This window comes from Streptomyces purpureus (genome assembly GCF_014648195.1).
GTDB classification, from domain to species: Bacteria; Actinomycetota; Actinomycetes; order Streptomycetales; family Streptomycetaceae; genus Streptomyces; species Streptomyces purpureus.
The window spans coordinates 698,487-749,130 of the sequence record NZ_BMQQ01000001.1 but is presented as its reverse complement, the minus strand read 5'-3'; the positions used below and the strand labels follow the sequence as shown (position 1 = coordinate 749,130).

The 50,644-nt window shown below is 70.6% G+C and carries 37 protein-coding genes, 2 pseudogenes and 1 riboswitch (1 of these 40 running past the window's edge); of the genes and pseudogenes, 22 read left to right on the top strand and 17 right to left on the bottom strand.

Features of this window, described 5'->3' with window-relative positions; all coding sequences use genetic code 11:
* Both IEZ01_RS03375 and IEZ01_RS03370 read right to left on the bottom strand, forming a co-directional pair.
* A pseudogene (locus tag IEZ01_RS03375) lies at window positions 1-203 on the bottom strand (DUF3291 domain-containing protein); the annotation flags it as partial.
* 262 nt (window positions 204-465) lie between these two features.
* Window positions 466-1,806: a helix-turn-helix domain-containing protein gene (locus IEZ01_RS03370; protein ID WP_189199723.1), complete on the bottom strand. Its 1,341-nt coding sequence runs from the start codon at window positions 1,804-1,806 to the stop codon at window positions 466-468.
* 138 nt (window positions 1,807-1,944) lie between these two features.
* On the opposite strand from IEZ01_RS03370, the gene IEZ01_RS03365 reads away from it, so the two are divergent.
* The 4 genes from IEZ01_RS03365 to IEZ01_RS03350 all read left to right on the top strand — a co-directional run bounded on the left by IEZ01_RS03365 (window position 1,945) and on the right by IEZ01_RS03350 (window position 8,887).
* Window positions 1,945-3,294: a M64 family metallopeptidase gene (locus IEZ01_RS03365; RefSeq protein WP_229832630.1), complete on the top strand. Its 1,350-nt coding sequence runs from the start codon at window positions 1,945-1,947 to the stop codon at window positions 3,292-3,294.
* Between the two features lie 359 nt (window positions 3,295-3,653).
* Window positions 3,654-6,380, top strand: a complete 2,727-nt coding sequence (locus IEZ01_RS03360) for a SpoIIE family protein phosphatase (protein WP_189199721.1) — start codon at window positions 3,654-3,656, stop codon at window positions 6,378-6,380.
* A 160-nt stretch (window positions 6,381-6,540) separates the two neighbouring features.
* Window positions 6,541-7,680, top strand: a complete 1,140-nt coding sequence (locus IEZ01_RS03355) for an ABC transporter substrate-binding protein (RefSeq protein WP_189199719.1) — start codon at window positions 6,541-6,543, stop codon at window positions 7,678-7,680.
* 115 nt (window positions 7,681-7,795) lie between these two features.
* Entirely contained in the window at window positions 7,796-8,887 is a 1,092-nt protein-coding gene (locus IEZ01_RS03350) for a PP2C family protein-serine/threonine phosphatase (protein WP_019891391.1), read from the top strand.
* 37 nt (window positions 8,888-8,924) lie between these two features.
* Here the strand turns inward: IEZ01_RS03350 and IEZ01_RS03345 are convergent, their stop codons facing one another.
* From IEZ01_RS03345 to IEZ01_RS03300, 10 genes are all read right to left on the bottom strand, one after another.
* On the bottom strand, window positions 8,925-10,391 hold the full coding sequence (locus IEZ01_RS03345; protein WP_019891390.1) for a hypothetical protein: 1,467 nt from the start codon (window positions 10,389-10,391) through the stop codon (window positions 8,925-8,927).
* Window positions 10,392-11,350: 959 nt separating this feature from the next.
* Entirely contained in the window at window positions 11,351-12,442 is a 1,092-nt protein-coding gene (locus IEZ01_RS03340; protein WP_189199717.1) for a hypothetical protein, read from the bottom strand.
* Window positions 12,443-13,019: 577 nt separating this feature from the next.
* Entirely contained in the window at window positions 13,020-13,832 is an 813-nt protein-coding gene (locus tag IEZ01_RS03335; RefSeq protein ID WP_189199715.1) for an ABC transporter ATP-binding protein, read from the bottom strand.
* A complete protein-coding gene (locus IEZ01_RS03330) occupies window positions 13,832-14,860 on the bottom strand; it encodes a FecCD family ABC transporter permease (protein ID WP_189199850.1) in 1,029 nt (342 codons plus the stop codon). The genes IEZ01_RS03335 and IEZ01_RS03330 overlap by 1 nt, the downstream gene beginning before the upstream one ends.
* An 82-nt stretch (window positions 14,861-14,942) precedes the next feature.
* Complete coding sequence (locus IEZ01_RS03325) at window positions 14,943-15,968, bottom strand: ABC transporter substrate-binding protein (RefSeq protein ID WP_040875242.1); 1,026 nt, start codon at window positions 15,966-15,968, stop codon at window positions 14,943-14,945.
* A gap of 150 nt (window positions 15,969-16,118) precedes the next feature.
* On the bottom strand, window positions 16,119-17,102 hold the full coding sequence (locus IEZ01_RS03320; protein WP_019891382.1) for a PLP-dependent cysteine synthase family protein: 984 nt from the start codon (window positions 17,100-17,102) through the stop codon (window positions 16,119-16,121).
* Window positions 17,099-18,241: a histidinol-phosphate transaminase gene (gene hisC, locus IEZ01_RS03315; protein WP_189199713.1), complete on the bottom strand. Its 1,143-nt coding sequence runs from the start codon at window positions 18,239-18,241 to the stop codon at window positions 17,099-17,101. The genes IEZ01_RS03320 and hisC overlap by 4 nt, the downstream gene beginning before the upstream one ends.
* Entirely contained in the window at window positions 18,238-19,680 is a 1,443-nt protein-coding gene (locus IEZ01_RS03310) for an MATE family efflux transporter (RefSeq protein WP_019891379.1), read from the bottom strand. The genes hisC and IEZ01_RS03310 overlap by 4 nt, the downstream gene beginning before the upstream one ends.
* A complete protein-coding gene (locus IEZ01_RS03305) occupies window positions 19,677-20,657 on the bottom strand; it encodes a hypothetical protein (RefSeq protein WP_019891378.1) in 981 nt (326 codons plus the stop codon). The genes IEZ01_RS03310 and IEZ01_RS03305 overlap by 4 nt, the downstream gene beginning before the upstream one ends.
* A 47-nt stretch (window positions 20,658-20,704) precedes the next feature.
* Window positions 20,705-22,084, bottom strand: coding sequence for an alanine racemase (locus IEZ01_RS03300; protein ID WP_019891377.1), 1,380 nt, complete (start codon window positions 22,082-22,084; stop codon window positions 20,705-20,707).
* A 37-nt stretch (window positions 22,085-22,121) separates the two neighbouring features.
* Here IEZ01_RS03300 and IEZ01_RS03295 point away from each other — a divergent pair, with 37 nt between their 5' ends.
* From IEZ01_RS03295 to IEZ01_RS03280, 4 genes and pseudogenes are all read left to right on the top strand, one after another.
* Window positions 22,122-22,259: a hypothetical protein gene (locus IEZ01_RS03295; protein WP_189199711.1), complete on the top strand. Its 138-nt coding sequence runs from the start codon at window positions 22,122-22,124 to the stop codon at window positions 22,257-22,259.
* A gap of 120 nt (window positions 22,260-22,379) precedes the next feature.
* Window positions 22,380-22,576, top strand: a riboswitch (cobalamin riboswitch).
* A gap of 173 nt (window positions 22,577-22,749) precedes the next feature.
* The gene (gene metE, locus IEZ01_RS03290; protein ID WP_189199709.1) at window positions 22,750-25,074 is read left to right on the top strand and encodes a 5-methyltetrahydropteroyltriglutamate--homocysteine S-methyltransferase; all 2,325 of its coding nucleotides are present in this window, start codon (window positions 22,750-22,752) and stop codon (window positions 25,072-25,074) included.
* Window positions 25,075-25,163: 89 nt separating this feature from the next.
* A pseudogene (gene folP / locus IEZ01_RS03285) lies at window positions 25,164-25,846 on the top strand (dihydropteroate synthase); the annotation flags it as partial.
* 114 nt (window positions 25,847-25,960) lie between these two features.
* Window positions 25,961-26,638 (top strand): deoxynucleoside kinase, encoded by a 678-nt coding sequence (locus tag IEZ01_RS03280; RefSeq protein ID WP_019891373.1) that lies wholly within the window; start codon window positions 25,961-25,963, stop codon window positions 26,636-26,638.
* 211 nt (window positions 26,639-26,849) lie between these two features.
* Here the strand turns inward: IEZ01_RS03280 and IEZ01_RS03275 are convergent, their stop codons facing one another.
* Window positions 26,850-27,260: a four-helix bundle copper-binding protein gene (locus tag IEZ01_RS03275; protein ID WP_019891372.1), complete on the bottom strand. Its 411-nt coding sequence runs from the start codon at window positions 27,258-27,260 to the stop codon at window positions 26,850-26,852.
* 201 nt (window positions 27,261-27,461) lie between these two features.
* The gene (locus IEZ01_RS03270; protein WP_040875847.1) at window positions 27,462-28,346 is read right to left on the bottom strand and encodes a universal stress protein; all 885 of its coding nucleotides are present in this window, start codon (window positions 28,344-28,346) and stop codon (window positions 27,462-27,464) included.
* 366 nt (window positions 28,347-28,712) lie between these two features.
* Between IEZ01_RS03270 and IEZ01_RS35975 the strand changes: the two genes are divergently transcribed.
* Complete coding sequence (locus IEZ01_RS35975; RefSeq protein WP_189199707.1) at window positions 28,713-28,880, top strand: DUF2180 family protein; 168 nt, start codon at window positions 28,713-28,715, stop codon at window positions 28,878-28,880.
* Between the two features lie 298 nt (window positions 28,881-29,178).
* Here IEZ01_RS35975 and hpnR read toward each other — a convergent pair whose 3' ends face one another.
* Window positions 29,179-30,666, bottom strand: a complete 1,488-nt coding sequence (gene hpnR, locus IEZ01_RS03260) for a hopanoid C-3 methylase HpnR (protein ID WP_189199705.1) — start codon at window positions 30,664-30,666, stop codon at window positions 29,179-29,181.
* A gap of 76 nt (window positions 30,667-30,742) precedes the next feature.
* Window positions 30,743-31,957, bottom strand: coding sequence for a Rieske 2Fe-2S domain-containing protein (locus IEZ01_RS03255; protein WP_019891369.1), 1,215 nt, complete (start codon window positions 31,955-31,957; stop codon window positions 30,743-30,745).
* A gap of 81 nt (window positions 31,958-32,038) precedes the next feature.
* Between IEZ01_RS03255 and IEZ01_RS03250 the strand changes: the two genes are divergently transcribed.
* The gene (locus IEZ01_RS03250) at window positions 32,039-32,317 is read left to right on the top strand and encodes a hypothetical protein (RefSeq protein ID WP_019891368.1); all 279 of its coding nucleotides are present in this window, start codon (window positions 32,039-32,041) and stop codon (window positions 32,315-32,317) included.
* A gap of 5 nt (window positions 32,318-32,322) precedes the next feature.
* Here IEZ01_RS03250 and IEZ01_RS03245 read toward each other — a convergent pair whose 3' ends face one another.
* On the bottom strand, window positions 32,323-32,772 hold the full coding sequence (locus tag IEZ01_RS03245; protein ID WP_189199703.1) for an SRPBCC family protein: 450 nt from the start codon (window positions 32,770-32,772) through the stop codon (window positions 32,323-32,325).
* Between the two features lie 711 nt (window positions 32,773-33,483).
* Between IEZ01_RS03245 and IEZ01_RS03240 the strand changes: the two genes are divergently transcribed.
* The 12 genes in view from IEZ01_RS03240 to IEZ01_RS03185 are tightly spaced (at most 18 nt apart) and all read left to right on the top strand, a layout consistent with a single transcriptional unit that may run on beyond the window.
* Window positions 33,484-34,809 (top strand): nucleotide sugar dehydrogenase, encoded by a 1,326-nt coding sequence (locus IEZ01_RS03240; RefSeq protein WP_019891366.1) that lies wholly within the window; start codon window positions 33,484-33,486, stop codon window positions 34,807-34,809.
* On the top strand, window positions 34,799-36,064 hold the full coding sequence (locus tag IEZ01_RS03235) for a glycosyltransferase family 4 protein (protein WP_189199701.1): 1,266 nt from the start codon (window positions 34,799-34,801) through the stop codon (window positions 36,062-36,064). The genes IEZ01_RS03240 and IEZ01_RS03235 overlap by 11 nt, the downstream gene beginning before the upstream one ends.
* The gene (locus IEZ01_RS03230) at window positions 36,061-37,461 is read left to right on the top strand and encodes a Wzz/FepE/Etk N-terminal domain-containing protein (protein WP_019891364.1); all 1,401 of its coding nucleotides are present in this window, start codon (window positions 36,061-36,063) and stop codon (window positions 37,459-37,461) included. Before IEZ01_RS03235 ends, IEZ01_RS03230 begins: the two co-directional genes overlap by 4 nt.
* Window positions 37,458-38,987 carry a Wzz/FepE/Etk N-terminal domain-containing protein gene (locus tag IEZ01_RS03225; RefSeq protein WP_189199699.1) on the top strand — a complete coding sequence of 510 codons (1,530 nt, stop codon included), beginning with the start codon at window positions 37,458-37,460 and terminating at the stop codon, window positions 38,985-38,987. Before IEZ01_RS03230 ends, IEZ01_RS03225 begins: the two co-directional genes overlap by 4 nt.
* 2 nt (window positions 38,988-38,989) lie before the next feature.
* The gene (gene asnB, locus IEZ01_RS03220) at window positions 38,990-40,912 is read left to right on the top strand and encodes an asparagine synthase (glutamine-hydrolyzing) (protein ID WP_019891362.1); all 1,923 of its coding nucleotides are present in this window, start codon (window positions 38,990-38,992) and stop codon (window positions 40,910-40,912) included.
* A gap of 18 nt (window positions 40,913-40,930) precedes the next feature.
* Window positions 40,931-43,108: a bi-domain-containing oxidoreductase gene (locus tag IEZ01_RS03215; RefSeq protein WP_189199697.1), complete on the top strand. Its 2,178-nt coding sequence runs from the start codon at window positions 40,931-40,933 to the stop codon at window positions 43,106-43,108.
* A complete protein-coding gene (locus IEZ01_RS03210; protein ID WP_189199695.1) occupies window positions 43,105-45,078 on the top strand; it encodes a heparinase II/III family protein in 1,974 nt (657 codons plus the stop codon). The genes IEZ01_RS03215 and IEZ01_RS03210 overlap by 4 nt, the downstream gene beginning before the upstream one ends.
* An 8-nt stretch (window positions 45,079-45,086) precedes the next feature.
* Entirely contained in the window at window positions 45,087-46,625 is a 1,539-nt protein-coding gene (locus IEZ01_RS03205) for a right-handed parallel beta-helix repeat-containing protein (RefSeq protein ID WP_028798253.1), read from the top strand.
* Between the two features lies 1 nt (window position 46,626).
* A complete protein-coding gene (locus tag IEZ01_RS03200) occupies window positions 46,627-47,868 on the top strand; it encodes a membrane protein (RefSeq protein ID WP_040875241.1) in 1,242 nt (413 codons plus the stop codon).
* A 2-nt stretch (window positions 47,869-47,870) separates the two neighbouring features.
* Window positions 47,871-49,079, top strand: a complete 1,209-nt coding sequence (locus IEZ01_RS03195; RefSeq protein ID WP_189199693.1) for a glycosyltransferase — start codon at window positions 47,871-47,873, stop codon at window positions 49,077-49,079.
* Window positions 49,076-50,311 carry a class I SAM-dependent methyltransferase gene (locus IEZ01_RS03190; RefSeq protein WP_189199691.1) on the top strand — a complete coding sequence of 412 codons (1,236 nt, stop codon included), beginning with the start codon at window positions 49,076-49,078 and terminating at the stop codon, window positions 50,309-50,311. The genes IEZ01_RS03195 and IEZ01_RS03190 overlap by 4 nt, the downstream gene beginning before the upstream one ends.
* On the top strand, window positions 50,308-50,644 hold the beginning of the coding sequence (locus IEZ01_RS03185) for a glycosyltransferase family protein (RefSeq protein ID WP_019891354.1). Its footprint extends 458 nt past the window's final position; only the first 337 of its 795 coding nucleotides appear in the window; its start codon is at window positions 50,308-50,310; its stop codon lies beyond the right edge, outside the window. Before IEZ01_RS03190 ends, IEZ01_RS03185 begins: the two co-directional genes overlap by 4 nt.

Here is a 50,644-nt window from a genome sequence, read left to right as displayed (position 1 = left end):
TCGTGGAAGGTGAAGGCGTGCGGCGCGGAGCCGTGGTCGTGGAGGTGCTCCAGCCTGGAAACCCCGTCCCGCCAGGTCGATATCACGCCGTCGGAGACCCACCAGAACACATAATTCGGGTGCGGTGTCCTCTCGAACCAGTCGTAACGCCTGTTCAGCGCCTCACGGTGCAGACCGGTGTAGACGGCGTCAAAGGCGGGGCGGCTTCGTTGTCGTCGTCAACGACTTCACCTCGCACACCGTGAAGGTGTCGTCGTTCCACCATGCGATGCCGTAGGGCGGCTCGGCCCCCTGGGGGCTGACTACGTACAGGCCGCACAGACGCGGCAGCCGCAAGGTCGTTCTGCAGGCTCGCATGCTCCCGCCGGGACGCCTCGAGCGGTACCGGGTCCTCCGCCAGCGCAATTGGCGGCGTCGCGAAACCAAGATCCGGACCATGCTGGAAGTGCACTGTCGGCTGCTCGTTCAGTGCCGCGGGAACACCAGTGCCGTCGGAGCCGGCCCCAGCGTCGTCGTGCCAGGGAGCGACCGGTGGCCGAGCCCCGTGCGGTACGCGTCCAGCGCGGCCTCGGTGCGGCCGCCGCGGCGCAGAAGGTCGCCCAGCAGACGGCACAGATCGGCGAGGTCGCCGCTCGCGCCGCTGCGCTCCAGCAGCCCCAGCGCCATGACGTAGTGCTCCTCGGCGGTCTCGCTGTCCCCCCGCTCCTCGGCGATCAGCCCGAGCAGCCTGTGCGCACCCCCCGCGTGCACCGCGCCGTGCCGGTCACCCAGCTCAAGAAATGCAGAGAGCAGATCCGACGCCTCGCCGTGCCGTCCGAGCCGCCGGAGGACATCGGCCAACTCCACCTCCACCTGCGCGGTGAACAGCGCCGCGCGTTTGGCGTTCAGCATGTCCCGGGCGGCGCGCAACTCCTGTTCAGCTGCCGCCAGTTCGCCGTTCTGCGCCTGGACGTAGCCGCGCATCCAGTGGCAGTGCGCGAGATCGGTACGCAGGCTCAGCTGCTGGTAGATCGCCTGCGCCTTGGCCAATGAGGCGTCGGCGTCGGCCGTGCGCCCCTCTGCGAGGAAGGTGCGAGCCACCTGCCGGTGCATGCCCGCCACCAGCGCCGGGTCGTCGACCTGCGGAGCCAGCGCCAGGGCTAGCTCGGCGGCATACGCGGCCCGGGCGTGTGCACCCATGTCGATGTACGGGCCGATCACGGCGGCGTACAGGATGACCAGCGCCTCGGGGTCGGCCAGGCCGCTCGCAGCGAGCTCGTCGATGGCGGATTCAAGGAGATAGCAGGCGTAGCGCAGCTCCCCGGCCAGGAGGTGTGCGACGGCCCGGCCCCGGATCGCGCGTACGCGGCGGGGCAGCGGCTCCTCCGCGAGGAGCCGCTCGGCGTCCTGGAAGTGGTGACCCGCGTCGACCAGTTCACCGGTCTCCAGGGCACAGTCGCCGAGCCCGAGCAGCGCCTCAGCCTGCTCGGGAACGAGTCCGAGGTCCTCCGCGTCGGCGAGGAGTTGTCGGTAGCGCACGGCGGCCTCGTCCGCCGTCCCGGTGGCCAGCTGCTGGTGCGCGTCGGTGAGAGCGAGCCGCAGCTCCGTGGCGAGGTGCGCGGGGCGGCCGGTGGCCAGCTCCTCGTACGACGTACCGAGCCGCTCCGCAAGGAAGCGCAGCGCGGTCTCCGAGGGCCTGACCTTGCCCGACTCGAGCGTCGAGACGTACGCGGGGGTGTACGAAGGCTCAGCCAACTGCCGCTGTGTCAGCCCGCGTTGAGTGCGCAGCCGCTGTACTCGGTGGCCGATCGTGGCCGGATCGTCCATGCGGACCCCCTGATTCGTGAACTTCCCAGTATCCAGAAGCAGTAGGCATTGCGCACGCCCTCGCCTTCCCCCTAGGTTAAGCGACTCGTTCAACACATTTACTGATGCGCTTAACTCGCCTGGCAAGGGGCTGATTTCATGCGTTCAGCACGACGCGGAGCCATGGCGGCCGCAGTGGCCGTCGCCCTCACGACCGTACTCGCCGCCACACCCGGAAGCGCCGCTGCGGACCCGACGGCACCCCCCACGGCCGGAGTCGAGGTCGAGATACCCGGGCCGGAACACGGGACGCTCGCCGGGGCCGGCCACACGCACGTGCCGCCCGAGGGCCGGAACCGGCCGGCCTCCCGCCTGTCGGCGACCGAGGCGGCCGCCGACGGCGAGGTGACCAAGCTGATCGACAACGGCCCCACCGCCGACCGGCTCGACATCGTCGTCGTCGGAGACGGCTACACCGCCGCCGAACTGCCCCGCTTCCGCGCCGACGCCCAGCAGAAATGGGCCGAGCTGACGGCCGTCGAGCCCTACACCACCTACCGCAACCTCTTCAACGTCTGGACGGTCGACGCCGTCTCGAACGAGTCCGGCGTCTCCGGCGACCCCGCTCCCGACACCCTCAGGGACACCGCCCTCGGCTCCTACTTCTGGTGCGACGACATCGAGCGGCTGCTCTGCGTCGACCAGGGCAAGGTCGACGGATACGTGGCCAAGGCGCCCGAGGCCGACCTGGTGCTCGTCCTCGCCAACAGCACCAAATACGGCGGGGCGGGCTACAACGAGCCCAGCAAGACCCTCGGCTACGAGGGCATATCAACGGCCTCGGCGGGCAACGAGAAGTCCGGTCAGGTCGCGATCCACGAGACCGGCCACTCCCTGGGCAAGCTGGCCGACGAGTACTTCTACCCCAACTACCCCGGCTACGAGCGGTACGTGGGCCCGGAGCCCGCCGACTCCAACATCACCAGCTTCACCGCCGACGACCTGGCCGACCGGGGCGCCAAGTGGCACCGCTGGCTCGGTGAGCAGTCCCCCGACGGCGGCACCGTCGGCGCGTACGAGGGCGGCGGCTACTACGTCACTGGACTGCGGCGCCCCACCGAGAACTCTCTGATGCGCTCCCTCGGTCAGCCCTTCAATCTGCCCGGAGTGGAGGCGATGATCGCCGGCTTCTACCGCGAGGCGCGCATCGCCTCCCCCGTCACGGCGACCGATCGCACCCTCCGCATGGGCGACACCGCCAAAGCCCTGGTGCCCCGGCTGACGGGGGCGGACGGGCGTCAACTCAGGATCCGCTGGTATCTCGACGGGCGGGAGATGACGTCTCTCGCGGGCCGCACCGACGTACGGGTGTCCGACCTGGCCCTGCGGCTGCTCGACCTTCGGAGGCACACACTGTCCATCACCGCCGAGGACCGTACGCCCTCGGTGCGGGACCGCGCCATCGCGCGGACGATGAAGTCCACGGTGAGTTGGACGGTCCGGCTCTGACGGCTCCGGCAGGCATGCGTCGCGGTTCGTGGCCAGCCCTCGGACGCCATCGAGGACGGGACGCGGTCCGGCCGTGACCGCCTCGGTTCACCCAGCCGGCGGCGGGGCCAGTTGGGCGACCCGAGCCCCTTCGCCAAGCCGCTGCGCCCCCATCTCGACCACCTCCTGATCATCGCCGACCGGCCGGACCCGCCCGGCACCTCGTGGTCAGCGGCCCAGAAGCGATAGGAATGGAGTATGCGCAGCATTTCGGGTCAATCTGGGCATGGGGTGCCTGACCGCCGCCCTCGTCCGGGGCAAGGCCACCAAGGGCGACGAGAGCGACGAGAGCACGGTCAGCCTCATCAGGGAGGAGAGACGTGCGGCAGCCACGGCGCCTGCGCTCCCTGCTGAGCGTGCGCAGCCTCTCCGGGCAGGTCTTCCTCCTGCAGCTGGTGCTCGTGGTGCTGCTGGTCGTCGCCGCGCTGGTGGCTCTCGTGGTGCAGGCTCGACGCGACAGCATGGCGGACGCCCGGCACCGGACGCTTGCCGTGGCGCAGACCTTCGCGCACTCCCCGAACATTGAGGCGGCGCTCGACAGCCCCGACCCGACCGCGGTGCTGCAGCCGCACGCCGAGGCTGCCCGGAAGGCCGCGGGCGTCGATGCGATCATCGTGTACCGGCTGGACGGCATCACCCTCACCCACAGCGACCCGAATGAGATCGGAAAGCTCGTCATCGGCCCCTACGCGGAGGCGGCGGCCGGCAAGGCGTTCACCAGGACGTTCCACGGGTCCCTGGGGCTGTCCGTGGTCTCGGCGGTCCCTGTCAGGGGTGCTGACGGCTCGGTGGTCGCCGTCGTCTCCGCTCCCATCACGGTCGAGAACGCCCAGCACACGGTGAACCAGCAGCTGCCGGTCGTCCTCGGCAGCGTCGCCGGAGCCCTCGCCGTCGCCGCGATCGGGTCGGGACTGGTGAGCCACCGGTTGAGGCGGCAGACCCATGGCCTCGGCCCGGCCGAAATGGCCAGGATGTACGAACACCACGACGCGGTCCTGCACGCCGTGCGGGAGGGAGTGCTGATCATCGGCGGTGAGGGTCGGCTGATGCTGGCCAACGACGAGGCACGGCGGCTGCTGAGCCTGCCGGCGGACGCGGAGCGGCGCCACATCACCGATGTGGGGATGGAGGAGGACCTCGCCGAGCTGCTGACCTCCGACCGGCCGGTCACTGACGAGGTGTATCTGGCGGCCGACCGCCTCCTGGCGGTCAACAAGCGGCTCACCGCACCCCATGGACCGGTCGCCGGCGTGGTGACGCTACGGGACACCACCGAGCTGCGGGCTCTCTCCGGCAGGGCCGAGGTGGCCCGCGAACGGTTGCGGCTGCTCTACGACGCCGGGGTGCGGATCGGCACCACACTGGATGTGAAGCGCACGGCCGAGGAACTGGCGGAGGTGGCGGTGCCCCGGTTCGCCGATGTCGCCACCATCGAGCTGCTGGACCCGGTCCTGCACGGCGAGGAGTCCTCCGGTGTGCACACCGAGATGCGCCTGACCGCGGTCGCGGGTCTGGAGGAGGACCATCTCCTCCACCCTGTCGGCGAGCTGATCCGGTTCGTCGCCGGCGACCCCGTCTCCGCAGGGCCGGCCGACGGCCGAGCGGTGCTGGTGAGGGACCTGAGCACCTTCGACGGCCGGCGGGCCCTGCACCCCTCGGATGCCCGGTGGATCCTCGACCACGGGATCCACTCCCTGCTCACGGTCCCGTTGCGGGCACGCGGGGTGGTGCTGGGAATGGCGGGCTTCTGGCGGGCGGACGACTCCCCGCCGTTCGAGGACGAGGACATGTCCTTCGCCGAGGAGCTGGCCGCCCGGGCAGCGGTGTGCATCGACAACGCCCGCCGCTACACCCGCGAACACACCATGGCCGTCACCCTGCAACGCAGCCTGCTGCCACGCCGGCTGCCCGAGCAGTCCGCCCTTGAAGTGGCTTATCGCTATCTGCCGGCACAGGCCGGGGTGGGTGGGGACTGGTTCGACGTCATCCCGCTGTCCGGCGCCCGGGTGGCCCTGGTGGTGGGTGATGTCGTCGGCCACGGCCTGCACGCCGCGGCGACCATGGGCCGGTTGCGCACCGCCGTTCACAACTTCTCCGCCCTGGACATGCCTCCGGAGGAGCTGCTGGGCCGGCTGGACGAGCTGGTGGCCCAGAACGACGCCGACGGGGAGGACGGGCAGGGGATCACCGGCGCCACGTGCCTGTATGCCGTCTACGATCCCACGACCGGGCGGCTGGACATGGCCACCGCGGGCCATCCGGGACCGGCTGTGGTTCATCCCGACGGGACCGTGGACTTCCCTCCGGTGCCCGTCTCCCCGCCGCTGGGGCTGGGTGTCGGCCTGCCCAGCGAGAGCGCCGGGCTGACCGTGCCCGAGGGGTCCCGGCTGGTGCTCTACACCGACGGCCTGATCGAGGACCGCGACCGGGACCTGGACGCCGGCCTGGAGGTCCTGCGCGGTGCTCTGACCGGGCCCGACCGCACCCCTGAGGCCACGTGCGCGGCGGTGATGGAGGCCCTGCTGCCCGACCGGCCCAGGGACGACATCGCGCTGCTGGCGGCCCGCGCCCGCCGGCTCGGCCCCACGCAGGTCGCTGAGTGGCACGTGCCCGGTGACCCGGCGGAGGTGGCCCCGGTGCGCACCGCCTGCGCCCGCCAGCTGACGGACTGGGGACTGGAGCAGATCGCCTTCAGCACCGAACTCATCCTCAGCGAGCTGATCACCAACGCCATCCGCTACGGCACCGAGCCCATCACCGTCCGGCTGCTCCGCACGGAGCCGGTCAGCGTCCCCGCCGCATCCACCCTGATCTGCGAGGTCTCCGACGGCAGCAGCACCTCGCCCCGGCTACGCCGCGCGAAGGCCACCGACGAGGGTGGTCGCGGGCTCTTCCTGGTCGCCCAGTTCGCCGAACGCTGGGGCACCCGCTACACGCCGACAGGAAAAATCATCTGGACCGAACAATCCACCCACGACGGCGCCACGCCCGGGGCGGAAGGGCTCGGCGAGCTCCTGCTGGACCAATGGGACGACACGGCACGGTGAGGGGATCGTGCACCTCGCACGACCCGCACGGTTCGCCGTGCGCACAGAGGTCGTGGTTCCGGCGTGGGACCGCGATCACAGGCTTGCTCGGGTGGGATCCCGCCATCGAGACGGCCGGGTACTCTGGCCTCGACGACCACTCCCACCCCCTGGAGCCGTCGTGACCACACCCCGGGCCCGAGCAGCGGCCGTCCTCAGCTGCTTCGCCCTCGTGGCACTGGGCCTGAGTGCCTGCGAGAACACCCCCACCGCCGAACCGCAGAAGCCGTCGGTGGCCACCGCCGCCGAGAACGTGGGCGGCATGGAGGCGCTGGTCGCCTCGGCGCAACAGGAAGGCAGGCTCAATGCGATCGCGATTCCGCGATCCTGGGCCGGCTACGGCTACCTGATCGACGGCTTCGAGAAGAAGTACGGGATCGAGGTCACCGTCGCCAATCCGGAGGGCCACAGCGAGGACGAGATCGAGGCCCTGAAGCAGAGCGGGAACCGGTCGAGCGCCCCCGACGTGCTCGACATGGGCGATACGTTCGCGCGGGCAGCAGCGAGGGAGAACCTGCTCGCGCCGTACAAGGTCGCCGCGTACGACTCGGTCCCCGTCAGTCAGAAGGACCCGCAGGCCCGCTGGTACAACAACTACGGGGGCTACATCTCCATCGGCTGCGACGCCAACCGCGTCAAGCCCTGCCCCCGCACCTTCGCCGATCTGCTGAAGCCCGGTTACCAGGGCAAGGTAGCGATCGAGGGCGACCCGACCCGGTCGGGTACCGCCTTCGCAAGCGTCTACGCGGCCGCTCTGGCGAACAACGGGTCGTTCGACGACATCCAACCCGGTCTCGACTTCTTCGCCGAGCTCAAGAAGATCGGCAACTTCAACCCCACCGAGCCCAGCTCGGCATCGGTCGAGGACGGCCGGACGCCCATCAGCATCAACTGGGACTACGTCAACCTCGGCCACGCCGACCAGCTCCGCGCCAAAGGCGTGAACTGGCAGGTCGCGATCCCCTTCGACGGCGCCTTCGCCCAGTACTACGGGCTGGCGATCAACAAGAACGCCCCGCACCCGGCGGCTGCCCGCCTGTGGCAGGAGTACCTTTTCAGCGCAGAGGGCCAGAACCTCCGGCTCAAGGGTTTCGCCCGCCCGGTGCTCATGGACAGCATGAAGAAGGACGGCACCCTCGACGAGGCCGCCGCCGCGCAGCTGCCGACGGTCGAGGGAACGCCGCGGTTCCCGACAGACGCGCAACTGGACAAGGCGAGGGAGACGGTCGCCCGGGGCTGGACGAGGGCCGTCTCCGAGTAAGCGGTGGGGACAAGTGGAGCCTCCGCCTCCGGGCGGGCAGGCTGGACCCATGCGGTCGGTATCGCGCTCGCCCGTTCGGCGAGGAGCGGGTGGGCATGTCCCCGTCCTCCTCACCTTGCTGCAGGCTCTGCCCTTCATGATCGCGCTGGCCGTGCTGGCGATCGAGCTCACACCGGCCCACTTCATCTATACCGGCCCCCTCCTCACGGCGATGCCGGCGTTGGCCGCGGTGACCATGGGCCCCAAGGGCACCCTCTCGGCGGCGGCTCTCGCGCTGACTGTCAGCGTGATCACCGCCACCCACAACCAGGCGTGGACCACCCTCCAGGTCTATACCAACTTCCTGGCCATTGGCCTGGTGTCCGTTGCCGGTTACATCGCCAGCGACGCCGTGCAGACGCGCAGGCGGAGCGAGCTTGAGCAGGTCCGCCGGATCGCCCTGGCAGCACAGGACGTCGTGCTGCGGCCCGTGCCGGCGCACCTGGGCCCCGTACGGGCCGCCAGCCTCTGCCTCGCGGCCGGGACGGAGGCGCAGATCGGCGGTGATCTTTACGAGGCGGTGCAGACCCGGTACGGGGTTCGGATGATCGTCGGCGACGTCCGCGGCAAGGGACTCAAAGCCATGCGGGCGGTCGGCGTCGCGCTGGGCGCGTTCCGGGAGATCGCACACTACGAGGCCGACCTGACGGAGGTCATGGACCACTGCTCGGCTGCGCTGCGACGCGAAGCCATCATCTCGGGCGACCCGGAGGTGGTGCTGGAGGGATTTACCACCGCCCTCATGGCCCAGGTACCGGACGAACCCGTGGTGCAAGTCGTCAACCGCGGCCATCCCCCTCCGCTGGTCCTGCGCCAGGGCAGAGTGCAGCCCCTGCTGCCCGCCTCGCCGCTCCCGCCACTCGGCCTGGAGGACCTCGTCACCGGCGCCCCGTCCACACCCGAGAGCTATCCGTTCGCACCCGGCGACCGTCTGCTGCTGTACACCGACGGTGTGATCGAGGCCCGTGATCCCGACAACGGCTTCTTCCCCCTCCCGGAAGTCATGGAAAAGATCCGCGCGGGCACGACCCCGCCGGAGTTCCTGGCCGAACTGCACCAGGCACTGATACGGCACACCGCGGGCCCCCTGACCGACGATGTCGCGATGATCCTCGTCGACCGACTCGATGGGGAGGCCGTGTCCCCCGCGATCACCCACCAGGCTTGACGCCCGGACGGGCGGGCTCGGTCCGGGCCCGTGCGGTTCAGGTGGACCGCTTGACCCGGCCGCTCGCGAGGGGCCATTCGCGGTGGAGGCTGCCCAGGGGGATGCGTTTGTGGAAGACGGGTGTGCCGAAGACCGAGAGCTGGAGCTGGAGGTTGCCGCTCAGGTCGAAGCCGCCGTGGAGCGCCCAGGCGCCGGTCAGGTCCACGGAGCCGTCCGGGGAGCCGTCCGCGGGGGTGGACGCGGAAGCCCGGACCTCGCCCTCGGCGCGCAGGTACGGGGCGAAGTCGGCGGTGAGGCCGGCCATGCCGTACAGGCCGACGGACGCTTCGGCCCCCAGGGCGGCCTTGGCCCGGCCGGCTGCCGTGACCGTGGCCGTCACGGGCGTGCTCTTCACGTCGGAGGTGCTGACCGGGGTCCAGCCCTTGCCTGGTGTGTAGCCGCCGCCGACGCGGAAGTCACCCTTGACGTCCTGCCGCACGTCGAGGGTGACGCGGCCGTCGGCCTCGACCTGGAGATAGACGGTGAGGTCGAGGTTGACTACGACGGGCACGGGGCCGACCTGGATCACGGGGTCGGCGTGCAGTTTGGCGAACGGTATGCGCTGGGAGGTCTGGGCGGCCGCGCGTCCCTTCAACGCCCACTGGGCGGACCAGTCGCCGGACATGCCGAGGAACGCCGAGCCGGGCCCCGACCTGCCCGCCTGTCCATGGGCGCTGCCGTCGTAGGAGAACTCCACCTCGGGGGCCAGCTGGACGAAGCCGGAGACGGAGGCGGCGGCCGAGACGGGTGCGTCGGCGGCCGTGGCGAGCGCGGTGCCTACGTCGAGGCGGAGCTGCCCCACGGGCACCTTCGCCCCGTTGGGGCCGAAGCGGACGCCACCAGGCTTGGCCCAGGAGAACTTCACACCCTTCACCAAGGGCTCGACGTGGACCGTTGCCGGGTCGACGGGTATCCGGCCGTCGGCCTTGTCGTCGGCGAGCAGCGCGCTGAGCGTCGCGGGCTTGGTGGCAACCTCCGTGGCCTTGTCGCTGGTGCGTACGACCTTCGTCACCTCGACGAGGACCCCCTCGGGGGCGCCGGGCGCCGGGGCGCCGGCGATGACGTCGCCCGTCTTGACCGGAGCTTCGGCACGGGGTTCGGCCGATCGCCCGGAGGTCGGGCTCGGGGTCGGGGTCGGGGTAGGCGAGGAATCGCGGGAGGACTCCGGCGGGGTGGCGATGACCGCGTGTCCGGTCCGCCGGTCGTAGGCGACGACCTTGAAGGTGCTCTGGCGGGTGCCGGCGCCGCCCTTGGCCGCCGGTCGTGCCACGGCCGTGGGCGTTCCCTGCGGTGCCGGTGTGACGTCGAGCCGTTCGCTTCCCTGCGCCGCGGCGGCCGGGGTGGCGGTGGATACCGCTCCGGGGGTGGGGGCGGTGGTGCCGGCGAGTGTGGCGGAGCATCCGCTCGCCGCCAGGGCGAGGGTGATCAGCGTGGGGACCAGGAGTCTCCTGGCGTGAGTGCGCACGGGGGTGCCCTCCGGCGATGAGCGATGTGCATGGGGGGTTGGCTGCTGTCATCGATAGTGCCTACTTGGCAGTAACAACCGCCTGATGATGGCATGACAGCAGCCGGGCCAGGACATGCTCGTGGTCCATGCCGGAGAATTGGCCGAACTGAGAGGGGAGTTGGCGGGTTGTCGACTTGTGGCGTTGCCACCCGGTTTTCCGGTGTAGCCGTGCTCCTGTGCGACTCGGAAGGCCACATCTCGAGGGGCGACCTGGAGGCCAGCAACGTCGCCTGCACGATGGGCTCCGGGTGGCCGCCCCCGCGGTAGCACCGCCTGGTGCACGACGGGCCGGGCGACGGCGGTGAGTTGGCCGAGATGCTGCTCGCCCACATCGGGCACGGGAGTCTTCCGTACGACGCGGGCACCCGCAGCTCTTCGATCCGGAGCCGGCGGATGAGGTCACGCACCTCGCGTTCCGGGTGCGGCTGCGACCCGGGCAGGATGTTCCGCGGCACGACTTGCGACCGACGTGGCTGACACACATCAACTCGCCGGGCATCGAGATGAATCCAACAGGCATGTCCTGGCGGTCCCCACAGACGCCGTGGGTCACGCACGAGGCAGACTTCACCCGGCCGATCGACGCCGCCATCGCTCCGGAGCGCTGGGTCAACGCCAGTGACCGGTACACCGCTCGCTTCGACGAAGGTCGTGCTCCGTCGGCTTCGACTTCGTCCACCCGCCACGGGCGCCGGGCCGGCACATCCAGCATCGTCGGCCCGGCCGGCCGCTCAAGAACCATGTCGTCGGTGATCCCGTACACCCGCGGCACCGGATACCCACATGCCGCAAGGGGCGTCATCAAGCGTGACTAGAGACCGATGGGCGCCCCCGTGCCGGTATCGCCGCAGCACCGCCTGCCGGCGGTACCCCGCACCGGTCGTGGTGCGGGGCACCGCCGGGGTGGGCGTGCGCGCCTACCTGACGAAGGAGACGTCGTAGTAGGTGTCGGCCGGCGCGCCTGACGCGGTGAAGCACCGCACCTGGATGCCGGTGCTCGGGGTCCAGTAATCCACCTTGCAGTGCCGGGAGTCGCCGCCGTAGGCCGTCACCTGCACGTCGCCGTAGCCCAGGGACATGCCAGGCGTGGAGACGCGGTAGACACCGACGCCGTGACGGGTGATCCGGTTGGTGTAGCCGGCGGAGTTGTACCGGTAGGCCGCGGAGGGGTAGTAGGAGCTCGCGGTGGGCTGGTTCGCCCAGGCGTAGGCGGCCGGCGTGGTGCGCAGGATGCCGGTGTCGCGGGCGTAGGTCATCGTGAACCGGGTGTCGCGCAGGGCGCCGCCGAGGGTGAAGCAGCGGACGTTGACGAGCTGTGCGGTGCCTGACGGGTACCAGTTGACGGCCTTGCACCGTGCGAGGACGTCGCCGTACGCGGTCACCTGCACGTGGCCCGCAGCCGACCCGATGGCAGGGAGCCGCACGGTGTACCGGCCCAGGCCGGACCGGGTGACGGTGTTGGTGTAGCCGGCGGAGTTGAACTGGTACGTCCGCGAGGCCGTGTACGCGCCGGTGCTCGGCTGGTCTGCCCAGACGTGACCGAACCGGCCGCCGCGGTACGCCGTGTTCACGAAGCTCGTGGTGAAGGGCGTGTTGGCGCGGTATCCGGAGGGGGTGTAGCACCGCACGTGCACGTCGAGACGGTCACCGACGGGGTGCCAGGAGGCCACGTTGCAGGAGTGGGACGTGGCTCCGTAGGCAGTGACGTGCACGGTGCCGCCGGTCAGGCCCAGCCTGGGCAACCTCACCGTGTACTGGCCGGTGCCCGTACGGACGACGGAGTTGACGACGCCGGTCGAGTTGCGGCTGTAGTAGCCGGACGGCGTGTAAGGCGTGTTCAGCGCGGCGGTCGGCTGGTTCGCCCACACATAGGCGAAGCCCCGGCTGGCGGCCGCGTGCGCGGTGGACGGCGTGATGGCGACCGCACCGACGGCGAGCGCGACCGCGGTCAGCGCGCGCAGGGCGCGTGCCGGCCACTTCGTGAGTCCTCCGCTTGTTTTCGTGTGCATCTCGTACTTCCCTTTCCTTGCCTCTGCCTGATCGGCGACGGACGTTGCTGGAAGGGGGGTGGCTGATTCCGGGCAGGCGTGGACGCGGGGCGGCGGCCTGTGGCTCGTGGCTCGCGACCTGTACCTCTGCCCATGGCCTCGCCCTTCGAGGCCGACGTGGCCTTCCCGTGACAAGGCAGCACTGAATGACGTAAGCAGTGGTGACAGTGGTGAACACCCGCTGAGGATCAGCGCGGTCCGGAATCAAGCACGCCGCGACGCATGAGCCGGCCTCCCCAACCGGCGGTCCCCCCGAATTGCTTTCGCGTGCGAATGGCGTTCTTGGAACACCCGAGTGGAAACCGATGACATCCGGCCACCCAGGCGCTCAGAGAATCGCACAACGCCGCGCGGGCAGACCACGGTTCGATGGGACCGAGGAGAGGTGAAGCAGCACACCGGGGGGCGCGCAGGCCACCTCGCGCGCGGGGACGGCCGCCTCCCGCTGCGCCCGCCCGCCATGGCCGTACAGCGGCTGTCGTTTCGGGGAGGGGCTCGCGTACGTGATCACTGGGGACGAGCCGGCAGCCGGCGCGCCCTACCCGGGGTCGAGCTGCATCGCCTGCACGGCAGTCGTTCGTGTGGCGGTGGCGAGGTAGGTGATGCGGAGGGTTCCCGTGGCGGGTTCGCGGTCGACGAGGACTTCGACACCGTAGACGGACTTGATCAGGTCCGGGGTCAGCACGCTGTCCGGGGCACCGGCCGCGACCACCTGTCCGCGCTGGAGGAGGACGAGGTGGTCGCAGTACCGCGCGGCGAGGTTCAGATCGTGCAGGGCGACGACGCAGGTCACGTCGAGCGAGGTCAGCAGGTCAAGGAGTTCGAGCTGGTGGCGGATGTCGAGGTGGTTGGTGGGTTCGTCGAGGAGGATCTCGCGGGGTTCCTGGGCGAGGGCGCGGGCGAGTTGGGCGCGCTGCTTCTCGCCTCCGGAGAGGGTGTGCCAGCTCCGGTGCTGCCGGTCGGTGAGGTCGGTCCGCTCCAGCGCGGCGTCGACGGTCCGCCGGTCGTGTTCGGTGAGGGCGTCGAAGCGCCCGCGGAAGGGTGTGCGGCCGAGTTCGACGACCTGGCGGACGGTGACGTGGTGGTGGGCGGTGACGTCCTGTTCGACGACGGCGAGCCGTCGGGCCAGCACTCGGCGGCCGAGGCCCTGAAGGGTGGTGTCGTCGTAGCGGACGGTTCCGGTGTCGGGGCGGCGCAGTCCGGCGAGCAGGCGCAGCAGGGTCGACTTGCCGGAGCCGTTGGGGCCGAGGAGGCCGGTGACCTTTCCGTCGTGGGCCTCCATGTCGATGCCGTCCAGGAGCCGTTGGCCCTTGACCGACCAGGAGAGGTGGGTGGTGGTGATGCGGCCCATCAGGACTCCAGACGCTTCAGGACCAGCGCGAAGGCAGGCGCTCCGAGAAGGGCGGTGATGACGCCGGCGGGCAGTTCGTGGGGGGAGAACGCCGTGCGTGCGAACACGTCCACCCAGATGAGGAAGACGGCGCCGGCGATCGCGGACAGGGGAAGGAGGGAGCGGTGCGTCGGGCCTGCCAGGACGCGGACGGCGTGCGGGATGAGCAGGCCGATGAAGCCGATCGCGCCTGAGGCGGCCACGGCGGCCGCTGTGATGACGGAGGTGAGCACCATGAGCCAGACGCGGGCCGCGGTCACGTTGATTCCGAGGGCGGCCGCGGAGTCCCACCCGAAGGTGAAGGCGTCGAGGGCGGGCGCGAAGAACTGCACGGCGACCACGCCGATCAGGATGATGACGACGGTGACGGTCACTCCTTCCCACCGGGCGCCCCCGAGCGTGCCGAGCAGCCAGTACGTGAAGCCACGGGTGGAGTTCGCGTCCCCGCTGACCATGAGGATGACCGACGTGACCGCCGCGAAGAACTGGGACACCAGCACGCCGGTAAGGACCACCCGGGACGGGCTTGCCACGCGTCCCCCGCCGAGCAGGAGCAGCAGCAGGCCGAAGGAGACCAGGCCGCCGGCGAACGCTCCGGTGGAGAGGGAGACGCTGCCGCCGATGCCCAGCAGGAGCACGGCGACCGCGCCGGTGGAGGCCCCGGAGGAGACTCCCAGCAGGTAGGGGTCGGCCAGGGGGTTCCTGGTGACTGCCTGCAGGACCGCACCGGAGACCGCCAGGGCCATGCCGACGGCGGCGGCGAGCAGGACTCTCGGGAAGCGGGACTCCCAGATCAGGGCGTCGAGGAGCCCCGGCAGGGGCTCGGTGGGGGCGATGCCGCCCAGACCGATGTGCCGCAGGATCGTGGAGACGACATCCAGAGGCTGGATGTCCGCGCTCCCGAACAGCGACGCGGCGACGACCGACACCAGCAGCACGGTCACGGCCAGGAACAGAAGGGCCGCCGTCGAGGCGCGCCGCCGGCGCACCGGAGCCCCTTCACGGCGGGAGGTCGGGACTTCGGCGCGCGCGGCGGTCTTGTGTGAACTCGTCGTCATGATGGTGGACGGGTCACCCGAGCTTGTTCAGGCCGGCGACCAGCGTGGGAACTGCTGACGCGCTGCCGTAGCCCGGATCCATGTGGCTGCCGGGGATGGTGATGAACCGGTCGCCCTTCACGGCGGCGAGCTTGCTGGTGAGGGGGTCCTTCTTGAGGAGGGCGATCTTCTCCTCGGCGGTGTCGTTGGGTTCGCCCCGGGTCAGGTCCGCCAGGACGATGACGTCGGGGTTGCGGGCCGCGACCTCGTCCCAGCTGACCTCCGCCCACTTGGTCTTCGCGTCGGCGAAGATGTTCTCGACTCCTACAAGCTTGGACATGTGCTGGGGCAGACCGCCGGGGCCGGCGGCCCACGGAGTGCCCTCGTAGGTGGAGTAGAACCACATCACCTTCAGCGGCTTGTCCCGCTTCTTGACGGCGCCCACCGCCTTGTCGACGACGGCCTGCTGTTCGCTCGCCAGCTTCTCCCCGGCTTCGGGGACACCCATGATCTTGCCCAGCCGGCGGTACTCCTCGAACAGCATCGTGAAGTCCGCGTCGGCCACGCTCTCGTGGTACGTGCAGTCGAACTCGGTCAGGTAGGTCGGCACGCCAAGGTCGTGGAGTTGCTTGCGTTCGCCCGATTGCTCCTTGGTGAACATGCTCGCGAAGGAGCCGTAGACGAAGTCCGGCTGGGCTTCCAGCAGCTTCTCGTGCTTGATCTCCGCCCCGGGTGCGGACAGGAGCGGGATCTTCTCGTACTGCGCGGCGATCGCGGGCGGCGTCTTCTCGATCTCGTAGCCCGTGCCGGCGATCCGGTCGCCCACCCCGAGGTGGATGAGGATCTCGGCGGCGGTCTGGTTGAGCGTGACGGCCTTCTTCGGCGCGGCCTTGTAGGTCACGTCAGTGCCGCAGTTCTTGAGGGTGAACGGGTAGGTCGTCGCGCTCGTCGCCGTCGCCGCGGCCTTTGCGTCGGCGCCGGAGGAGGGTTCGTCGGCGCATCCCGCGACCACGAGCACCGTCAGGGCCGTACATACTATGGAAATCGTTTTCGTTTTCATCGGCTGAGAGTACCAGGTGGTTCGAAGGGGCTGGAGGGAGTGGTGGCGGTCGGGGGGGGGCGACCGGAAAGGTGGACCAAAACGGCGCCCTGGATGGGCGGTTCGACGTCCGGGAACAGTCCCGACGCCGTCGTGGGGCGGGTCTGCGCGCTACCGCAGCATCATGGCCAGCCGGCAGACGACCTGCTCGTCGAACAGGCCGTTGGCGGCCATCCAGTCGTCGTTGAACACGGTGTCCAGGTACTTGTCGCCGCCGTCGCAGACCAGCACGACGATGGTGGTCCCCGGCGCCGCGCTCTGTGCCTGCTCCAGGGCCTTGTAGACCACGCCCCCCGCCGAACCGCCGATCAGGATGCCGAAGTTCCTCGCCAGGTAGCGGCAGGTCTCGAAGGCCTCCGCGTCGCTGACCTTGATCCCCTGGTCGAACACCTCGTAGTCGACGACACCGCCGATCTCCGAGCCCTCCGGCGTACCGGTACCGGACTGGTGGTAAGGCGCGCCGGTGCCGCCGAAGACGACGGATCCCACCGGCTCGACTCCGACGATCTTCAGGTCGGGAATGCGTTCCCGCAGGAAGCGGCCGGTGCCGCAGAGCGAACCGCCGGTGCCGACGGCCCCGTACAGGTAGTCGATACCGTCGCCCAGGTCGTCGTGGAGTTCGCGGGCGAGCGGCCGGTAGCCGTTGGGGTTCCCCTGGTTGCGGTGCTGGGCGGTCCAGTACGCACCGTATTCGGCGGCGAGGCGCTCGGCCGTGGTGTCGCGTTCGGCGGTGGCGAGGCCTTCCTCGTCCCCGGCGACGTTGAGGATGTCGGCGCCGTAGGCGAGCATGCCCCGCAGCTTGTCCGCACTGGAGTGGTTGTCCACCACGGCGGTGAACTTGTAACCGCGTTCGGCGGCGATCAGCGCGAGGCCGAGCCCGGTGTTGCCGGACGTGGACTCGACCAGCCACCCGCCGGGGGCGAGAAGTCCCGCCTCCTCCGCCTCGTCGACCATGTTCCTGGCCATCCGGATCTTGGCGGTTCCGGTGGGGTTGAACTGCTCCAGCTTCAGCAGGACGGTCGCCCCGCCTTCGGCAACGGGCAGCTTGAGCAGGGGGGTCCGGCCTATCAGGTCGGAGATCTTGCTTGCGATCACGGCTTGTCCTTCGCGCAGATCTCGCTCAGACACCGGACGAAGACGTCGTTGTCCCCCGGGGTCGACAGCGATGCTCGGATGTAGGTCTCGTATCCCGGCTCGCGCCACGCCTTGACGATGATTCCGGCACGGTGCAGCTCCCGGGCGACATGGCCGGCGGGGCGGCCGGTGTCGATGAAGAGGAAGTTGGTCGACGACGGGACGACACGCAGTCCCGCATTGCGCAACCCGTCGGCGACCCTGGCGATCTCCAGAGCGGTGCGACGGACCGTGTCCGCCAGGTGGGCGTGGTCCCCCAGCGCGGCGATGGCCGCCTCCTGGGCGGGATGGTTGACGTTGTACGGGGTACGGACCCGGTCCAGGGCCTGGACCAGGGCCGGGTCGGAGGCGATGCCGTACCCGACGCGGACGCCCGCCAGGCCGTAGGCCTTCGAGAAGGTGCGCAGCACGATCCACGGCCGGTCCAGCCCGCGCAGGGCCTCAAGGCCGTCGGGATAGCCGGGGCGGGACCGGGCGAACTCGCCGTACGCCTCGTCGAGTACCAGCAGGGCCGACTCCGGGAGGGCGGCCACGACCCGCGCCAGCTCGCCGGCGTCGAGCATCGCGCCCGTGGGGTTGCACGGGTTGGCGAGGAAGACGAGCTTGGGGCCCGCCGCGAGCGCGTCGCACCAGGCATCCGCGTCGAACTCGAACTCGGCGGTGACCGGGACCTTTTGGACCCGGGCGCCCATCACGCGGGGGAAGGTCTCGTGCAGGCTGAACCCGGGTGCCTGGGTGACCACCAGATCACCGGGGTCGAGGACGGCCTGGCAGAGCAGCTCCAGGATGTTCTCCGAACCGTTGCCGAGCACGACCCGGTCGGGCGGCACGTCCAAACTCCTCCCGACGGCTTCGGCGAGACGCCGCCCGGTGGGGTCGGGATAGCGGGAGACGCCGTCGGCCAGGGCCTTCCGTACGGCTTCGGCGACCGCCGGGGAGACGCCGAACGGGTTCTCGTTGTTGGAGAGTTTGATGACGCGGCCGGAGCCGCTGAGGGCGGCCACCTCGTCCGGGTCGGCGCCGGGGTCGTAGAGCGGTAGCCCGGCGACCTCCCGGCGTATCAGGGAGGTGGAAGGGGTCGGCGTGAGAACGGGGTTCATGACGGCTCCGGTTCCGTGGCGGGTGCGCCGGACTTCTCCCGGTGGAGCCGGTCGGCGCGGCGCAGGAAGGCGACCAGCAGGAGGGCGGCGGTGGCGGCGAGGCCGATCGTCTGTCCGGTCCAGACGCCCTCGACGCCCCAGTCGGCGGTGACCCCGAGCAGGTAGCCCGCAGGCAGACCGATCAGCCAGTACCCCACAAGGGAGATCCGGAAGGGGCCGGCGGTGTCGCCGATGCCGCGCAGGATGCCGTTGCCGATGTTCTGGGTCGCGTCGAAGACCTGCATGAGGGCGGCGATGAGCAGTCCGGTCACGGTCAGCGCGATGATGTCCGCGTTGTCGGCGTGCTCCGCGGAGATGAACAGGGACACGATCGCCTCCGGCACCACCAGGTACACGACGGCGACCAGCAGCGTCGCGATCACACCCCAGGCGGTGCCGAGCAACCCCGTCCTGCGGGCTTCCCGGTAGTCGTTGCCGCCGTCGGCCTCGCTGATGAGGATCGACGCCGCGTGGGAGAGGCCGGCGGAGATCATGAAGACGATGTAGACGATCTGGTTGAGCACCGTCTGCGCGGCCAGGGCCTCGACGCCCAGGGAACCGATGACCAGGGTGAGCACGCTGAAGAAACCAGCCTCCGAGGCGTAGGTGCCCGAGATCGGCAGGCCAAGGCGCCAGACCGACCGGACCGCGTCGCCGTTCCAGCGCCGCGCATGGGGCGAGGTGAGGTACGGGCGGAGGGTGCTGTCGCGCAGGATCACCGCGACGAACGCCAGGAAGGACAGCAGGAACACCGTGACGGTGGCGATCGCGACGCCGACGAAGCCGAACGCGGGCAGGCCGAACTTGCCGTGGATCAGGACGTAGTTCAGGCCGATGGTGACGCCGACCGAGGCCAGCGTGATGGCCAGCAGCGGGCCGGGCCGCTTGAGGCCGGTGGTGAAGTGCCGCAGGTTCTGGAACCACAGGCAGGGCAGCATGCCCGGCGCCAGGACCATCAGGAACTCGCCCGCCCTGTCGACCACCGTGGGGTCCTGGCCCAGCAGGACGAGCAGCGGGCCGATCAGCAGCAGCGCCACGCAGAACACCACACCGCAGACGGTCGCCCAGAAGAAGCCCGCGAACAGCAGTGCGCCGACGCGTTCGCGGTCGTCCCGCACCCGGGCTTCGGCGACCAGGTTGCTGACCCCGGTCACCAGGCCCGTGCCGGTGGTGCGCAACTGGTTGAACAGCGCGATGGCCAGACCGGCGGCGGCGATCTCGACGGCGCCGAGCCTGCCCAGCATGACGATGTCGACGGTGGTCAGCGCGACATAGGCGAAGTTGGTCAGGATCAACGGGAACGCGAGCCTGAGCAGCGCACGCGAGTTCTTGACCCACCAGGCGGCGCCGCTCGCCTCCGCGCGGCTCGTGCTGGTCGTGTCGGTCGTATCGGTACTCACCAGAAGTTGACCTTTTCTCCGCGCCCGTCCGCCCGCGCGAGGTCGGCTATGTACCGGCCGAGCGCGGCGTCGGTGACCGCCATGCCGCTGTTGTAGGCGAAGACCACGTCGTCCCGGTGGCGTCGGGCGGGTGCCAGGCCGAGCAGGATGTCGGGGAGCTGGGCGTCGACCGACGGCAGGCTGCCGTCCTCGCCCCGCAGGTCGTCGCAGGTGGCGTGCATCTGGGCGGTGTCCGTGGCGATCCGGTAGTCCGCGCCGTGGCACACGTCGGCGTGCACGCCGTACCCGAGGAGTACGGCGACCGAGCCCGGCTTCATCCAGTCGCGCCGGACCTCCTCCGTGGCGGACAGGCCGGAGGCGCCGATCACGATGTCCGCCTCACCGGCGGCCCCACGGAGATCCTTGACGATCTCGACCTCGCGGCCGTCGACGCTGTCCTGGACGGCGCGCAGGCCGTCGGGGTACGTCCCGAACACCTGCAACCGCTCCAGCTCCGGCATCGCCGCGACCAGCATCGGCAGGGCCGCCTGCCCCTGGACGCCGGTGCCGACGACGAGGGCGGTCCGTGCGTCGGGGCATGCGGCGCGGGCGAACAGGGCGGTGGTGGCCGAGGACCGCAGGGGGCCGAGCTTCACCACGTCCATCAGCGCGATGGGGGCGCCGGTGGTGTCGTCGACGAGGAAGACGAACGAGTGGAACCGGTAGCTGTCCCGGCTGCGGCGCGGGTCGAACTCGTAGACGGCCTTGAAGCAGACGGTGCCGCTGCCGCCGTCCCTCGCCACCATCGAGTAACTGAGCGAGTGGTGGCCGGGATCGTCGATGATCGTCTTGACCGGGTTGTTCGAGCCGCCTTCGCGCAGCGCGCGGTAGGCCTGCTCCACGACCGCGATCACCTGCCGGTGGTCGAGGTCCAGTCCTTCCTGCTGCGATTGCGGCAACAGCCACAACTGCCCGGGCGGGGCATAGGTCTGGGACATGGGGGTCTTCTCCTTGTTGGGGGGTGTGATCGGATCGGTGCGAGGTCTCATCGGATTCCGTCCAGTCGCCAGCGCGGCGAGGCCCCGTCGTCACCCAGCCGGAGAACGACCTTCGACGGCAGTGGGGCGTCGTGGAACGGTGACTCGTTGGAGTCCATCTGGTATCCGGCGGTGTTGAGGTAGACCAGGTGGTCACCGCGCCGTACGGGCCGCGGGAAGCCGATCTTCCGCCAGGTCACCAGGTCGCTCTCCAGGCAGGTCGAGCCGGCGACGCAGGCCGGGAACAGCTCGTCGGCGGCGGGCTGTGCGGACATCAGCAGCGGGTCGGGCAGGTAGTCGCTGTTGAACCACTGCTCGGAAAGGCTGAAGCTGCTGCCTGCGACGGTGACGATCGCGTACCCGTCGGACTCCCGCCGGTCGTCGACCTGTTGTACGCGGAACAGGGTGAAACCCGCCTGGTCCAGCAGGGCCCGGCCGGGCTCCACGACGAACCGGATGCCGTGGCGTTCCGCCTTCGCGGCGAGACTCCCGCCACCGTCGACCGGGTGCGCCATGATCGCGCGGATCGCCTGGTCGGCGGACTGGCCGCCGTACGGGTAGAAGTCCTCGAAGTCCTTCGCCGCGTGGTAGTGGGCCGGTTCGTTCTGTGCGAGGAACTCGTTCCAGAGCCGCGGCTCGACGTAGCGGACCGGCAATCCGCCGCCGATGTCGACCAGTTCGGCGGTTGCCGAGCCGCGCCGCCGGGCGTCGAGACAGTGCTCGATCATCTCGCTCGCCGCCGTCGCGCGTTCGGCGCCGGAGTAGCCGTTGAGGTGGAAGGAGAAGCCTCGGAGGCGGATGTGGTCCGCGAGTTCCGCGCACAGGCCGACGGCGGTCCCACGCTCAGCGGCGGACATCCCGAAGCGGCTTCGCGGTTGGCCGGCTGTCCGGGATCGCAGGAGCACCGTGGCCTGTCGCCGTGCGAGCCGGGCGGTGGCGGCGAGCCGACGGAGTTCGCTGATCGAGTCGACGGCGACCAGGCAGCCATGCTGAACGGCGAGAGCGTGCAGCGTGTCGTCCTTCTCCGGTCCGGACACTCCGATCCGGTGTCCGGGCACTCCGCCGGCCAGCGCCTTGACCAGTTCGGGGGTGCTGGCGACGTCGACCCCGACACCCAGGGCGGCGGCCGAACTGACATAGCAGTCGGCCTTGTTCGCCTTCTTGGCAAAGAGGATTTCGGCGTCGGTGCCGGTCTCGGCGAACGCTCGGCGAAGCCTGAAGACGTTCTCCTCGAACACTTCGGGCAGCGCGACGTGCAGCGGGGACCCCAGGCCGTCCAGGAGGTCGCCCAACAGTGCGCGGTGATCCGCAAGGAGCGCGGAGACGATGGGATGCCGGAGCGCGGTGAGCACGAAGGGCCGGACTCCGGCCGTCGGGCGCTCCAGCACTTGTCGTGGGATAAGCACCCCGTACTTCTATCCGATTATGACACTCATTTTCAACTACTGCGGGACGGTGATCTCCACACTGGGGGATGAAATGGGCGTTTCCGCCCCGTGGGGTGTCGGGCTCGACCCCGACCGCCGCACCCTCGTGCCGTACCCGGTGGTCTCCCAGCACTGAGCTCCCGTACGGCCGACCTGTACAGGAGGACGTCGGCAACTACAGATCCGTCTCAATCTCGCGTCCGAATGCTGGAAAGCCTTCGCCGCTGAGCGTCTGCGCGCCCTAGGGTGGCAGCTGCAGCTGGTTCGCCCCGTCCGCCAGGCGGGATGCGTCGCAAGAGGGAACCCGGTGGGAATCCGGGACTGCCCCGCAGCGGTGAGCGGGAACGACCGCCGTCATACGCACTGGGACCGGACAACGGTCCTGGGAAGCGACGGCCAGTAGGTGTCCTCCACGAGGAGGGTGTGCCCGCGAGTCCGAAGACCTGCCCGTTGCCCGCACGCGGACGTATTCCGCGCGCGGATACCCGGTGACCTCGTGGGCGGGTCGGCGCGCATATCGAGCGGCACGTGCGGCATGTCCGTGACGTGGTCCGCACGTTCTGCCGTTCCTTCGCGTTCACGTCCCATCGCCGGGACGTTCTGGACATCTCGCGAAGGAGAGTTCCGTGACAGCGAAGCCCGCAGCCGCGGCAGCACGAGCCACCGTGTACGGCTACCCCCGCCAGGGGCAGAACCGCGAACTGAAGAAGGCCATCGAGGGGTACTGGAAGGGCCGCGTCACCGCCGACGCCCTCCGGGCCACCGCCGCCGAACTGCGCCGTTCGAACTGGCAGCAGCTGGCCGACGCCGGCATCCACGAAGTGCCGACCGGTGATTTCTCGTACTACGACCACGTCCTGGACACCAGCGTCATGGTCGGCGCTGTCCCCGCACGCCACCGCGCCGCCGTCGAGGCCGACGCGCTCGACGGCTACTTCGCCATGGCCCGCGGCACACAGGACGTGGCGCCTCTGGAGATGACCAAGTGGTTCGACACCAACTACCACTACCTGGTCCCCGAGCTCGGCCCCGACAGCGTCTTCGCCGCCGACTCCACCAAGCAGGTCGCCGAGCTGAAGGAGGCCCTGGCACTCGGGCACACCGCCCGTCCGGTCCTCGTCGGCCCCGTCACCTACCTCCTCCTGGCCAAGCCCGCCCCGGGAGTGTCCGCGGACTTCGAGCCACTGACCCTCCTCGACCGGCTGCTGCCGGTGTACGCAGAGGTGCTGGCCGACCTGCGGGCGGCCGGTGCCGACTGGGTCCAGCTCGACGAGCCCGCCCTGGTCCAGGACCGCACCCCGGCCGAGCTGAACGCCGCAGCCCGCGTCTACCGTGAGCTGGGCAGTGCCGCCGACCGGCCGAAGCTGCTTGTCGCCTCGTACTTCGACCGGCTCGGGGACGCCCTCCAGGTGCTTGCCGCCGCCCCCGTGGAGGGTCTCGCCCTCGACTTCACCGACTCCGCCGCCGCCAACCTCGACGACCTCGCCGCGGTCGGCGGGCTACCGGGCAAGCGCCTCGTCGCGGGCGTCGTCAACGGCCGCAACATCTGGATCAACGACTACCAGAAGTCCCTGACCACCCTCGGCACCCTCCTCGGTCTCGCCGACCGGGTCGATGTGGCCGCGTCGTGCTCGCTCCTGCACGTCCCGCTGGACGCGACCGCCGAGCGCGACATCGACCCCCAGATCCGGCGCTGGCTCGCCTTCGCCCGGCAGAAGACCGTCGAGATCGCCACCCTCGCCCGCGGCCTCGCCCAGGGCACCGACGTGATCGCCGCCGAGCTGGCCGCCAACCGGGCCGATCTCGCCTCCCGCGCCGGCTCCGCCATCACCCGCGACCCGGCCGTGCGCGCCCGGACCGCCGCGATCACCGAAGCGGACGGCCGACGCTCCCAGCCGTACGCCGAGCGTTCCGCCGCCCAGCGCGCCCACCTGGGCCTGCCCGTGCTGCCGACCACCACCATCGGCTCGTTCCCGCAGACCGACGAGCTCCGCGTGGCACGCGCCGGCCTCCGGGCCGGAAGGATCGACGCCGCCGGGTACGAGGAGCGGATCAAGGACGAAATCCGCGAGGTCATCTCCTTCCAGGAGAAGACCGGCGTCGACGTGCTGGTGCACGGCGAGCCCGAACGCAACGACATGGTGCAGTACTTCGCCGAACAGCTGACGGGCTACGTCGCCACGCAGCACGGCTGGGTGCAGTCGTACGGCACCCGGTACGTCCGTCCGCCGGTCCTGGCCGGCGACATCTCGCGCCCCGAGCCGATGACGGTGCGCTGGACGGCATACGCGCAGGCGCAGACCAGCAAGCCGGTGAAGGGCATGCTGACCGGTCCGGTCACCATGCTCGCGTGGTCCTTCGTCCGCGACGACCAGCCGCTCGGCGAGACCGCCCGGCAGGTGGCACTCGCCCTGCGCGACGAGGTGAACGACCTGGAGGCCGCCGGCACGTCGGTCATCCAGGTCGACGAGCCGGCGCTCCGCGAGACGTTGCCGCTCCGCGCCGCCGACCACGCCGCCTATCTGGCCTGGGCGACCGAGTCCTTCCGGCTCACCACCAGCGGCGTGCGGCCGGACACCCAGATCCACACCCACATGTGCTACGCCGAGTTCGGCGACATCGTCCAGGCCATCGACGACCTCGACGCCGACGTCATCAGCTTGGAGGCAACCCGCTCCCACATGCAGGTCGCCGGCGAACTCGCCGAGCACGGCTACCCGCGCGAGGCCGGTCCGGGTGTCTGGGACATCCACTCCCCGCGCGTCCCGAGCACGGAGGAGGCCGCCGCGCTGCTGCGCAAGGGACTTGAGGCCATCCCGGCCGAGCGCCTGTGGGTCAACCCCGACTGCGGGCTCAAGACGCGCGGCTGGCCCGAGACCCGCGCCTCCCTGGAGAACCTCGTCGCCGCCGCACGCGAACTCAGGGCGGAGCTGACGCCGGACAAGGGCTGAGGGGCTGAAGTCCGGGCCGGACGCTTCGCCGTCCGGCCCGGACGACCACGACCGGAACAGGAGCGGCGCGGCCTGGCAACAGGTCACCGGTCAGGGACTTGGCGGCCGAAGGGGTCCTCGTGTCGGTCGACACCATGCGTGCCTCCGTCGCAGCGGGGGCGGTCGACGCGGGCGCGGTCCTCGTCAACGACGTCAGCGGGGGCCTGGCGGACCCCGGGATGGTCCCGGCTGTCGCGGCCGGCGGCGTTCCCTTCGTCGTGATGCACTGGCGGGGCGTCAGCCACGGCATGCACCACCGTGCGGGCGGTGTACGTGGACGTGGTGCGCGAGGTCGTGGCGGAACTCAGCGCCCGTGTGGAGACAGTGGTGGCCGCAGGCATCCCGCCGGAGCGACTTGTGGTCGACCCGGGGCTGGTTTCGCCAAACGCGCGGAGCACGACCTCCATCTGGTCGCCGGACTGGCCGAGCTGCGTTCGCTGGCCGCCCCGGGCTGATCGCCGGCTCCCGCAAGAGGTTCCTCGGCCGCATCCTGGCCGGCGCGGACGGTACGCCGACCCCCGCGCATGGACGGGACGCCGCCACGGCAGCCCTCTCGACGATCGCCGCCCACCAGGGCGCCTGGGCCGTCCGGGTCCATGAGGTGCGGGCGACGGCGGACGCGGTCCGGGTCGCTCGCGCCCTCACCTCGCCGGGCACCACGACGGCGGAATCGTCAGGCCGGGTCGATGAGAGCGGCCCGGATCGGAGCCTCGCTCTGACCGGGACCGCGTGACGCTGATCACGAGGCTCCCGGGGAATCGGGTGACCGTCGGCCACGTCTCATTCGTATGGAGTGGGCGCGCCGCTCACCGACCACGGGTAGAGGACCCCCAGGGAGAAGTGAGGTATGCCGGTGATCTGCGTCGGTGGGATGATCGGGATCGGCAAGACGAGTGTGGCCGAGCTGCTCGCCAAGGAGCTGGGCAGCGACGTCTTCTACGAGAGCGTCGACGACAACCCGATCCTGCCGCTCTTCTACACGGCGAGCCCCGAAGAGATCCAGGCCAAGCGCTACCCCTTCCTGCTCCAGCTCTATTTCCTGCAGACGCGGTTCGCCTCGATCAAGGAGGCCTACAGGCAAGGCGACAACGTCCTCGACCGCTCGATCTACGAGGACTGGTACTTCGCCAAGGTCAACCACGACCTGGGCCGCATCAGCTCCCTGGAGATGCAGGTGTACGAGGGGCTGCTGAACGAGATGATGCGAGAGATCGACGGCCTGCCGTACCGCAAGGCACCCGACCTCATGGTCTACCTCAAGGCGGACTTCGAGACCGTGCTGCACCGCATCGGACTGCGGGGACGCGCTTTCGAGCAGGACGAGAATCTCATCGAGTACTACCGGACGCTGTGGTCCGGCTACGACGACTGGGTGCACAAGCACTATTCGGCCAGTGAGGTCCTCGTCGTGGACATGAACAGCACGGACGTGGTGAACAACCCCGAGGACGCGGCCCGCGTGGCGCGCGAGGTCAAGGACGCCCTGGCAGCCGTCTCGGGCTGCCCGGCACGCGAAGTCGGCTGACGGAAGGCGGCCGCTTCCTCTCGTATCTGCTGCGGCCCTGCTCCGACGACACGGTCGGCTGACCGACCTGGCGGACGGGGCGGGCGTCGCGCCCGGTCTGCCTGCCGCCCTGGGCAAGAGCCGCCGGTGCCGTCCGCCCACCATGCAATCGCCTCAAGGGTGCGGCGATGGTCGGGCCCACCAGACGCGACGATGCGCGGTGCCGAGTCTGTCAGCCAAGTGAGGTGAGCAGGTCGTTGCAGGCTTGTTCGCAGCGACGGCACGCTTCAGCGCACACGCGGCAGTGGTCGTGCTGGTCGGCATGGCTTGCGCACTCGTCGGCGCACGCCTTACAGACGGTGGCGCAGGCTCGGAGGATCGCGCGGGTGATATTGGCGTCGTAGCCGGTGTGCCGGGACAGCACGGCAGCGGTGGCGTTGCAGATGTCGGCGCAGTCCGCGTTCGTGCGGATGCACTTGGTCAGCTCATGCACCATGTCTTCCGACATGCAGGCGTCGGCACAGGCCGTGCATGCCTGCGCACAGGCGATGCATTCCTCAATGCAGCGCGCCAGTTTCTCGCGGTCCACGCCGCCCAGGTCGGCGGGGTACGTGTCGAGCATGTCTTTCACAGCAGTGGCCATGGCTGCCTCTCAAGATGCGTTGATGTACTGGCGTGGCGGTTGTCACCGTGTACGGGTAACACCAAAGAGCGGGCACGAAACCATGTGCTTCGTTCCAGGCCGGGCAGTCGCGGCCGCCGGAGTCAGCGCCTGCCGTGTGGGAACCGGCACCATGCTTCGCGCAGGATGTGATCGGTCAGCCGCTTTGCCTCCGCGGCCCAGTCAATCGCCGCCCCGTCCGGGGACGACAGCTACGGGGCACTCGGCTGTATGCAGTACCTCGGCGCTGACCGACCCGAGAAGCAGCCGCTTCACCCCTGAGCGTCCCCGGGAGCCGACGACCAGGAGGTCCGCGTCGCGGGCGGCCTCCGCCAGGAGCGTCGCCGGCCTTGTGCGCTCTATACGCAAGGTCGCCTGCACCAAGGGATGGCGGGCCCGTCGCGCGGAGATCTCCTTTTCCAGGAGGTCGCGCGCCCCACGGTCCAGGCTTGCGAAGTCGGGAGGCACCATGCCGATCGGACCGGTGGGAAGCATTCCCAGGTGGAAGACGCCGTGCACCAGCTCCAGTCGTGCGCCCGACGCCTCGGCTTGCTCGTAGGCGAAGTCCAGGGCGTCCGGTGAGAGATCTTCCAGATCTACTCCCACCACGACGCGGTTCTCCGTCTGCCCGCTGGTGTCCCTGGGGCGGACCACGATCACCGGGCACTGGGCGTGCGTGGCGACCTGCCAACTGACCGAGCCGAGTGGTAGCCGGGGGAACCCGCCGCTGCCTCGGTGGCCGATCACGAGCAGCTCGGCCTCCGATGAGCGTTCGATCAGCACCGCCGCCGCGTGCCCCATGGGGAGTTCGCCCGCCACAGTGAGGCCGGAAAACTCGTGGCGTACGAGGTCTTCATATCGGTCCACGAGCCGTCCCCCGGCGTGAGCGGCAGAGTCCTCCTCCCCACCGTCCGTCGCCCAACCGCCTGGCAGCGGGAGACGGATGGCGTGAGCGATGTGGAGCCGGCGCCCGCGAAGCTCCGCCTGCCGCGCCGCGAAGCGCACGATCTCATCTTGATGCGGGCCGTCGTCGATTCCCACGATGACGGGCCGGTCCTTCTGAGGCATCGGGTTCGGCATGTTGGCGCTCCGCTTCGGGTTCGCTCCGGCGATGACATGGCGCTTCGGATGCACGGCGACTACCCAGCTTCGGCGGCTTGCACGTCCTGAATTTCCCCAATTCCTTGAGCGCGGACAGCCTGTCTCCTCTCACCGGGTGTCACCCCTCTGTCGCCTCATCGCCTCAGAGTGCTGCGCCGGTCCCCGTGGCCGGGCGTTTACGGGGAGGCCTTTCTGGCGCCCCGCGCTCCGTCATGGTTCGGCCGCCGCCGTGCGGACAGGTGCTCGTATGAAGAGGGAAACGCCCCATCGACGCCGGCCGCTGTGTACCGACGCCAATGGCGTACAGGCGGCTCGGGGATCGGAGATTCCAGGATGTGGTGCTTCGAGTGTCGCCAGTCGGGAAAGGACGAGGTGGCGGAGGCTATATGTCGCCAGTGTGGCGTGGCCGTGTGCCGGCGGCACGCCCATGTCGAAAGACAGGAACTGCATGAAGAGGCGGCGGGGCTGGCCAAGAGCACCACGTCCTCCTCGGCTCTCTGACTTCCGCCGGCGTCGCCTGTCTGCTGCTGAGGTTGCGAAACAACAAATATCGGCGCCTGTACGAGACAGAGACCGCCGACCAGAACACGGACGGCATCCCTGACGTCCACCAGCGGGACGCCCACGGGTCTCAGCACGGCACGCGCCCGAACCCCAGGGAGGCCGACCCTCCTCCCCCAGGCGTCGACCAGGACCAGAAACCACACGCTTCAGGCCCACGTCGGCGAAGGCGTGGCCAGTCAGGGGTGGCCTTGCCGGATGAGACATGGCCGGCCGCTGGTGCCACGGCACACCGCCGCTACTCCGCCGTTCCGGCCTCACGCAGTGGGCGACTGTGCACGTACAGCTTCCGGCGGTCACCGACATCCAGGTGCTGCGGCAGCGGGAGTTGGTAGCGCACTTGGCGCTGGTGGTCGGCAAACTGCCGTGCGGGGTTGTAGACGCGGTTGAACTTCCAGAGCATCCGGGCGAAGTTGGTCTGTCCGCGGGCGAGGTTTCCGCCCAGTACTCGCAGGGCGCCGGCCGCGGTCCGTAGGCCCAGGTGTTTGCGGTTGATGACGGCCTGGGTCTTGACGAGTTCGCGGTAGAAGACGTCCAAGGGCAGGGTGGTGGGCACTACGGCGTGCTGGATGTCGAAGAGCCGGTAGTCGCGGGTGGTGAGCCTGCGAGATTCGGTGTGCCAGATCTCCGTCCCTGGGTAGGGCGTCATCACCGTCAGGTGCACGATCTCCGGGACGGCGAGTGCGAAGTCCCGGATGACGCGGAAGCGTTCTTCGTCCCAGGCCGGATCGACGATGAGGTTGATCGCGACGTTGATGCCGAGTCGGCGTGCCACTTCGAGGGCTCGGAAGTTGTCGTCGGGGCTGACGCGTTTGCGATACAGGTCCAGTCCCTCGGCGTCGATGGCCTCCATGCCGAGGAACATGTATTTCAGGCCGAGCCGGGTCCAGCGCTGGAAGACCTCTTCGTTGCGCAGCAGTACATCACTGCGGGTCTCCAGGTAGTAGTGCTTGCGGATTCTGCGGCGTTCCAGCTCGGCGGCGATGGCGTGCCCGTGCTCCGGCCGGATGAACGCGACGTCGTCGACGATGAACACGTTCGGTTCCTGGATGCTTGCCATCTCCGCTCCGGCCGCTTCCGGAGAGGCTTTTCGGTAGCTGCGGCCGTAGAAGGTCCAGGCAGAGCAGAAGGAGCAGTCCCACGGACAGCCTCTGGTGAACTCGATGGACGCGCACGGATCCAGTTCCCCGATGAAGTAGCGACGCCGGTGCCGGGTCAGGTCGCGCGCCGGAACGGGGGTGTCGATGCTGTGCAGCATGCTCGGTCCGGGGCCACGGCCCGCCTGTGTGACGATCCCCGGCACCTTCTCCACGCCGCCGTCCTGGACCGCCGCCAGCAGGGAGACCACAGCTGGTTCGCCTTCGCCCCGCACGACCGCGTCCACCGATCCTTCCGCCTGCGCGAGAACGTCTTCCGCCACGAAGGACACACTGTGCCCGCCGAAGAAGACGAAGCAGTTCGGGGACGCGCGCTTCGCCGAGTGGGCGATGCCGATCGCCTCGGGGATGTTGGCAAGGTAGTTCAGGGACACCCCGAGAGCGTCGGGGCGGAAGGAGCTGAACTCGCGGGCAAGCTCCCGTACGTTGGACACTTGCAGGTCGACGATCCTGACCTCGTGGCCCGCGTCGCGGGCCGCGCCGGCCACCCGTTCCAGGCCGAGCGGCTCCAGACGCAGGAAGATCTCCGAGTACATCAGGGCGCTGGGATGGACGAGCAGCAGGCGCATGGTCACCTCGGTGGAGTAAGAACGGGGACGGCGGCCAGGTGGCGGCTGTCAGGAGGTTGAAGCAGGCGGCGTGCGTTCACCCACCGGCCGACCCATCGGTGCGCTCTGGCTCATCGGACGCTTGCCCGTCTACGTCGCGATGGCCGGGCATCGACTCGACGCCGTCGCACATGGGGGCCGCCGCCTCGCCGGAGGAAGCTGCCACCGGAAGAGGAACACCGTTCCTTCGCAGCACCTGGCGGACGTCCAGGATCAGGGGAAACACCTCGTGATTACGGTCCTCGCCCTGCTCGTCCCACGCCCGCTGCTCGGCCTCGACGGCCATACGATCCTCGGCGAACACGCGTTCGGCGAAGCGCCTGATCAGCGGCCAGGCCAGATGAAGGGCGCCGGGGAGGCGGGGCTTCTCAATCATGAGCAGGCCGTAGGCGTGGCATGTGCGCTGCTCGGCGTCCTCGGGTACGTACACCGCCCAGAGCCGGAAAGACGGACGCTCGGCGTTCTCCGGGACCAGATCGAGCGTCTGATACGGGTATTCGGTGCGGATGGTCATGACGTCGGCGGAGTCGCTACCGCGCACACCCTCGGCAGCGAGCAGGCCCGCGCCGCGGTTCCGCTTGCCTCCGGCGTGCGTGAACAGATACCTGGCCTCCACCGATCCCGGGCCGGTCTCGTACCCCAGCAGTTCAGGGTGGAGTTTGCCGACGACGCCCCGGTGGAGGAACTGGTGGTTCATGTCCAGCAGGTTCTCGTGCATGAATGAGTAGTGGCAGCAGACGCGCCGCGAGAAGGTCATGGTCTTGTACCTGACCGAGCCGAAGGCCGGCAGCTCGGGCAGCGGTGTGACCGCCGCCTTCCCGGCATCCCCCGGAAAGACGAACACGAGGCCGTACGCCTCACGGACGGGGTAGGCGCGGACGCCACGCGGTGGCCGGCCGTCACCCTTGGCAAGGTAGGGAATCTGGGAGATACGGCCGTCGCCACGGTAGGCCCACGCGTGATAGCAGCAGCGCAGCGTCTCGCCCTCCACGACACCCATGCTCAACGGCACCTGGCGGTGAGCGCACCGATCCTCCAGCGCATGAACGGCACCACTCTGCCCCCGGTAGAGAGCGATTCGCTGACCCGCGAACGCGGTCCCGACCACCCGTCGGCCGGGCACCCGCCGGGACAGGGCGACCGGGTACCAGTGATCGGGGTTCGCCCCCACGCGCCGAAGATCGATCGTGCCGGAGCCCGGCTCGCGGCCCCCCGAGAAGCGACCGCTCTCCATCCTGTCGAAGTCGGTCATATCTCTCCTCTTGGTGGGCGCTCCGCTCATCCTGATCGGCGCCCGCTTTCCGTGCTCTGTTCAAGGCGTCCGAATAGGGGGGTGGCCGTCCGCACCCTCGACGACTTCTGGGCGGTGGACGAGGAGCAGCGCACGGGCTCGGCCGCGCCGGCCGACGCCCGGCGACGCGACCCTGGTGAGCGGCCGGGGTCGCGAGGGACGGTTCAGTCCGCGGGCCGGCCGCTCCGGCGCGCGGCCCGCGCCCTGGCCCGGTTGCCACAGCCGACCGAGCACCACGCCTGGTCCCGCCTCCAGGTCAACGGGCGGCAGCACGGGTCCGCGGACTTCACCCTGAGCGCACCACGGACGTCCCAACCGTGAGTGATCTAAGCCCCGCTCAACCGCCGTTCCAGGTCCCGGAGGTCCTTGACCAGCGAGGATCGCACCTTACGCCCCATGAGCGGCGCCGCGAGGCCGTACAGTCCGGATGGGTCACCCCGTACGCGGATGCGGGCCACGGTGCTCTCGTCCGACGTCGGGGTGAAGGTGTACGTCACGTGCATCGGCATCGGGCCCGCGACGGACACCATGTCCAGCAGCCGCGGGGGCTCGTAGTCGGCGACGCGCAGCACGTAGGCGATCCGTTTGCCCAGGAAGTACGCGGTCCGGGTGACCTCGGCACCGACCCCGAAGCCGCCCCCGTCGGCCTGGCGGGTCAGTTCCGCCGTTCGGATGCCCTGCGTCCACTCCGCGTCATGGCGCCAGTCCATCGCGTAGGACGCGACCCGCTCGCACGGCAGCGGGATCACCCGCTCCGCCGTCACGTCGATGCCCACACGCCACCCGCCTCAGCGCCGTTCCGGTGTCCCCTCCATGGACCCATCCGGACGGGGCATCAGCAACCGGACGCACGCCGTCGCGCGCTCGCGGCCACATTACGATTTCCGGACCAGGCACCTCCAAGAAGCCGCAGGTGGCGCCGTTTTTGACCGGTCCCCATGGGTGTTTTTCCAGACAGCTGAAGCCATTTCCGGACCGCCGAATTCTTGGCGCGATCATAAAGGCAATCACCGCTTCCTTTCGGCCAGACTCTGTCGAATTCACCCCTCGACAACCGCCGGGGGATGCTGGTGCCGACAGCCCGGGGAACTATCGTCGCCGCAGGTCACACGGCATACGTCCGCTGTGAACGGATCGACGGCGGGCGCCCCTCGACGGATCCGCCTTCGCAGCTTGGGCGCAAGTTGCACACATCCCCTCTACAGACGGGTCCCGATGGTCTAGATTGACGCGTGCTTCAGATACCTGGGCACGAGGCGACAAAATTGATCTTTTGTTCGGCGCTGCAATAGCCGGTATTCCATTCGGGGGGCGGGACCTCCCGAGGGAGAAACAGTGTGAGGCGGACTCGCCGAATCACTGGTGACCTGGGGGGGTCCTGTGCAGCAAAGGGAATTAGTCATGCCGTTTTCGGCGGGGCCGGGGGCGGCGGGCGATCGCGTTCACCACCAGGGCAGCGAGGGCCTGCCCGGGGGGAGGAACGGGTCATGAAGGTCAGCGTCTTAGGGCTGGGCTACGTGGGCTGCGTGTCGGCCGCGTGCCTGGCCAGCCTGGGCCATGAGGTCGTCGGGGTCGACGTGAACCAGGTGAAGGTCGACCTGGTCAACGACGGCAGGGCCCCGGTGGTCGAGGAGCGGATCGGCGAGCTCGTCGCCGAGGTCGTGCGGGACGGGGCGTTGCGCGCCACCGGCGACGTCCACGAGGCGGTCATGAGCAGCGAGGTGTCGCTGGTCTGCGTGGGAACGCCGTCGGAGCCCAACGGCAGCCTGTGCACCACGTACCTGGAACGGGTCACCGAGCAGATCGGTGCCGCGTTGGCCGAGCGGGCCGGGCAGGAGGGCCGGCACACCGTCGTGTTCCGCAGCACCATGCTCCCGGGCACCTGCATGAACCTGCTGGTACCGATCCTGGAGAAGTACGTCGGCGGCACGGCCGGGGTGGACTTCGGCGTCGCGGTCAACCCGGAGTTCCTGCGGGAAGGCACCAGCGTGCGGGACTTCTTCGACCCGCCCAAGACCGTCATCGGGGAGCTCGACCCGGCCGGCGGCGACGTGGTGGCGGCGTTGTACGACGGTCTGCCCGGGGCGGTGTTCCGGGTGCCCGTGCCGACGGCCGAGGCGATCAAATACGCGGACAACGCGTTCCACGGCCTCAAGATCGGCTTCGCGAACGAGCTGGGCGCCGTGTGCCAGGCCCTCGGGGTGGACTCGCACCAGGTGATGGACGTGTTCCTGGCCGACCGCAAGCTGAACATCAGCCCCGCCTACCTGCGGCCCGGCTTCGCCTTCGGAGGCTCCTGCCTGCCCAAGGACTTACGCAGCCTGGTCCACGCGGCGCGGCAGGCCAACGTCTCGGTGCCCATCCTCGCCCACGTACTGCCCTCCAACTCCGAACATCTGCAGCGCGCCGTCGAGTTGGTCGAGCGCACCGGCACGCGTCGCGTGGGCCTGTTCGGACTGTCGTTCAAACCAGGCACCGACGACCTCCGCGAAAGCCCGCTCGTCGAGCTGGCGGAGAGGCTCTTCGGCAAGGGTTACGACCTGCGGATCTACGACCCCAACGTGAACCTCTCCCGGCTGCTCGGCGCGAACCGCGAGTACATCGAGACCCGGCTGCCACACCTCGCGCAGCTGCTCACGGAGTCCGTCGGCGAGGTCCTCGACCATGCCGAGGTGTGCCTGGTCGGGACCGGGGATCCGGCCGTGCTGTCGGCGCTGCCCCATGGCGAAGGACCGCTGATCGTCGACCTCATCCGCCTTCCCGACGCCGAGGCGCGCCGGGCCGAACCGGGGTACATGGGCCTTGCCTGGTAACGCGACGACAGGCGCCGGCCCGGCCCGGCGCGCGCTGATTCTCGTGGAGAACCTGTCGGTGCCGTTCGACCGGCGGGTGTGGCAGGAGTGCACCACGCTGCGCGACGCGGGCTGGGAGGTGCATGTCATCTGCCCCCAGGGGGGAACGCGGGACACGGAGCCGGAGGCGCTGATCGACGGGGTTCGGATCCACCGCTACCCGTTGCGCGCCGCCACCGGTGGACCGGCCGGCTATCTGCGGGAGTACGGAGCGGCGTTGTGGCACACGGTCCGGCTGGCCCGCAAGGTCGGCCCGGTCGAGGTCGTCCACGCCTGCAATCCGCCGGACCTGCTGTTCCTGCCGGCGCTCTGGCTGAAGCGGCGCGGGGCGCGGTTCGTCTTCGACCAGCACGACCTCGTACCCGAGCTCTACCTCTCCCGGTTCGACCGCGGCGAGGATCTGCTCCACCGCGCCGTGTGCGCGCTGGAACGGCGGACCTACCGGGCCGCGGACGTCGTGCTGGCCACGAACGAGAGCTACCGGGACGTCGCGCTGCGCCGTGGCGGCCGGCGGCCGTCGGACGTCTTCGTGGTGCGCAGCGCGCCCGACACCGAACGGTTCCAGCCCGTACCGCCCGAGCAGGAACTGAAGCGCGGCAAGACTCATCTGCTGTGCTACCTCGGCGTCATGGGCCCTCAGGACGGAGTCGACTACGCCTTACGGGCGCTAGCGAAGCTGCGCGACGAGCTCGGGCGGACCGACTGGCACGCGGTCTTCGTCGGCGCCGGCGACACCTTCGACGCGATGGTGGAGCTGGCCCGGAGGCTCGGGATCTCGGAGCAGGTGCAGTTCACCGGGCGGATTCCGGACGCCGACCTGGTGCGCTACCTGTCCACCGCGGACGTGTGCCTCTCCCCCGACCCCCGCAATCCGCTCAACGACGTGTCGACGATGAACAAGGTCCTGGAATACATGGTGATGGGCCGGCCGATCGTCTCGTTCGACCTCCGGGAGGCGCGAGTCTCCGCCGGTGACGCCGCCGTCTACGCGCCCGCCAACGACGAGACCGAGTTCGCCAGGCTCATCGCGCTGCTGCTGGACGATCCGGAGAAGCGGGCCCGGATGGGCAAGATCGGCCAGGAGCGGATCGGCGGACCGCTCTCCTGGAAGAACTCGCAGGCGTCGCTGCTCGCCGCCTACGCCGCCGCCTGCCGTGACCAGGCTCCGCTGCCGACGGGCGGGACCAACCGGGCGAGGAGGAGTCCGCGCCGTTGAGCGATGACACGATACGGCTGGTCACGATCGGCCGGATTCTCCGTCGGCGCCGACGGCTTCTCACCATCCTCGCCGTGGTGGGCGCGCTCGTCGGCCACGGCACCTCCCTGCTGTTTCCGCCGCGCTACACGACAACCGCATCGGTACTGCTGCCCGGGGCGTGGGAGGAACGCGAGCTGCTGACCCAGGCAGAGATCGCGACCAGTTCGGTGGTGCTCGACCGGGCGGCTGCCACGCTCGGGCGGCCCGGGGCCGGCGGCAGTGAGCTGCGCGATCGGGTGAGCGCCAAGGCCGACGACGGGAACATCATCAAGATCTCGGGTACGGCCGACACCCCGGAGCGCGCACAGCAACTCTCCGACCAGGTGGCCCAGCAGTTCGTCACCTTCGCCGCGCGGATCGCGGGCGACGACACCGGCCCGGAAGCAGCGGCGGGGCCCGAGGCGCTGCGGAAGATGGTGGTGCAGACCAACCGCCGCATCTCCGACCTGGCCGAGGCGGCCGATCCGGCGCGGACGGTCGAGAGCGTACAGACCCGCACCGAGCTCGCGAAGCTGCGCACCGCGCTGCAGGAGGCGGTCAGCAAGCTGGACCAGGCCGACCCGGCGACCCGCAAGGCCAACATGGTTGTCATGGGGCCGGCGGCCAGGCCGGCCGGCGAGGCACCACCGACGAGCGTCCAGCTCACCGTGGCGGGGGCGTTGCTGTTCGTCCTGCTGGCGGTCGTCGGCCATCTCACCGCAGCGCGGATGAGTCGCAGACTGCGCACCGAACCGGAGATCGCCGCGGCGCTGGGCTCGGCGGTGCTGGGTGCCGTCGACGTACCCGCCGAACGGCCCGCGCACCGGCCCGAAGACCGGGACCCGTTGGGCCGGATCCGCCGACTGCTGGGCGTCGACGTCCGGTGGGACGTACCGACCCCGCAGGCCTCCGGCGACGAGGCCGGCAGGCGGATCCGCTACCGGCGGGTGTGCGCCCGCGTCCGGGACCGGCTGCCTGCCCCTCGGCGGCTGCTGGTCGTGGTCCCGGACGGCGACGAGATCGCCCGCCGGGCCGCCGCGCACCTCGTCGCCGAGGCCAAGAGCGATCCTTCGCCCAGCACTTCGGGCGAGAGGTCCTCCGTGAAAACGCGGGTGGTGGAGGTTTCGGTGTCGCGGCCGCTGGTGCCGGACGACGGCGCCGAAGCCGGTGCCCTGGTCGTACTCAGCGCGGGCAGCTGGACCGCGGCGGAGCTCGCCGGCATCGCCGAGGCGTGCGCGGACGCCGAGTACGAGCTCGTCGGCACCGTCCTCGCCTGCCCGGTCCAGGCCCGTCCGGCACGGACTGCCGGCCACCCTCCGGACGGCGCCACGCCGGCGCTCGCGGGTGGGGACGACGCGAGGCGAGGTTCGGGGTGACGACGAGCACGACCGCGGAGCCGTCGACCGCCGCTCCGCTGCTGGACCTCCAGGCGCTGGTCGTCGCCGTGCGCAGGCGCCACCGTCTGTGGTGCTCCCTGGCTCTGCTGGGGCTGCTGATCGGCGCGGGGGTGGCGGTCCTGATGCCGCCACCGCCGACCGCGGTGACCAAGGTGCTGGTCGCACATCAGGCGGACCAGCCGAACGACCCCGGAACGCTGATCCGTACCGATGTCGCGCTGCTGCACACCACGCGGATCGCCGGTGAGGCTCTGCGCTCCCTCGGATCCACGGAACAACCAGAGGACTTCATGCGGGACTACGTGGGCACCGGCGTAACCAACAACCTGCTGCGGATCGAGGCGACAGGTGACAGCGACGCGGAAGCGGTGGCCCGGGCCAAGGCGCTGGCCGACGCGTTCGTCGCGGACCATGTGAAGCGGATACGGCAGACCGCGGACGCCGAGGCCGCCGGCCTGCTCGACCAGCGTGACCGCATGCGGGACGAACTCGCCCGGGTCAACAAGGCGATCGGGGACGGACCGCCGGAGAGCGGGCCGAAGGCGTCGGCGACCATGGAGTCGCTCTTCGCCCGGCGGGCCGAACTCACCTCGCGGATCACCGACTTCGGCCGGCGCGCCGCGGAGGCGCGCGTCGGCACGCCCCGGCTCGTCGCCGGCACGCAGATCGTGGACGCGCCGCGCGCGGTGCGGCACTCCCTGCCCAGGACCGCTGTCACCGACGCCGCGATCGGGCTCGCCCTCGGGCTGGTCCTCGGGCTCGGGGTGGCCGCGGTCGGCGCGGTGGTGGCGGACCGCCCGGTGCTGCGCCGGGACATCGCGGCGAACCTCGGCGCCTCGGTCGTCGCGGAGCTGCGCCGCACACCCCGCCGGCCGGCCGGGCTGTGGCACCGCCGGAAGACCCGCGCGGCACGGACGAGGCTCACCGCGTCTCTGGCCCGTACCGTGCGCGGCTCGGCGGAGCCTGTGTCGCTGCTCGAACTGGGCTGTGCGCGCAGCACGAGTGCGATCGCCCTGGACCTCGCCCGTGCGCTGAAGGACGAGGGGCCGGTGGTGATCATCGACGGTCTGCCCGGCCGGCGGCTCGCCAACCGCCGGCCGAAACCGGGAGACCCCACCGTGGTCGGCGACGAGCGGGCCGCAGCCGTGTCGCATCAGGAGCGCCAGCTGGGTGTCGGCTCGGTGGCACCCGGCGCGGCGTGGACCGGCCTCCCGTACCTCGGCACCCGGACCGTGCTCGTCGTGCGCGCCGGACACGGCAGCGCGGCGTGGCTGCACACCGTGGCACGGCACCTCGCGGACCGGAGCATCACGGTGATCGGTGTCGTGCTGATCGACCCCGATCCGCTCGACCGGACCGACGGCACGCTGTGGGACGGGCCGCACACCGCGCCGAGCGGCCGGAACGAGCGGCCGGCCCGGCACAACGGGGTGGGCCGGCCACGGACGGAGCGACTGCCGGTCCGGGCCACCCGCGTCCCGGACAGCGACGAGGAGGCGCGGTAGACATGTGTGGCATCGCAGGCACGTACCGATGGCCGGACGGGAAGGCCGTGACCGACCGGCTCACCGACACCCTCGCCCACCGCGGCCCGGACGGGGCGGGCCGGTACAGCCACCCAGCCGGTGACGCCGAAGTTCACCTCGGGCATCGCCGGCTGGCCGTCGTCGACCTGTCCGAGACGGGCGCCCAGCCGATGGCCTCGGGCGGCCTCGTCCTGACGTACAACGGCGAGCTGTACAACGCGCCCGAGCTACGTGCCGAACTGGCCGCCGCCGGGGTGCGTTTTCGCGGGACCTCCGACACGGAGGTGCTCCTTGAGTCATGGCGGCGCTGGGGCACGGACTGCCTGCCCCGGCTGCGCGGCATGTTCGCGTTCGGGATCTTCGACGAGCGAACCGGTGACCTGGTGCTCGCCCGCGACCAGCTCGGCGTCAAGCCGCTGTTCCTGCTCCGGCGCGGTGGGGGTCTGGTGTTCGCCTCCGAGCTCAAGGCGCTCGCTGCCGCCACCGGCGGGTCGCTGGAGGTGGACCATGCGGCGCTGGTGGCCTCGCTGCTCTACTACTGGGTGCCGGACTCGCGCTGCGCTCTCCGCGAGGCGGAGAAGCTGCCGCCGGGCAGCTGGCTGCGATGCCGGCCCGACGGCCGGGTGGAGCGCGGCCGGTTCTGGAACCTCCGGGACGTCGCCCACGAGGCCCGCGACAGTGCGCCACCCGACCTGGCCGCCGTCGTCGAGGAGTCGACCCGGCGCCACCTGCTCTCCGACGTACCCGTGGCGACCTTTCTCTCCGGCGGTCTCGACTCCAGCTACCTGACCGCGCTGGCGGCCCGCGACCAGCCCGGGATCTCCGCCTACACGATCGGGTTCCGCGCCGAGGACGCCAGGTTCGAGGCGATGCCGGACGACCTTCGCCACGCACGGCGGGTGGCCGAGCGGTTCGGCGTCGACCTGCATGAGATCGAGATCGCTCCGGACGTGCTCGACCTGCTGCCGCGGATGACGTACCACCTGGACGAGCCGATCGGCGATCCCGCCGCGATCAACACCTTCCTGATCTGCTCGGCCGCACGCGAGGCCGGGGTCAAGGTGATGCTCTCGGGGATGGGCGCCGACGAACTGTTCGCCGGCTACCGCAAACACCTGGCCAACCTGCTCGCCGTGCGCTACCGGCGCGTCCCTCGGCCCCTTCGGCGCGGGGTGTCCGCGGCCGTGGACCGGCTGCCGGTCGCGACGGCCCGCCGGGGCTACCGGTCGGTGCGGTTCGCGAAGCGGTTCCTCTCCTTCGCCGATCTGCCGGAGGAGACCGCGTTCCGGCGCAGCTACACCATGTACGACCAGGACGAGTTGCTGGCCCTGGTCGATCCGGACCTGGCCGGGACGGTCGAGGACGTGCTGACCGAGCACGCGGACGTCTACCAGGACAACGACCTCGACGACTTCGTCAACCGCATGTGCCTGGGCGACGCCAGGATGTTCCTGCCGGGCCTGAACCTCACGTACACGGACCGCGCCAGCATGGCCGCGTCGACCGAGGTGCGCGTGCCGTACGTGGACGTCGAGGTGGTCAAGGCGGCGTTCGCCGTGCCCGGCGATCGCAAGATCGTCGGACGGCAGGGCAAGGCCGTCCTCAAGGAGGCGGCCACCTCGGTCCTGCCCCGGGAGACCGTCTACCGGCCCAAGGGCCTCTTCAGCGCCCCGCTGCGCGCCTGGATGAGCCGGGACCTGGCACCGCTGGTGCGCGAGGTGGTGCACGACGGTGTGCTCGTCGGATCCGGGCTCCTGCGCCGCGACGCGCTGGCGCGCATGGTCGCCGAGGACGCCGCCGGGCGGCGGGACTTCTCCAAGCATCTGTGGCATGTGCTGACTCTCGAGTACTGGTATCGCGACGCGACCTCTGGGTCCGGCCAGAGCACTCGGTCGACGGCTTAGGAATCCGAAGGAGTTCGGGTGAAGCAGGTTGTGCAGAACTACAGGAGCGGCGAGCTGGCGGTGCTCGACGTGCCGGTGCCGGGGTGCAAGCCGGGCGGTGTGCTGGTCCGCAGCGCCTACTCGCTGATATCCACCGGGACCGAGCTGATGAAGGTGTCCGAGGCCGGCATGTCGATGCTGGGCAAGGCTCGCTCCCGGCCCGACCAGGTGGCCAAGGTCATGCAGAGCGTGGCCACCAACGGGGTCCCCGCCACCTACCGCAAGGTGATGGGCAAGCTGGACTCCTACACGCCGCTGGGCTACTCGCTGTGCGGGGTGGTCGAGCAGGTCGGGGCCGGCATCGACGACGTGGCGGTCGGCGACCTCGTGGCCTGCGCCGGTAACGAGCACGCGCTGCACGCCGAGCTGAACTGGGTGCCGAAGAACCTCTACTCGCCGGTGCCGGACGGTCTCGCGCCACGGCACGCGGCCTTCGGCACCGTCGGGTCGATCGCGTTGCAGGGTGTCCGCCGCGGCGAGCCCCAGCTCGGTGAGGTGGCGCTGGTCATCGGCCTCGGGCTGATCGGGCAGCTGGTGGTGCAGCTCCTCGCCGCCTCGGGGGTCCGCGTCGTCGGCGTCGACCCCGACCCGGTGCGCTGCGAGCTGGCGGCGCGTCTGGGCGCGGCGGCCTGCGGCGATCCCGCGTCCCCGGCCGTGGAAGCCGCCGTCGCCGAGCTCACCGGCGGTCACGGCGTGGACCAGGTGTACCTGGCAGCCGGCGGCGGCAGCAACGAGCCCGTCGAGCTTGCCGCCCGGCTGAGCCGGGACCGGGGCCGGGTCGTCGACATCGGCAAGTGCCGCCTGGACCTGCCGTGGAACGCGTACTACGAGAAGGAGCTCGACGTCCGGTTCTCCCGCAGCTACGGCCCCGGGCGCTACGACCCGGAGTACGAGCTGGAGGGGCGGGACTACCCCATCGGCTATGTGCGCTGGACCGAGCGCCGCAACCTGGCCTGCTTCCTCGATCTCGTCGCCCGTGGCGGCGTCGACGTGGAGCCGCTGATCTCGCACATCGCCGACTTCGACGATGCCGTCAAGACGTACCAGCGCCTGAAGGACGGTGAACTGAAGGCCGTGGCCGTGCTGTTCCAGTACCCGGAACAGGCGGTGGAGGCGGCTGCCCCGCAGCTGGCCGTGCCCGCCGTGAACGTGCAGCAGGGTCCGGTCCGGGCCGCCAAGACGCCGGTGCGCCTCGCGTTCGTCGGCGCCGGGAACTACGCGACGTCGATGCTGCTGCCCCACCTGGCGGAGCGCGACGGCGTCGAGTTGTCGACCGTCGTCACCACGACGGCGCTGTCCGCGGCCAACGCGAAGCGGAAGTTCGGCTTCGCCGCGGCGACCACCGATCTCGACGCCGTCCTCGGCGACACGTCCATCGACGCGGTGTTCGTGGTCACCCGGCACAGCTCGCACGCCGAACTGACCCGGAAGGCACTGCTCGCCGGCAAGGCGGTGTTCGTCGAGAAGCCCCTCGCCCTCACCGAGGACGAGCTGGCCGGTGTCCTCGCGGCGGTGGAGGAGTCCGGCAACGACCGGCTGCAGGTGGGCTTCAACCGTCGGTTCGCGCCCCTGCTGCGGGAGGCGAGGGAACGGTTCGGCGCCCGTACCGGACCGGCGAGCCTCCGCTACCTGGTCAACGCGGGCCGGCTCGGGCACGGCAGCTGGTACCTCCGGCAAGGCACCGAGGGCACGCGGTTCGCCGGCGAGGGCGGACATTTCATCGACACGGCGAGCTGGCTGCTCGAAGCCGACCCGGTGTCGGTGTACGCGGCCGCCACCTCCGGCAACGACGACCTGCAGGTCGTGCTCCGCTACCCGGACGGTTCCACCGCCACCCTCAGCTACGTCACCAGCGGCCCGGCCGGCTTCCCCAAGGAGACACTCGACCTTGTCGCGGACGGCAAGGTCCTGAAACTCGACGACTTCGTCCGCGCCACGGTGTACGACGGCCGCCGCAGGCGGTGGGTCAGCTCGCGGCTGCCCAAGACCCGGGACAAGGGCCAGTCCGCCGAGCTGGCCGCGTTCGTCAAGGCCGTACGGACCGGCGGGCCGATGCCGGTGCCGCTGGAGTCGCTGGTCGCCACCACATCAGCCACCCTCGCCGTCCAGGCCGCCCTGGCCGGCGGCGCTCCGGTGACGTTGGCGAGGGCGCGATGACCATGAGCGCGGGCAGTGCGGGCTGGTACCTGCGGCGGTTGTCGAGGATGGGACCGCGGGAGGTCGGCGGCCGGGTCGGCGACGCGGTGCGCAGGCGGCGGTGGCGGTCGGCGCCGCCGGACTGCCCGAGCGTGACCGGCGCCCGCTTCACCGCCGTACTGCCCGCCGGGACGATCGCCGCGATACCTCCGGACGCCGCGAAACGGCTCGTCGCCGAGGCGGACCGGCTGATGGCCGGGCACGTCGAGTATTTCGGTGTGGTCCGTGAGGACCTGGCCGACCCGGACTGGTGGTACGACCCGAAGACCGGGCGCCGGGCGCCGTGGGGCTACGCCTTCGACGTGCCGTACCGGAACGAGGACGCGGTCGGGGACGTCAAGCAGATCTGGGAGCTGTCCCGGCACCAGTACCTCACCGTGCTCGCCGCCGCCTACGCGATCACCGGGGACGGGCGGTACGCCGAGCGCGTGGCCGAGCATCTGCGGTCGTGGTGGGCGGCCAACGCGCCGCTGCGCGGAGTGCACTGGACCAGCGGCATCGAGCTGGGGATCCGGCTGCTGTCCTGGGTGTGGATCCGCCGGCTGCTCGACGGCTGGCCGGGCGCGGCCGGGCTGTTCGAGGGCAACCCGGTGGCGCTGAACCAGATCTGGCACCACCAGCGCTGGCTGGCCGCCTTCCCCAGCCGGGGCTCTTCCGCGAACAACCACGTCATCGCCGAGGCCGCCGGGCAGTACGCGGCGGCCTGCGCGTTCGGATGGTTCCCCTCCTCGGCGCGCTGGGCAGCCGACGCGCTGCGGTCGTTGGAGCGGCATCTGCGCGGCAACACCTTCGGCTCCGGCCTCAACCGCGAGTTGGCCACCGAGTACCACGGACTCGTGCTGGAGCTCGGCCTGGCCGCCGTGGCCGAGGCGGATGCCGCGGGAAGGCCGGTTCCCGCGTCGATCCGGCTGGTGCTGCTGCGGAAGACCGACGCGCTCGCGGCCGTCGTGGACAACCGGTTACGGCCACCGCGCCAAGGGGACGCGGACGACGGGCACGGCCTGGTCGTGGACGGCACGGGCACCGACCGCTGGGCCTCGCTGCTGGCCACCGGGGACGCCGTGTTCGGCAGGCTCGACTGGTGGCCCGCGGTGACCGGCACCGATGTGCGCACCCCGCTCCTGGCCGCGCTCATCAAGCCCGCTGGACTGTCCGTGACCCGCCCGGCACGCCGGCCGGCCCATTTCGCCGACGCGGGGCTCACCATCCTGCGCGGTCCGGCAGAGAAGATATGGTGCCGCTGCGACGGTGGTCCGCACGGGTTCCTTTCCATCGCCGCGCATGCCCACGCAGACGCGCTGTCCGTGGAGGTCCGGCACGACGGCGTCGACGTGCTGGCCGACCCGGGGACGTACTGCTACCACGGGCAGCCCGAGTGGCGGCAGTACTTCCGGTCGACCCTCGGCCACAACACCCTGCGCCTGGACGGCCGTGACCAGTCCGTCTCCGGCGGCCCGTTCCTGTGGACCCGTCATGCCCGCAGCCGTGTCCTGTTCGCGGAGACAGCCGACGCCTCCGGTGGGGGTACGGCCCGCTGGTGCGCCGAGCACCACGGTTACCAGCCCTCCGTGCACCGCCGCCGGGTGGAGCTGACCGCCGCGAGCCAGGAGCTGCGGGTGGTCGACGAGGTACGCGGCCCGCGCCGGGCCGTACACCTGGCGTTCCACCTGGGCCCGGCGATCGCCGCCGACCTGGTGGCGAACCGGGCGGTGCTCACCTGGACCCGGGACGGCGAGGACCGCTCCGCGGTGCTCGACCTGCCCGGGCAACTCTCCTGGCAGGCGCATCGGGGCGAGACCGACCCTCCACTGGGCTGGTACTCCGCCGGATTCGGGCGCAAGGAACCCGCCACCACGCTGGTCGGCACCGGCTTCACCGACGGCCCTGCGCGGGCGCGGGAGTTCACCACCGTGCTCAGGTTCCGCGGCTAGGGGGGCGCGTGGGGAACACGAGGCGGCCCTGGGCGTCGGCGGCGGCACCGCTGGCGCTGGCCCTGCTGGCGGCGACCGGCTGTACGAGCACTCCGGGCCCCCGGGCGGAGCCGTCCGCGGCGCCCGCCACGTCCGGGGCGCCCGCCACGTCCGTGGCCCGGGTGTGCGCCAGGCCCGCGGCCGGGCCGGCGAAGGCGCCGGCGGGGGCGGTGACGGTCGACCCCGCGGTGGTCGGGGACCTGGCGGAGAAGACCAGAAGCAGTCCGCCGAACACCACGTTCTGGCTTCGACCGGGGACGCACAGGCTCGCGCCGGACCGTTACGCCCAGGTCGTCCCCAAGGAGGGCAACCGCTACCTCGGCGCGCCAGGCGCGGTGCTCGACGGCCGGAAGACCAACCAGTACGCGTTCGGCGGCACCGCCCGCGACGTCACCATCCGGCACCTGACCGTGCAGGGTTTCGTGGCGCCGCAGAACGAGGGGGTGGTCAACCATGACTCGGCCGACGGGTGGGTGATCGAGCACGCGACGATCCAGAACAACTCCGGCGCGGGGCTGATGGCCGGTGCCCGCCAGCGGGTCCGCGCCAGCTGCCTGCGGGGCAACGGACAGTACGGACTGAACGCGTACAAGGCCGGCGGCCCCATCCGCGACCTGGTGGTCGAGGGCAACGAGATCGTGGCCAACAACACCGACGGCTGGGAGCGGCGGAAGCCGGGCTGCGGCTGCACCGGAGGCGTCAAGTTCTGGGCCGTCGACGGCGCCGACGTACGCGGCAACTGGGTGCACGACAACCGGGGACCCGGGTTGTGGGCGGACACCAACAACACCGACTTCCGCATCGAGGACAACGTGCTGGAGGCCAACGACGGCGCCGCGCTCATCTACGAGACCAGCTACAACGCGGTCATCCGGAAGAACACGATCCGGCGGAACAACTGGGTCGAGGGCCGCGCGAAGGCCGACCGCGGCGACTCCTTCCCGTTCGCGACCATCTATCTGTCCGAGTCCGGCGGCGAACCACGCGTCAGGGCCCGCACGGACAAGATCGAGATCTACCAGAACGTGCTGGAGAACAACTGGTCCGGGATCACCCTGTGGGAGAACGCCGACCGGTTCTGCAACAGCCCGGCCAACACCTCCTCCGGTGCCTGCACATTGCTGGTGAAGAGCACCGACCGCTGCGCACAACCGGGGATCGCCGCCGCACCGCTCCACGCCGACTGCCGGTGGAAGACACAGCGGGTGGACATCCACAGCAACCGCTTCGTGCTGGACACGTCCGTCGTCGGGTGCACGGTGAAGTGCGGTCGCATGGCGGTGCTGGCCAACTACGGCACCTATCCGGACTGGTCACCGTACAAGGGCGAACCGGTGGCCGAGGCGATCACCCACAAGCAGCAGAACCGCTGGCACGACAACGTCTACGTCGGACCATGGAGCTTCGTCGCCCACGACCCGAGCCGGGAACTCGACTTCGGGCAGTGGCGGGGCGCGCCGTACCGGCAGGACGCGGGCAGCACCTTCCAGCCACGGGCCGGTGGTTGAGATGGACCGTGCCCTGACGCGCGAGGGGCTGCCGGGCGGACCCGATACCGAAGGCACGGGGCCCGCCGCCGCACCGCGCCCTTCTGGCACACCGAAGCTGGTCGGGGTCGTCTGGGGGCTGCTGATCCTCAACACGCTCGGCTCCGCCGGGGCGAAGACCATCGTCCCGCTGCCCCGCTCCCTCATCCAGATGATCACGATGGGGGCGCTGGTCGCCGCGTTCGCGCTGGCGCTCGCCCTCAATCTCCGGCTGCGCGTCCGGCCCAGCGCCTTCCTGTTCCTGCTCACCCTGCTGCTGGTGCCGAGCGTGCTCTCCAGCGCGGACCTGGACTCCGGTTTCGGGGCGCTGTTCCGCTGCGCCCGGCTTGCTCTCTTCGTCGGCACGCTGTGGCTGCTCAGCCACTGGTGGGACGGGAGTGCGACGTTGGTCCGGCACCACATCCGGCTGTACTTCGCCGTGCTGGCGTCGGTGGCCGCAGGCCTGCTCATCTCCCCCGGCGCGGCCATGCCCGAGCTGTACGGCGGACGCCTGGTCGGCGCGTTGTGGCCGCTCACCCCGCCGCAGATCGGACAGTACGCCGCGGTGATCACCGGGCTCACCGTGCTGCTCGTCCTGGGCCGCCGGACCGACCGGGTCAGCGCGGCGGTGGTCGTCGTGCCGGCACTCGTCCTGCTCGCGCTGACCCACACCCGGACGGCCACGCTCGGCCTGCTCATCGGGCTGATGCTGGCGATCGGCTCACTCGTCCTGACCAGCGCCGCCGCCCGCCGGTTCTTCGCCTGGGCGGTGCTGTGCGTCACGGTGGCCGCGGTGGCGTTCAACTCCGCGTTACAGGCGTGGTTCCTGCGCGGACAGAGCCAGGAGAACTTCTCCAACCTCACCGGCCGGGCCAAGGTCTGGGACGCCCTGCTGGCAGCCCCCCGGACGGCCTCGGAGCAGCTGCTCGGGGCGGGCCTTGGGGACAAGTCCTTCGGCGGGCTGCCGATCGACAACAGCTGGCTGGCCGTCTACCACGAGCAGGGTCTGACCGGCGCCGTCATCGTGGCGGCGATGGTCGCCGTGCTGGGCGGTGTCGCGTTGCTGCGGCCGCCCTCGCTGCCGAGGGCCTGCGCGATCTTCCTGATCAGCTACTGCGCGATCGCGTCGTACACCGAGGCCGGGCTGGGCGACGCCTCTCCGTACCTGCTGCATCTGACCGTGGCCGCCTCGCTGCTGACGGCCCGGACCTCGGAGGTGCCTTGAGCATGCGCGTTCTCGTGGTGCACAACCGCTACGCCTCGGCGCAGCCGAGCGGGGAGAACAAGGTCGTCGACCAGGAGGTGGGGCTGCTGCGCGAGGCCGGCCACCGGGTCGAGGTGTTCGAGCGGCGCAGCGACGACATCGCCGCCCGGTCCCTGTTCGGCAAGGCCGCGGTGCCACTGCTGGTGCCGTGGAACCCGGGGGTCCGCGTGGAGCTCGCCGCCCGGCTCCGCGCCGGGCGGCCGGACGTGGTGCACGTCCACAACGTCTTCCCGCTCCTGTCCCCCGCCGTGCTTGCCGCCTGCGCCGACGCCGGCGTGCCCGCCGTCGCCACCCTGCACAACTACACCCAGGTCTGCCCGCCCGGCACGCTGCGGCGGGACGGCCGGCCGTGCACCGACTGCGTCGGGTCTGCGCCGCTGCCCGCCGTCCGCCACGGCTGCTACCGCGGCTCCCGCCTCGCGACGGTGCCGCTCGCGGTCAGCCTCTCGGTCAACCGGCGGCGCTGGTGGTCCGGCGTGGAGCGGTTCTTCTGCATCTCCGCGGCGCAGCGCGAGGTCCTGGTGCGGTCCGGCATGCCGCCCGAGCGGCTGGCGGTGAAGCACAACTTCGTGCCCGACCCGGGCACGTACCGAGCGGGCGCCGGCGAGCATCTGCTCTATCTCGGCCGGCTCGCGGAGGCCAAGGGCGTGCGGCTGCTCATGGCCGCGTGGGACGAGATCGCCGCCGAGGGCGGTGTGGGCGTGCCGCTGGTGGTCGCCGGGGCGGGGCCGCTGGAACGAGAGGTGGCCGCGTGGGCGGCGGACCGGGACGACGTGCGGTACGTCGGCCTGTACGACCCGGCCCAGTGCCGGCAGGCCGTCGCTCGGTCGGTCGCCGTGGTGGCGCCGTCGACGTGGCTGGAGGCGTTCGGGCTTGTGGTCGTGGAGGCGATGGCGGCGGGGGTCCCGGCCGTCGCCGCCGGTCACGGCGCCTTCGTCGAACTCGTCGAGGACGGGGTGACCGGGCTGCTGCACCGGCCGGGCGACGCCGCCTCGCTCGCGTCCTGCATCCGCGGGATCGCGGCCGGGCGAGCCCGCAACCAGGAGATGGGCCAGGCGGCCCGGCGCCGTTACGAGCAGGGGTTCAGCCCGGCCGTCGGCCTGGAGCGCCTGGTGGAGGGGTACCGCGCCGCGATCGCGGGGCGGACGGAATCAATGGGGGGCAGTAGATGACACGATGCCGACTCTGCGGCTCGGAAGCGATGGCGAGCGTCGTCGACCTGGGGGCGACGCCACCCTGTGAGAGCTTTCTCGCCGCGGACCAACTGGATCAGCCGGAACCGGCCTACCCGCTGCACCTGCGGGTCTGCACGGACTGCTGGCTCGCGCAGATCCCGCCGCTGATCACGCCGGAGGACACGTTCACGCAGTACGCGTACTTCTCCTCCTACTCGACCTCCTGGGTGGACCACGCCCGCGCCTTCGTCGCCGACGCCGTCGAGCGCCTCGGTCTCGGCCCCGACGCGTTCGTGGTCGAGGTCGCGAGCAACGACGGGTACCTGCTCAAGCACGTCGTGGACCGGGGGCTCCGGTGCCTCGGCATCGAGCCGTCGGTGAACGTCGGCGCCGCGGCGCGGGAGAAGGGTGTGCCCACGCTCACGGAGTTCCTGAGCTCGGACACGGGCCCGGCCGTCCGCGCCGAGCACGGCCCGGCGGACCTGGTCGTGGCCAACAACGTGTACGCGCACATCCCCGACGTGGTCGGGTTCACCCGGGGGCTGCGCGCCCTGGTCGCCGACGACGGCTGGATCTCCATCGAGGTGCAGCACCTGCTGACCCTGATCGAGGAGAATCAGTACGACACGATCTACCACGAGCACTTCCAGTACTACACGGTCGCCTCCGCGATCCGGGCGCTCGCGAGCGGCGGACTCGCGCTCGTGGACGTCGAGTTGCTGCCGACGCACGGCGGCTCGATCCGGCTGTGGGCCCGGCCGGCCGAGGTGGCCGGCGAGCCGACGCGGCGGGTGGCCGACGTGCTGGACCGGGAGAAGGCCGCCGGGCTGCGGGAGCTGTCCGGGTACACCGAGTTCTCCGCCCGGGTGGCCAAGGTGCGCCGAGATCTGCTGCGGTTCCTCGTCGAGGCGGCCGAGCGCGGCGAGACGGTCGTCGGCTACGGCGCCCCCGGCAAGGGCAACACCCTGCTCAACCACTGCGGCATCCGGCCCGACCTGCTCCCGTACACGGTCGACCGAAACCCCTACAAGCACGGCAGGTTCACCCCGGGCACCCGCATCCCGATCCTGCCTCCCGAGCGGATGGCCGCCGACCGGCCCGACTATGTGCTCGTCCTCCCGTGGAATTTGCGCGACGAGCTGACCGAGCAGCTGTCCTTCGTGCACGCCTGGGGCGGCCGGCTGGTCTTTCCCATCCCGGAACTCAGCATTGTCGAGGTCAAGCCATGAAAGTCGTACTGTTCTGCGGCGGTTACGGGATGCGGATGCGGAGCGGTGCCGCCGACGACGTGCCCAAGCCGATGGCGATGGTCGGCCCCAGGCCGCTGATCTGGCACGTCATGCGCTACTACGCGCACTTCGGGCATACGGAGTTCATCCTGTGCCTCGGGTACGGGGCGCACCACATCAAGGACTTCTTCCTCAACTACGAGGAGACGACGTCCAACGACTTCGTGCTGCGGGGCGGGCGGACGGAGCTGCTGTCCACCGACATCGCGGACTGGACGATCACGTTCGCGCAGACCGGCATCGAGTCGCCGATCGGAGAGCGGCTGCGCCGGG

Excerpts from the sequence above, each read along its gene's own strand:
- IEZ01_RS03370 (WP_189199723.1), bottom strand. The coding sequence starts at position 1,806 with ATGGACGATCCGGCCACGATCGGCCACCGAGTACAGCGGCTGCGCACT.
- IEZ01_RS03365 (WP_229832630.1), top strand. The coding sequence starts at position 1,945 with ATGCGTTCAGCACGACGCGGAGCCATGGCGGCCGCAGTGGCCGTCGCC.
- IEZ01_RS03340 (WP_189199717.1), bottom strand. The coding sequence starts at position 12,442 with ATGCACACGAAAACAAGCGGAGGACTCACGAAGTGGCCGGCACGCGCC.
- IEZ01_RS03335 (WP_189199715.1), bottom strand. The coding sequence starts at position 13,832 with ATGGGCCGCATCACCACCACCCACCTCTCCTGGTCGGTCAAGGGCCAA.
- IEZ01_RS03325 (WP_040875242.1), bottom strand. The coding sequence starts at position 15,968 with ATGAAAACGAAAACGATTTCCATAGTATGTACGGCCCTGACGGTGCTC.
- hisC (WP_189199713.1), bottom strand. The coding sequence starts at position 18,241 with ATGAACCCCGTTCTCACGCCGACCCCTTCCACCTCCCTGATACGCCGG.
- IEZ01_RS03305 (WP_019891378.1), bottom strand. The coding sequence starts at position 20,657 with ATGTCCCAGACCTATGCCCCGCCCGGGCAGTTGTGGCTGTTGCCGCAA.
- IEZ01_RS03295 (WP_189199711.1), top strand. The coding sequence starts at position 22,122 with ATGACACTCATTTTCAACTACTGCGGGACGGTGATCTCCACACTGGGG.
- IEZ01_RS03280 (WP_019891373.1), top strand. The coding sequence starts at position 25,961 with ATGCCGGTGATCTGCGTCGGTGGGATGATCGGGATCGGCAAGACGAGT.
- IEZ01_RS03275 (WP_019891372.1), bottom strand. The coding sequence starts at position 27,260 with ATGGCCACTGCTGTGAAAGACATGCTCGACACGTACCCCGCCGACCTG.
- IEZ01_RS03270 (WP_040875847.1), bottom strand. The coding sequence starts at position 28,346 with ATGCCTCAGAAGGACCGGCCCGTCATCGTGGGAATCGACGACGGCCCG.
- IEZ01_RS35975 (WP_189199707.1), top strand. The coding sequence starts at position 28,713 with ATGTGGTGCTTCGAGTGTCGCCAGTCGGGAAAGGACGAGGTGGCGGAG.
- hpnR (WP_189199705.1), bottom strand. The coding sequence starts at position 30,666 with ATGCGCCTGCTGCTCGTCCATCCCAGCGCCCTGATGTACTCGGAGATC.
- IEZ01_RS03255 (WP_019891369.1), bottom strand. The coding sequence starts at position 31,957 with ATGACCGACTTCGACAGGATGGAGAGCGGTCGCTTCTCGGGGGGCCGC.
- IEZ01_RS03240 (WP_019891366.1), top strand. The coding sequence starts at position 33,484 with ATGAAGGTCAGCGTCTTAGGGCTGGGCTACGTGGGCTGCGTGTCGGCC.
- asnB (WP_019891362.1), top strand. The coding sequence starts at position 38,990 with ATGTGTGGCATCGCAGGCACGTACCGATGGCCGGACGGGAAGGCCGTG.
- IEZ01_RS03210 (WP_189199695.1), top strand. The coding sequence starts at position 43,105 with ATGACCATGAGCGCGGGCAGTGCGGGCTGGTACCTGCGGCGGTTGTCG.
- IEZ01_RS03200 (WP_040875241.1), top strand. The coding sequence starts at position 46,627 with ATGGACCGTGCCCTGACGCGCGAGGGGCTGCCGGGCGGACCCGATACC.
- IEZ01_RS03195 (WP_189199693.1), top strand. The coding sequence starts at position 47,871 with ATGCGCGTTCTCGTGGTGCACAACCGCTACGCCTCGGCGCAGCCGAGC.
- IEZ01_RS03190 (WP_189199691.1), top strand. The coding sequence starts at position 49,076 with ATGACACGATGCCGACTCTGCGGCTCGGAAGCGATGGCGAGCGTCGTC.